Annotated in this window: 46 protein-coding genes, 1 tRNA gene and 1 pseudogene (2 of these 48 running past the window's edge); 21 read left to right on the forward strand and 27 right to left on the reverse strand. The window is 69.4% G+C overall.

What is annotated here, in order from left to right; genetic code table 11:
* Window positions 1-1,846, reverse strand: the 5' portion of a protein-coding gene (gene clpB, locus ACQP06_RS34030; protein ID WP_433669135.1) for an ATP-dependent chaperone ClpB. 710 nt of this gene lie to the left of the window's left edge; the window shows 1,846 of its 2,556 coding nt (coding positions 1-1,846); the start codon lies at window positions 1,844-1,846; the stop codon falls past the left edge of the window.
* A gap of 214 nt (window positions 1,847-2,060) precedes the next feature.
* On the opposite strand from clpB, the gene ACQP06_RS34035 reads away from it, so the two are divergent.
* From ACQP06_RS34035 to ACQP06_RS34045, 3 genes are all read left to right on the forward strand, one after another.
* Window positions 2,061-3,038 (forward strand): NADP-dependent oxidoreductase, encoded by a 978-nt coding sequence (locus ACQP06_RS34035; protein ID WP_433669137.1) that lies wholly within the window; start codon window positions 2,061-2,063, stop codon window positions 3,036-3,038.
* Between the two features lie 131 nt (window positions 3,039-3,169).
* Window positions 3,170-4,330 (forward strand): globin domain-containing protein, encoded by a 1,161-nt coding sequence (locus ACQP06_RS34040; protein ID WP_357094304.1) that lies wholly within the window; start codon window positions 3,170-3,172, stop codon window positions 4,328-4,330.
* 210 nt (window positions 4,331-4,540) lie between these two features.
* Entirely contained in the window at window positions 4,541-5,326 is a 786-nt protein-coding gene (locus ACQP06_RS34045) for an FAD-binding oxidoreductase (protein WP_433669139.1), read from the forward strand.
* A 21-nt stretch (window positions 5,327-5,347) separates the two neighbouring features.
* Here ACQP06_RS34045 and ACQP06_RS34050 read toward each other — a convergent pair whose 3' ends face one another.
* The 8 genes from ACQP06_RS34050 to ACQP06_RS34085 form a co-directional block, all read right to left on the reverse strand.
* Window positions 5,348-6,517 carry a globin domain-containing protein gene (locus tag ACQP06_RS34050; RefSeq protein ID WP_433669140.1) on the reverse strand — a complete coding sequence of 390 codons (1,170 nt, stop codon included), beginning with the start codon at window positions 6,515-6,517 and terminating at the stop codon, window positions 5,348-5,350.
* A gap of 538 nt (window positions 6,518-7,055) precedes the next feature.
* Window positions 7,056-7,451: a heat shock protein transcriptional repressor HspR gene (locus ACQP06_RS34055; protein ID WP_433669142.1), complete on the reverse strand. Its 396-nt coding sequence runs from the start codon at window positions 7,449-7,451 to the stop codon at window positions 7,056-7,058.
* Window positions 7,451-8,635, reverse strand: coding sequence for a molecular chaperone DnaJ (gene dnaJ, locus ACQP06_RS34060; protein WP_433669144.1), 1,185 nt, complete (start codon window positions 8,633-8,635; stop codon window positions 7,451-7,453). Before dnaJ ends, ACQP06_RS34055 begins: the two co-directional genes overlap by 1 nt.
* A 54-nt stretch (window positions 8,636-8,689) precedes the next feature.
* Window positions 8,690-9,274 carry a nucleotide exchange factor GrpE gene (grpE, locus tag ACQP06_RS34065; protein WP_433673511.1) on the reverse strand — a complete coding sequence of 195 codons (585 nt, stop codon included), beginning with the start codon at window positions 9,272-9,274 and terminating at the stop codon, window positions 8,690-8,692.
* A 20-nt stretch (window positions 9,275-9,294) separates the two neighbouring features.
* Window positions 9,295-11,133 carry a molecular chaperone DnaK gene (gene dnaK, locus ACQP06_RS34070; protein WP_433669146.1) on the reverse strand — a complete coding sequence of 613 codons (1,839 nt, stop codon included), beginning with the start codon at window positions 11,131-11,133 and terminating at the stop codon, window positions 9,295-9,297.
* 276 nt (window positions 11,134-11,409) lie between these two features.
* Window positions 11,410-12,183 (reverse strand): DUF1707 SHOCT-like domain-containing protein, encoded by a 774-nt coding sequence (locus ACQP06_RS34075; RefSeq protein ID WP_433669147.1) that lies wholly within the window; start codon window positions 12,181-12,183, stop codon window positions 11,410-11,412.
* Window positions 12,184-12,191: 8 nt separating this feature from the next.
* Window positions 12,192-13,262: a DUF1707 SHOCT-like domain-containing protein gene (locus ACQP06_RS34080; RefSeq protein ID WP_433669148.1), complete on the reverse strand. Its 1,071-nt coding sequence runs from the start codon at window positions 13,260-13,262 to the stop codon at window positions 12,192-12,194.
* Between the two features lie 62 nt (window positions 13,263-13,324).
* Window positions 13,325-13,963 (reverse strand): endonuclease, encoded by a 639-nt coding sequence (locus ACQP06_RS34085; RefSeq protein ID WP_433669150.1) that lies wholly within the window; start codon window positions 13,961-13,963, stop codon window positions 13,325-13,327.
* A gap of 134 nt (window positions 13,964-14,097) precedes the next feature.
* On the opposite strand from ACQP06_RS34085, the gene ACQP06_RS34090 reads away from it, so the two are divergent.
* Window positions 14,098-14,991: an LLM class flavin-dependent oxidoreductase gene (locus ACQP06_RS34090; RefSeq protein WP_433669151.1), complete on the forward strand. Its 894-nt coding sequence runs from the start codon at window positions 14,098-14,100 to the stop codon at window positions 14,989-14,991.
* 22 nt (window positions 14,992-15,013) lie between these two features.
* On the opposite strand, the gene ACQP06_RS34095 is transcribed toward ACQP06_RS34090, so the two are convergent.
* Window positions 15,014-15,508, reverse strand: coding sequence for an SRPBCC family protein (locus ACQP06_RS34095; protein WP_433669152.1), 495 nt, complete (start codon window positions 15,506-15,508; stop codon window positions 15,014-15,016).
* Between the two features lie 123 nt (window positions 15,509-15,631).
* Between ACQP06_RS34095 and ACQP06_RS34100 the strand changes: the two genes are divergently transcribed.
* A complete protein-coding gene (locus ACQP06_RS34100; RefSeq protein WP_433669154.1) occupies window positions 15,632-16,108 on the forward strand; it encodes a winged helix-turn-helix transcriptional regulator in 477 nt (158 codons plus the stop codon).
* Between the two features lie 24 nt (window positions 16,109-16,132).
* Here the strand turns inward: ACQP06_RS34100 and ACQP06_RS34105 are convergent, their stop codons facing one another.
* The 3 genes from ACQP06_RS34105 to ACQP06_RS34115 form a co-directional block, all read right to left on the reverse strand.
* A complete protein-coding gene (locus tag ACQP06_RS34105; protein WP_433669155.1) occupies window positions 16,133-16,978 on the reverse strand; it encodes an RNA polymerase sigma factor in 846 nt (281 codons plus the stop codon).
* 55 nt (window positions 16,979-17,033) lie between these two features.
* Window positions 17,034-17,936 (reverse strand): haloalkane dehalogenase, encoded by a 903-nt coding sequence (locus tag ACQP06_RS34110; RefSeq protein ID WP_433669157.1) that lies wholly within the window; start codon window positions 17,934-17,936, stop codon window positions 17,034-17,036.
* 68 nt (window positions 17,937-18,004) lie between these two features.
* Window positions 18,005-18,520 (reverse strand): MarR family winged helix-turn-helix transcriptional regulator, encoded by a 516-nt coding sequence (locus ACQP06_RS34115; RefSeq protein ID WP_433669159.1) that lies wholly within the window; start codon window positions 18,518-18,520, stop codon window positions 18,005-18,007.
* Between the two features lie 118 nt (window positions 18,521-18,638).
* Here ACQP06_RS34115 and ACQP06_RS34120 point away from each other — a divergent pair, with 118 nt between their 5' ends.
* The gene (locus ACQP06_RS34120) at window positions 18,639-20,321 is read left to right on the forward strand and encodes an MFS transporter (RefSeq protein ID WP_433669161.1); all 1,683 of its coding nucleotides are present in this window, start codon (window positions 18,639-18,641) and stop codon (window positions 20,319-20,321) included.
* 102 nt (window positions 20,322-20,423) lie between these two features.
* Window positions 20,424-21,584: a zinc-binding dehydrogenase gene (locus ACQP06_RS34125; RefSeq protein WP_433669163.1), complete on the forward strand. Its 1,161-nt coding sequence runs from the start codon at window positions 20,424-20,426 to the stop codon at window positions 21,582-21,584.
* Window positions 21,585-21,593: 9 nt separating this feature from the next.
* On the opposite strand, the gene ACQP06_RS34130 is transcribed toward ACQP06_RS34125, so the two are convergent.
* From ACQP06_RS34130 to ACQP06_RS34140, 3 genes are all read right to left on the reverse strand, one after another.
* Complete coding sequence (locus ACQP06_RS34130; protein ID WP_433669165.1) at window positions 21,594-23,192, reverse strand: dynamin family protein; 1,599 nt, start codon at window positions 23,190-23,192, stop codon at window positions 21,594-21,596.
* 263 nt (window positions 23,193-23,455) lie between these two features.
* Entirely contained in the window at window positions 23,456-25,303 is a 1,848-nt protein-coding gene (locus ACQP06_RS34135) for a dynamin family protein (protein ID WP_433673512.1), read from the reverse strand.
* Window positions 25,304-25,410: 107 nt separating this feature from the next.
* Window positions 25,411-27,207 carry an IniB N-terminal domain-containing protein gene (locus ACQP06_RS34140; protein ID WP_433669167.1) on the reverse strand — a complete coding sequence of 599 codons (1,797 nt, stop codon included), beginning with the start codon at window positions 27,205-27,207 and terminating at the stop codon, window positions 25,411-25,413.
* A gap of 314 nt (window positions 27,208-27,521) precedes the next feature.
* Between ACQP06_RS34140 and ACQP06_RS34145 the strand changes: the two genes are divergently transcribed.
* The 6 genes from ACQP06_RS34145 (at window position 27,522) to ACQP06_RS34170 (ending at window position 37,438) form a co-directional block, all read left to right on the forward strand.
* Window positions 27,522-29,339 (forward strand): Hsp70 family protein, encoded by a 1,818-nt coding sequence (locus ACQP06_RS34145; protein ID WP_433669169.1) that lies wholly within the window; start codon window positions 27,522-27,524, stop codon window positions 29,337-29,339.
* 76 nt (window positions 29,340-29,415) lie between these two features.
* A complete protein-coding gene (locus tag ACQP06_RS34150) occupies window positions 29,416-32,259 on the forward strand; it encodes a LuxR C-terminal-related transcriptional regulator (RefSeq protein ID WP_433669171.1) in 2,844 nt (947 codons plus the stop codon).
* Between the two features lie 43 nt (window positions 32,260-32,302).
* Window positions 32,303-33,448 carry a hypothetical protein gene (locus tag ACQP06_RS34155; protein ID WP_433669173.1) on the forward strand — a complete coding sequence of 382 codons (1,146 nt, stop codon included), beginning with the start codon at window positions 32,303-32,305 and terminating at the stop codon, window positions 33,446-33,448.
* A 119-nt stretch (window positions 33,449-33,567) separates the two neighbouring features.
* A complete protein-coding gene (locus tag ACQP06_RS34160) occupies window positions 33,568-34,917 on the forward strand; it encodes a S1 family peptidase (protein WP_433669175.1) in 1,350 nt (449 codons plus the stop codon).
* 186 nt (window positions 34,918-35,103) lie between these two features.
* Window positions 35,104-36,447: a S1 family peptidase gene (locus ACQP06_RS34165; protein WP_433669177.1), complete on the forward strand. Its 1,344-nt coding sequence runs from the start codon at window positions 35,104-35,106 to the stop codon at window positions 36,445-36,447.
* 163 nt (window positions 36,448-36,610) lie between these two features.
* On the forward strand, window positions 36,611-37,438 hold the full coding sequence (locus ACQP06_RS34170) for an NRDE family protein (protein ID WP_433669179.1): 828 nt from the start codon (window positions 36,611-36,613) through the stop codon (window positions 37,436-37,438).
* A 78-nt stretch (window positions 37,439-37,516) separates the two neighbouring features.
* Here ACQP06_RS34170 and ACQP06_RS34175 read toward each other — a convergent pair whose 3' ends face one another.
* A complete protein-coding gene (locus ACQP06_RS34175; protein ID WP_433669181.1) occupies window positions 37,517-38,242 on the reverse strand; it encodes a hypothetical protein in 726 nt (241 codons plus the stop codon).
* Between the two features lie 375 nt (window positions 38,243-38,617).
* Between ACQP06_RS34175 and ACQP06_RS34180 the strand changes: the two genes are divergently transcribed.
* From ACQP06_RS34180 to ACQP06_RS34190, 3 genes are all read left to right on the forward strand, one after another.
* Entirely contained in the window at window positions 38,618-41,794 is a 3,177-nt protein-coding gene (locus tag ACQP06_RS34180) for a heterodisulfide reductase-related iron-sulfur binding cluster (protein ID WP_433669183.1), read from the forward strand.
* Between the two features lie 174 nt (window positions 41,795-41,968).
* A complete protein-coding gene (locus ACQP06_RS34185) occupies window positions 41,969-42,730 on the forward strand; it encodes a copper homeostasis protein CutC (protein ID WP_433669184.1) in 762 nt (253 codons plus the stop codon).
* A 226-nt stretch (window positions 42,731-42,956) separates the two neighbouring features.
* Window positions 42,957-43,796 carry a lytic polysaccharide monooxygenase gene (locus tag ACQP06_RS34190; RefSeq protein ID WP_433669186.1) on the forward strand — a complete coding sequence of 280 codons (840 nt, stop codon included), beginning with the start codon at window positions 42,957-42,959 and terminating at the stop codon, window positions 43,794-43,796.
* 580 nt (window positions 43,797-44,376) lie between these two features.
* Here the strand turns inward: ACQP06_RS34190 and ACQP06_RS34195 are convergent.
* From ACQP06_RS34195 to ACQP06_RS34205, 3 genes and pseudogenes are all read right to left on the reverse strand, one after another.
* Window positions 44,377-45,666, reverse strand: a pseudogene (locus ACQP06_RS34195) (YibE/F family protein); the annotation flags it as partial.
* Between the two features lie 438 nt (window positions 45,667-46,104).
* Window positions 46,105-47,364, reverse strand: coding sequence for a pyridoxal phosphate-dependent aminotransferase (locus ACQP06_RS34200; protein ID WP_433673513.1), 1,260 nt, complete (start codon window positions 47,362-47,364; stop codon window positions 46,105-46,107).
* 28 nt (window positions 47,365-47,392) lie between these two features.
* Window positions 47,393-48,751: an XRE family transcriptional regulator gene (locus tag ACQP06_RS34205; protein ID WP_433669188.1), complete on the reverse strand. Its 1,359-nt coding sequence runs from the start codon at window positions 48,749-48,751 to the stop codon at window positions 47,393-47,395.
* A 256-nt stretch (window positions 48,752-49,007) separates the two neighbouring features.
* Here ACQP06_RS34205 and ACQP06_RS34210 point away from each other — a divergent pair, with 256 nt between their 5' ends.
* Complete coding sequence (locus ACQP06_RS34210) at window positions 49,008-49,457, forward strand: hypothetical protein (RefSeq protein WP_433669190.1); 450 nt, start codon at window positions 49,008-49,010, stop codon at window positions 49,455-49,457.
* A gap of 88 nt (window positions 49,458-49,545) precedes the next feature.
* On the opposite strand, the gene ACQP06_RS34215 is transcribed toward ACQP06_RS34210, so the two are convergent.
* The 3 genes from ACQP06_RS34215 to ctaD all read right to left on the reverse strand — a co-directional run bounded on the left by ACQP06_RS34215 (window position 49,546) and on the right by ctaD (window position 53,499).
* Window positions 49,546-50,955 carry an Hsp70 family protein gene (locus tag ACQP06_RS34215; RefSeq protein WP_433669192.1) on the reverse strand — a complete coding sequence of 470 codons (1,410 nt, stop codon included), beginning with the start codon at window positions 50,953-50,955 and terminating at the stop codon, window positions 49,546-49,548.
* 204 nt (window positions 50,956-51,159) lie between these two features.
* Window positions 51,160-51,732 carry a dCTP deaminase gene (dcd, locus tag ACQP06_RS34220; protein ID WP_404205173.1) on the reverse strand — a complete coding sequence of 191 codons (573 nt, stop codon included), beginning with the start codon at window positions 51,730-51,732 and terminating at the stop codon, window positions 51,160-51,162.
* Window positions 51,733-51,747: 15 nt separating this feature from the next.
* The gene (gene ctaD, locus ACQP06_RS34225; protein WP_433669194.1) at window positions 51,748-53,499 is read right to left on the reverse strand and encodes an aa3-type cytochrome oxidase subunit I; all 1,752 of its coding nucleotides are present in this window, start codon (window positions 53,497-53,499) and stop codon (window positions 51,748-51,750) included.
* Window positions 53,500-53,799: 300 nt separating this feature from the next.
* Here ctaD and ACQP06_RS34230 point away from each other — a divergent pair.
* Window positions 53,800-53,870: transfer RNA gene (locus ACQP06_RS34230), tRNA-Gly, on the forward strand.
* A gap of 51 nt (window positions 53,871-53,921) precedes the next feature.
* Here the strand turns inward: ACQP06_RS34230 and ACQP06_RS34235 are convergent.
* The 4 genes from ACQP06_RS34235 to ACQP06_RS34250 form a co-directional block, all read right to left on the reverse strand.
* Window positions 53,922-54,383 carry a hypothetical protein gene (locus ACQP06_RS34235; RefSeq protein ID WP_433669195.1) on the reverse strand — a complete coding sequence of 154 codons (462 nt, stop codon included), beginning with the start codon at window positions 54,381-54,383 and terminating at the stop codon, window positions 53,922-53,924.
* A gap of 139 nt (window positions 54,384-54,522) precedes the next feature.
* Window positions 54,523-54,885, reverse strand: a complete 363-nt coding sequence (locus ACQP06_RS34240) for a hypothetical protein (RefSeq protein ID WP_433669196.1) — start codon at window positions 54,883-54,885, stop codon at window positions 54,523-54,525.
* A 32-nt stretch (window positions 54,886-54,917) separates the two neighbouring features.
* Complete coding sequence (locus ACQP06_RS34245; RefSeq protein WP_357274464.1) at window positions 54,918-55,214, reverse strand: hypothetical protein; 297 nt, start codon at window positions 55,212-55,214, stop codon at window positions 54,918-54,920.
* The gene (locus ACQP06_RS34250) at window positions 55,201-55,425 is read right to left on the reverse strand and encodes a hypothetical protein (RefSeq protein ID WP_357274466.1); all 225 of its coding nucleotides are present in this window, start codon (window positions 55,423-55,425) and stop codon (window positions 55,201-55,203) included. The genes ACQP06_RS34245 and ACQP06_RS34250 overlap by 14 nt, the downstream gene beginning before the upstream one ends.
* Window positions 55,426-55,523: 98 nt before the next feature.
* Between ACQP06_RS34250 and ACQP06_RS34255 the strand changes: the two genes are divergently transcribed.
* The 3 genes from ACQP06_RS34255 to ACQP06_RS34265 all read left to right on the forward strand — a co-directional run.
* Window positions 55,524-56,303 carry an alpha/beta fold hydrolase gene (locus ACQP06_RS34255; RefSeq protein ID WP_433669198.1) on the forward strand — a complete coding sequence of 260 codons (780 nt, stop codon included), beginning with the start codon at window positions 55,524-55,526 and terminating at the stop codon, window positions 56,301-56,303.
* A gap of 9 nt (window positions 56,304-56,312) precedes the next feature.
* Window positions 56,313-57,071 (forward strand): crotonase/enoyl-CoA hydratase family protein, encoded by a 759-nt coding sequence (locus tag ACQP06_RS34260; RefSeq protein WP_433669200.1) that lies wholly within the window; start codon window positions 56,313-56,315, stop codon window positions 57,069-57,071.
* 156 nt (window positions 57,072-57,227) lie between these two features.
* Window positions 57,228-57,671: the beginning of a DUF4185 domain-containing protein gene (locus tag ACQP06_RS34265; RefSeq protein WP_433669202.1), read on the forward strand. 663 nt of this gene lie beyond the right edge of the window; 444 of the gene's 1,107 nt are visible here — the first part of the coding sequence; its start codon is at window positions 57,228-57,230; the stop codon falls past the right edge of the window.

The raw sequence follows: 57,671 nt of genomic DNA on the forward strand, positions 1-57,671 counted from the left end.
TCTTACCGGTGCCGGTCGGGCCGACGAACATGAAGGAACCGGTGGGCCGGTTGGGGTCGGCGACCCCGGCCCGCGCCCGGCGCACGGCATCCGACACCGCTTGCACGGCTTCCTTCTGCCCCACGACCCGGCGGCCCAGCTCGTCCTCCATGCGCAGCAGCTTCTGGGTCTCGCCCTCCATCATGCGGCCCACGGGGACACCGGTCCACGACGACACCACCTCGGCGATATCGTCCGGCCCGACCTCCTCCTTGAGCATGACGTCGCCGTCGGCGGCGGTCTTCGCCTTGGCCTCGGCCTCGGCGAGTTCCTTCTCCAGCTTGGGGATTCGCCCGTACCGGAGTTCGGCGGCCTTGTTGTAGTCGCCGTCGCGCTCGGCCCGCTCGGACTCGCCCTTGAGCGACTCCAGCTCCTCCTTCAGCACCGACACCGCGTCGATGGCCTGCTTCTCGTTCTGCCAGCGGGTCATCAACTGGTTGAGCTTCTCGCGGTCGTCGGCGAGTTCGGAGCGCAGCTTCTCCAGGCGCGCCTTGGACGCGTCGTCGGTCTCCTTGGCCAGGGCCACTTCCTCGATCTCGAGCCGTCGCACGACGCGCTCGATCTCGTCGATTTCCACGGGGCGGGAATCGATTTCCATGCGCAGCCGCGAGGCCGACTCGTCGACCAGGTCGATCGCCTTGTCCGGCAGGAACCGGGAGGTGATGTAGCGGTCGGACAGGGTCGCCGCCGCCACCAGCGCGGAGTCGGTGATCCGCACGTGGTGGTGGTTCTCGTAGCGCTCCTTGAGCCCGCGCAGGATGCCGACGGTGTCCTCCACCGACGGCTCGCCGACCAGCACCTGCTGGAACCGGCGCTCCAGGGCCGGATCCTTCTCGATGTGCTGGCGGTACTCGTCGAGGGTGGTGGCGCCGACCAGGCGCAGTTCACCGCGGGCCAGCATGGGCTTGATCATGTTGCCGGCGTCCATGGCGGATTCGCCGGTCGCGCCCGCGCCCACGATGGTGTGCAGCTCGTCGATGAACGTGATGATCTGCCCCGCCGAGGATTTGATCTCCTCGAGCACGGCCTTCAACCGCTCCTCGAACTCACCGCGGTACTTCGCGCCCGCGACCATCGCGCCCAGGTCCAGCGACACCAGCTTCTTGCCGCGCAGCGATTCGGGGACGTCGCCCGCGATGATGCGCTGGGCCAGGCCCTCGACGATGGCGGTCTTACCGACGCCGGGCTCGCCGATCAGCACCGGGTTGTTCTTGGTGCGGCGGCTCAGCACCTGCACGACGCGGCGAATCTCGGTGTCGCGCCCGATGACCGGGTCCAGCTTGCCCTCGCGGGCGGCGGCGGTCAGGTCGGTGGAGTACTTCTCCAGCGCCTGGTAGGAGCCCTCGGGATCCGGCGAGGTGACGCGGGCGTTGCCGCGCACGGCGGTGAACGCCTCACGCAGCGCGTCCGCGGTCGCGCCGTACTTCAGCAGCAGCTGCTGGACATCGGAATCGCCTGCGGCCAAGCCGTAGACGAGGTGCTCGGTGGAGACGTACTCGTCGCCGAGCTCGGTGGCCAGGTGCTGCGCCGAGGTGAGCGCGGCGATGGCCTCGCGGCCGAAATTGGGTGTGGTGGTGGCCCCCGTGGCGCGGGGCAGGCGATCCACGATCTCCTGGGCCTCACGCCGGACCGTGGCCGGATCGACGGCGACGGCCTTGAGCAAGGGGGCGGCGATGCCGTCGGTCTGATCCAGCAACGCCACCAGCAAGTGAGCCGGACGGATCTCCGGATTACCGGCGACCGAGGCCGCCTGTTGCGCGGCGGTCAGCGCCGCCTGGGTCTTGGTGGTGGGATTGAACGAGTCCACTGTCACCTTCCTACTAGTCGTTGCTGTCTACAACGCGGTAGAAGTTGAGTCTGTTCCGCTCAAGTCTGACTAATTTCCGGCGGTGACACCAGAGACCAAGGCCCTTTCTCTCACGGCCAGGAGCCCCTCCACACGCTACGCGTACGATGGCCCCATTCGTTGACGCATCACACCAGCTCATCCATCCCGGTTCGCCCGAACGAATGGAGCAGCAATGCGCGCGATCGTCGTCCGAGAATTCGGTGGCACCCCCGAACCCGCCGACATGCCGGTCCCGGAGCCCGGACCGGGACAGATCCAGATCCATCTGGAGGCGGCCGGGGTGAACCCCGTCGACCAGCGGATCATCGACGGCTTCCTGGACGGCCAACTCCCCCATGACTTTCCGATGATTCCCGGCGTCGACGGCGCGGGCACCGTCAGTGCGGTGGGCGCGGGCGTCGACGACTTCGACATCGGCGACCGGGTGGTCGGCAAGTTCCTGTCGCCGCCGCTCGGGCACGGCACCTTCGCCGAATACCTGGTGGCCGCCGACGGCGGCACCCTGGTCAAGCTCCCCGACGAGGTCACCGCGGTGCGCGCGGCCGCGCTGCCGACCGCGGGCATCACCGCCCTGGACCTGCTGCACGCGGCCGAGGTCCAGCGCGGGCAGCGGGTGCTGATCGTCGGCGCGTCCGGCGGCGTCGGCTCCTACCTGGTGCAACTGGCAGCCATGGCCGGGGCGCACGTCATCGCGACCGCCCGCCCCGACGACACCGACCGCATGGTCCGGCTCGGCGCGATGGAGGTGGTCAACTACGGCCGCATGACCGTCACCGACTCGCCCACCCACGCCGAGGCCGCCCGGCTGTCGGTCGCCGATTCGGTGCGGATCACCGATCCCGGCGGTATCGAGGCGGTCTTCGATCTGGTCAGTCCGCCGCCGGTGTTCGCCGACAACGCGAGCCTGGTGAAGCCGGGCGGCCACGCCTACTCGACCATCGGATCGGCCGACGAGGCGGATCTGAAGGCGCGTGGCATCATCGGCGGCAACCTCGAATCCCGCGGCGGCACGGCCGAATTGAGCGAACTGCTGCGCTTGGTCGCGACCGGCGATCTGATGGTGCCGATCCGCAATCTGCCGCCGCTGGCCGACGCGCCCGCCATGATCGGCGCGGCGGGTGCGCGCGGCAAGACGGTGCTGGTGATCTGAACCCCGGGTTACGGAAATCGATCCACCTCCGGCTATATCCGTGCGACCACCGGGTTTTAAGGGATACTTGACGCGGAGGGCCGCCTGGCAGGCGGTTCGGGGTAGTTGGACAGGAAGGAAAGCTCGACGTCGTGGATGCGCGTTCGGCAGCGCTGGTCCGCGCAAACTTTCGGACAGTCGTCGAGGCCCCCAACGGGCCGGAACGGCTGATCAGCGCGTTCTACGGTCATCTTTTCGCGGAGATCCCCGCTTTGCGGGAACTTTTCCCCTCCGCCATGGACATGCAGGCGAAACGGTTGGTCACGGCCATCTCGTTCGTCCTCGACAACCTGGAGGACTGGGATCGTGCCCAGCGCTTCCTGGAGCAACTCGCCCGCGACCACCGCAAGTACGGGGTGGAAGCGGCGCACTACGACATCGCCGGGCGCGCGCTGCTGCATGCCTTCCGGAGCTACAACGGGGTTGCGAACTGGTCGCGGCCGCTCGAGGCGGGCTGGCGTGACATCACCATCCTGATCTCGGCGTCCATGGCCATCGGAGCGAATTCCGATAAGTCGCAGCCCTATTGGGAGGCGACCGTGGTCGGGCACCGGCGGGTGGTGGACGATCTGGCCATCGTGCGCCTGCAGACCGACACCCCCATCCCCTACCAGGCCGGGCAGTACGTGCCGGTCGCCATCCCGCAGCGGCCCAAGATGTGGCGCTACCTGTCCCCCGCCATCCCCACCAACCCGTACGGCGAGATCGAATTCCACGTGCGCAAGGTCCGGACCGGCTGGGTCAGCCCCGGCATCGTGAACGAGACCCAGGTCGGCGACCGCTGGATGATCGCCGCCCCGCTCGGCGGCCTGCACGTCGACCTGAGCCGCCGCAAGGACGTGCTCATGATCGGCGCGGGCACCGGCATCGCCCCGCTGCGGGCCCAGCTCATCGAGATGGGACGGCGCGGCATCAACCCGCGCGTGCACCTGTTCATGGGCGGCCGCTACCCGTGTGACCTCTACGACGTGGAGAACATGTGGCAGCTCTCGCAGTCCAATCCGTGGCTCACGGTGATCCCGGTCTGCGAGAACGAGACCAACCCCTGGTGGCACCCCTACCCGCCCGCCGACCCGCCCTTCGGCATGCATCGGCGGCTGATCGGGAACCTGGGCGCGGTGGTGGCCAGCTTCGGCGCCTGGGCCGATCGGCAGATCCAGATCGCCGGTTCGGCCCGCATGATCGCCGACACCAAGCGAGCCCTGCTCGCCGTGGGAGCACCGGAGTCGGCGATAAGCTCAGATCCGGTGTAGGACAATCGAAATACCTTGCCGCCCTGGCCAGCTCGGCTTCCCACGCTCGCTGATCAGCTCAAAGGTTCGCGGCCGTCCCGATTCTGGACTGCGGCTTGATAGACCTCCACCTTGGAGCGGGGGAGCGAAGCGGAGGAGGGAAGAATCGGGACCAGGGGCCGCGAACCCGCCGGAGCGGAGCGGAGGCAAATTGATATTGAGGAGTTGTAAGTGACGATCGGCCCCGATGAGACCGGCGCGATTCCCCTGGACGCGCAGACCGAGTGGACCGCCACGGTGGTGGGGGCGCACCGGTTGCGCGAGGACACCACGGTGGTGCGGTTGATCGGCGAGTTCGTGCCGTTCGCGGCGGGACAGTCGGTGGAGGTGCGCACGCCGCAGCATCCGAACATGGTGCGCCGCATGTACTGCGCGCTGCCGCCGTCGCTGGACGGCAAGCTGGAATTCCATGTGCGGACCCTGCCGGGCGGATGGTGCAGCGGTTCCATCGTGGCCGACTCCCATCCCGGCGACGAATGGCGGATCAGCGCGCCCGGCGGCTGGCTGGCGGTGGAGCCGGACGCCACCGAGGTGGTCATGATCGCCGACGGGGTCGGGCTGGCGCCGATGCGCGCACTGCTGCTGGATCTCTCGCGCCGCGAACAGCCGCCGCGCACCCACCTCTTCGTCGGGGCGCGCTACCCGCGCGACCTGTACGCCTCCGACATGCTCTACCTGCTGACCGGCGAAATGCCCTGGCTCACCGTGGTTCCCGTGGTGCAGGACGAGTACGACCCGGATTTCGTCGACACCTGGTACGAGCAGTGCCGCGTCGACATCGGTTTCCGGCCGGAGGAGATGATGCCGGGCACCATCGCGGACATCCCGGAGCGGTTCGGTCCGCTGGACCACCACCAGATCCTGGTGTGCGGCGGCGCGGCCATGGTGCGTAACACCATCGACCAGCTCGTCGCCATCGGCGCTCCCGCGGAAGCCATTCGCTACGAAGGCTTCTGAGCCCTCGGGACGGCGGGTGTCTCAGAACAGCGGGTCGTGGCGGATGTTCTCGGTGGAGGTGCCGGCCGCCATGAGCCGGAACTTGGTGGTCTGCACCATGGACGGGGCTCCCACGATCTGTACGTCGCGGTCCTCCCAGGAGCCGTGGCCGGCCACGATCTTGCCGATCTGACCGACCACCCGCGGTTGCAGGCCGGGGTATTCGCGGGTCTCCTCGGAATTGTCGAAGTGCCACCACGGGTTCTCGGTGGACTCGGTGACCGGATGCACGGTGAGCCACTTGTTGGCGCAGGCCAATTGGCTGAGCACCTCGAGGTCGTAGAGGTCGCACGGGTAGTGGCCGCCGACGAACAGATCCACCTTGGGGTTGGATCGGCGCGAGGTCATGGCCATGAGCTGGGCGCGCAGCGGCGCGATGCCGGTGCCGCAGCCGATCATCAGCATCTTGCGGCGGGTGTTGCGGGGCACGCCGAGACCGCCCAGCGGCGATCCGATCAGCCATTGCTCGCCGACCCGGCTGTGCCCGACGATGGCCGGGCTGACCCAGCCGCCGGTGACGCCGCGGATGTGGAATTCCAGTTCGCCGTCGGCATTGGCCGGAATGGCCGGGGACAGGTAGCGCCACATGCGCGGGCGGGAGGGGATCTGCACGCTCATGTACTGACCGGCCGCGTACTGCATGGGCTGGTCCAGCTTCAAGCGCACGACCGCCAGGTTGCGCAGCACTTCGCGGTGCTCGATGACGGTGCCGGTCCACACCGGCGGGGTGCTCTCGCCATCGGCGGCCTTGATCATGGTGCCGGCGATGATGCCGATGCCCTCGTCCCAGGCGCGGCCGACCTCGTCGGTCCAGATCTCGGTGCCCGCGTAGGCCTCGAGCGCGCTCTTGAGCGATTTCCCCACGGCCGCATAGTGATCGGCCACTACGCCGTACTTGCGGTGGTCGCGGCCGAGCTGCGCCAGGAAGGGCAGCAGCCGGTCGGGTTCCTCCAGCCGGTCCACCACGTAGGCGATGGCCTTCACCAGCCGGTCGCGCTGGGCGTCCAGGGCGGCGGGGAAGAAGTCCCGCACGTGGGGGTACTCCGTGAAGAGGATGGCGTAGAACGACCGCGCGAGTTTCTCGGGGCCACCTTCTTCCGCAGCAACCGCCTTGAACGTTGTTCTTATCAATGCGACGGTCCGCGAATCCATTTGTGTCACAACCCCATTTCGCAATCGAACGCAGGCGTGACCGGCGAGTGAAGTGCTGCGGGACACTCGACAGCAGCCGTTGCCAAGCAAGTGTAAGCGAGGTTAGCCAGCAACGGAACGGGACGTTTCAATAACAGGCCCTATATTCCTCGGAAACGTGAACGTTGCGGGTCTTCTGAGTCGAAAACCGACTGATCAACTGGAAAACGCCGTGCGACACGGGTTTTCAGTCGTCGATTCTGGCTGATCCGTTTTGCAAGACTCAGGAAAACAGCGATCCCGCCGCAACTACGTCAGGCCATGAATTCCCCTGCAGCATACGGACAAAACTCACGATCGGCAGCAATCAATAACCTACCGGTCCGTTTGTTATAAACAGCCTCATCGGACTTCGCCAATCACACAGTCCGCTGTCGCAACTCAGCACATCGGCCGCAACAATCGCCACCGGGCGAACGTCAGCGGGCGGGATCCCGGTATCCGGACAGCAGAAAGGCGGTGCCCCACTGGGGGACACCGCCTTCCGGCTTGTCTTGCCCTACTGCGGCTTACGCCGGTTTCGGGGCTGCCACACCACGAGAGCGGTGCTGGGCTGAGGGGTCAGGTGTGCGGGCCGGTACCCGGCCCGCAGCCTTTCCGCCTCGGCGGACAGCTCGCTCACCCGCTGCTGCAGCTCGTCCACCTGGTTGGTGAGTTCGATGATCCGTTTGATGCCGGCCAGGTTCACGCCCTCGTCCTGGGACAGGCGCTGCACCTCGCGGAGCAGCTCCACATCCCGGTTCGAGTAGCGCCGGCCGCCGCCCGACGTGCGTTGCGGCGTAACCAGACCCAGCCGGTCATAGGTGCGCAGCGTCTGGGCGTGCATGCCCGCCAGCTGCGCGGCCACCGAGATCAGGAAGTACTGGGCCTCGGAGTGCTTCGGATCGGAACTCATTACGCACCTGCCCATCCCGCACGGGGATCGAACCCACTGGTCTTCTCCGCCTCCGCGTAGCGCCGCAGCGCCTCGGTGGCATCGTCGTCCAGTTTCTGGGGGACCGCGACCTTCACGGTGACCAGCAGGTCACCCGCGCCGCCGTCACGCTTGGGCACACCGCGCCCGCGCACCCGCAGGGTGCGGCCGTCGGCGGTGCCCGGCGGCACCTTGACGCCCACCCGACCGTCCAGGGTCGGCACCGACACCGTGGTGCCCAGCACCAGTTCGGCGTAGGAGACCGGCAGCACCAGGGTCAGGTCGTCGCCATTGCGGCCGAAGACCTTGTCCTGGCTGACGTGCACGGTGACGTACAGGTCACCCGGAGGCGCGCCGCGCAGGCCCGCCTCACCCTGACCGGCCAGCCGGATCCGCTGCCCGTCGCGCACGCCCGGGGGAATGCGCACGGTGATGGTGCGGGTCCGGTTCTGGATGCCCGAACCGCGGCAGTCGACGCACGGGTCGTCGATGATCGACCCGGTGCCCCGGCAGTCCTCGCACGGCTCGCTGAAGCCGAACGCGCCCTGGTTCCGGCTGACCACGCCGCTTCCGTTGCAGTGCGGGCAAACCCGCGGACTGGTGCCGGGCTTGGCGCCGCTGCCGTGGCAGGTGGTGCAGGCGGCCGGGCTGGTCATGCGCAGCGGAACGGTCACGCCCTGGGCGGCCTCGCGGAAGCCGAGGGTCGTCTCGGTCTCCACGTCCGAACCGCGCCGGGGACGCGAGGACGCCCGCGTGCCGCCGCGATTGAACAGTCCGCCCAGCAGGTCACCCAGGCCGCCATCCGCGGCGCCCGCGCCACCGGCGCCGGCCCCGAAGATGTCACCCAGGTTGAACTCGCCACCGGAGAACCCGCCGCCGGGCTGGCCGTAGCCGCCCCCGGGCGGGAATCCGCCGCGGCCGAAACCGCCGCCCGCGAACAGCTTGCGGGCCTCGTCGTACTCCTTGCGCTTCTCCGGATCCGACAGCACGGCGTTCGCCTCGCTGACGGCCTTGAACCGCTCCTCGGCCTTGTTGTCCCCGGGGTTCTTGTCCGGGTGCAGGTCTCGGGCCAGTTTGCGGTAGGCCTTCTTGATCTCGTCCTGGGTGGCGCCGGAGGAAACACCCAGATCCTTGTAGAAGTCCTTCTCGAGCCATTCTCGATTCACCGGGCATCTCCTCCTTTCTGTGTTGCCGCGGACGTGGGGTACGTCCGATCGCTGTTAATCAGTGCCAGCGGCATCGGTGCCAGCGTTCTGCGAATCCGGCTGCGCCGCAGACAGATCCGCCACACCGTCGGTGACGCCGACCAGCGCGTGCCGCAGCACGCGATCGCCGAAGCGGTAGCCCTTGCGCATCACCATGCCCAGCACCGGGTCCGCACCGCTGCCCTCGTGCTGCACGGCCTCGTGCAGGGTCGGGTCGAAAGGCTCACCCTCCGAACCGAATTCCTCGAGGCCCTGCTTCTGCAGGGCGGTGACCAGCTTGTCGGCGACCGACTTGAGCGGGCCGTTGTCCAGGTCACCGTGCGCGCGAGCGCGGTCCAGATCGTCGAGCACCGGCAGCAGTTCGCTGACCACCGCGGCCTTGGCGGTGTCGATGGTGACCTTGCGGTCCCGCTCGACCCGGCGGCGGTAGTTGGCGTATTCCGCGGTCAGGCGCTGCAGATCGGAGGTGCGCTCGGCCAGTTCGGCCGTGATCGCGTCGGCGAGGGCGTCCTCGCTGACCTCGGGAGTCCCCTCGGCCCCCGCGGCCGCGGCGGCGTCCGCCGCGGCCTCGAAGACCTCACCCGTGGCCGGATCGACCATGTTGTCCGGGTTCTGGTTCGTCACTTCTTCTCCGGCTCCTCGACCACCTCGGCGTCGACGACGGTGTCATCGGACTCGGGCGCGCCCGCGCCGTTGCCCTGCGCGGCCTGGTCGGCGGCCGAGGCCTCGTAGATGGCCTGGCCCAGCGCCTGCGACTCGGTGGCGAGCTTCTCCACCGCGGTCTTGATGACCCCGATGTCGGTGCCCTTCAGCGCGTCGTTGGCTTCGACGATGGCCGCCTCGACCTTGGTCTTGACGTCGGCCGGGACCTTGTCCTCGTTGTCCTTGATGAACTTCTCGGTCTGGTGCACCAGCGACTCGGCCTGGTTGCGGGTCTCCGCCTCCTCGCGACGCGCCTTGTCCTCGGCGGCGTGCGCCTCGGCGTCCTTCACCATCCGGTCGATCTCCTCCTTGGACAGGCCGGAGCCGTCCTGGATCTTGATCGTGTTCTCCTTGCCGGTGCCCTTGTCCTTGGCCGTCACGTGGACGATGCCGTTGGCGTCGATGTCGAAGGTGACCTCGATCTGCGGCACGCCGCGCGGGGCCGGCGGGATGCCGGTCAGCTCGAACGATCCGAGCAGCTTGTTGTGCGAGGCGATCTCACGCTCACCCTGGAAGACCTGGATCTGCACGGACGGCTGGTTGTCGTCGGCCGTGGTGAAGGTCTCCGAGCGCTTGGTCGGGATCGTGGTGTTGCGCTCGATGAGCTTGGTCATCACGCCGCCCTTGGTCTCGATGCCCAGCGACAGCGGGGTGACATCGAGCAGCAGGACGTCCTTGACCTCACCCTTGAGCACACCGGCCTGCAGGGCGGCGCCGACGGCGACGACCTCGTCCGGGTTCACTCCCTTGTTCGGCTCCTGGCCGCCGGTCAGTTCCTTGACCAGCTCGGAGACGGCGGGCATACGGGTCGAGCCACCGACGAGCACCACGTGGTCGATGTCGCCGACCGCGATGCCGGCGTCCTTGATGACCGACTGGAACGGCTTGCGGGTGCGGTCCAGCAGATCGGAGGTGATCTTCTGGAACTCCGAGCGGGTCAGCTGCTCGTCGAGGAACAGCGGGTTCTTGTCCGCGTCCACGGTGATGTAGGGCAGGTTGATCGAGGTCGACTGCGAGGACGACAGTTCGATCTTGGCCTTCTCGGCAGCCTCACGGAGACGCTGCATGGCCATCTTGTCCTTGGTCAGGTCGATGCCCGAGGTGCCCTTGAACTTGTCGACCAGCCAGCCGACGATGCGCTCGTCCCAGTCGTCGCCACCGAGGTGGTTGTCACCGGAGGTCGCGCGGACCTCGACGACGCCCTCGCCGATCTCCAGCAGCGAGACGTCGAAGGTACCGCCACCGAGGTCGAAGACCAGGATGGTCTGTTCCTTGTCGCCCTTGTCGAGGCCGTAGGCCAGCGCGGCCGCGGTCGGCTCGTTGACGATGCGCAGGACGTTCAGGCCCGCGATCTGGCCGGCCTCCTTGGTGGCCTGGCGCTGCGCGTCCTCGAAGTAGGCGGGGACGGTGATCACGGCGTCGGTGATCTCTTCACCCAGGTAGGCCTCGGCGTCGCGCTTCAGCTTCATCAGCGTGCGCGCGGAGATCTCCTGCGGGGTGTACTTCTTGCCGTCGATCTCGACCGACCAGTCCTCGCCCATGTGGCGCTTGACGGACTTGATGGTGCGGTCGACGTTGGTGACGGCCTGGTTCTTGGCGGGCTGCCCGACGAGCACCTCACCGTTCTTGGCGAACGCGACGACCGAGGGGGTGGTCCGCGATCCTTCCGAATTGGCCACGACGACCGGCTCGCCGCCTTCGAGAACGGCGATGACAGAGTTCGTGGTCCCGAGGTCGATACCGACCGCACGAGCCATGGTGATTCCTCCTAGTTGGCACTACATCTCAGTGACACTGAGCGTGGTCGGCTCAATCCTGCCTCCGCCGGCGGCGGTACGCAACTTGAACTTGAGTCGAACTCGCTCAACCTTGCTGACCTGTCCCAACGGGCGGCGCGCGTCATCTATTCCACGAGTCACAGAAAATTTCTTCGGGGGCGAGCGCGGCCCGACGCCCGCGATCGAGGCGCGGACTCTGCCATTGTGTCCGTACCGGCAGGTCTGGAACCACGGATGGATCCGGATCGTGACCGATCAGGAGGGCCAGTTGAGCATGATCGGCTCGCCGGTGGCGGTGACCTTGATGTAGCCGGACTTGGCGCCGTCCACGGCGTACACGGTCACCATCGGCCCGCCGTCCTTGCCGCGCCCGATGATGATGTGACTGATCCGGCCGTTCGGCACGCCCGCCGACTTCGGGGCGCCCGCGAGCAGGCCCGCGATCTTCTTCAGGTCCAGGACCGACAGGTCGATGATGTCGGTGCCCGGCGACCGCGGAATGTCACCGGTGCTGCGGAAACTGCCGTCGTAGCGGTAGTAGTCGTCCCGCGGCGCGTTCGGATCCGCCGGACGCCGCTCGATGACCGCGTAGGTGGGGAACAGGGTGACCTCGTCGGCCTTGGTGTCGCCGAAGTGGTCCTTGTAGGCCTCGACGAAACTGGCCAGGCCCTGACCCGTGGTCGGATCCGGCAGGTCCGGCTTCGGCGCGGCGACCCGGGACACGCAGCCCGCGAACGCGCCGAGCAGGGCGGCCGCCACCATGATCGCGGCCGCCACCTTCCAGCGGGTGGACGGGCCGCGCCGATTCGCCCGCACCACCGGCGAATTCACCAGATTGGCCGGTATCTGCAGATCGTCGAGCACCAGGTCAAGATCGCCGAAGGTCTTGGCCGCCATGGCCTTCGCGGTCCGGTGCGCGTGTTCGGCCTCGGTGAGTTCACCCGCGTCACGCGCCGAATCGAGCAGGGTGCAGGCGTCCACGCGATCGGTGTCGCGGGCCCGGACTCCCCGGGAGCGTGCGTCAGCCATGGTCTCGCCTATCCCCCGAACGCCACGGTGCGCGTGACCCGGCCGTCGAGGGCGGCCTCGACGTAGCCGGTCTCCTTGGCCTGGTTGCCGACATAGAGCCGGATCACCGGGCCGGTGCCGCTGCCCTGGATGTCGATGTAGTTGACCACGCCCTGATCGACCTTGGTGAGGGCGGGAGCCTGAGCCGCCAGCGCCGCGACGGCCTGCACGTTCAAGGCCGCCAGGTCCACGGTCGGGGTCTTCGGGTCCCGGGTCTGGGGTTGGTCGGTCTGGTCGAAACCGCCGAAGTAGTTGTAGTGCACCTTCCGATTGGCCTGCGTCGCGCGCGTGAACACCGCGTAGCCGGGGTAGAAGTCCACCTCGTCGAGCAGGGTGTCGCCGAACTTCGCCTTGTAGGCGTCCCGGAAGTACGAAATGCCCTCGGCCTCGGTGAGTTTCGGCCGGGGCAGCACCAGCGGCTGGATGATGCCCAGGTCCACGGCGGGCGGCGCGGCGGGCGGGGTGGCCGGGCGGGCCACGGCCAGGAAGGTGCCCACCGCCACCGCGATGCTCATCGCGGCGACGCCGGCGGCGAACCAGTTCTCGCGCCGCGCCTTCGGCGGGACCGGGTCGGGGGCGGCGTCGGCGTGCCGCTGCAGATCGTCGGTGAGCTGGGACAGGTCGCCGAGGGTCCGGGCCTCGCCGGCCAGTTCGGTGAGGGTGCGGTGGTCGGCGGCGGTCAGCTGCCCGTCCGCGAGCGCGGCGTCGAGCAGGACGCAGGTGGCCTGCCGATCGGCGTCGCGGGCCCGCGTCCGCGGCGGGTACCCGCCCGAGGCGGGCCGCCGCGACCATTTGCGCGCCGGGGTGAGGTCGGCGGTCTTGGTGCTCGGCTGCAGATCGGCGATGAGCCGCTGCAATTCGCCGAGGGTCTGCGCGGACTGCGCCTGATCGGACCGCTGGTGATACTCGTCGGCCCCGAGCTCGCCCTCCGCGTAGGCGGCGTCGAGCAGTGTTCGCGCGTTGACCCGGTCGATGTCCCGCGCCCGCATACGCCCGGCCGCGGGCGAATCCCCGGCCGATCCGGACGTTTTCGAGCTCACGCGGGGATCGTAGACGGATTCCGGTCCGGTCGCGCGCCTTATCTACGCCTGAATCGCGTGGCTCATCCGATGCGGAGCTCGTCTTTCAGCCCGTGGTCCAGTGTCACGCGCACCAGGGCCGCGGCCAGTTCGGCGTCGTGGCCGGCCGGAGCCAGGGCGGCGAGAGCGGCCGGATCGGTGGGCAGGCCCAGGTCACGCGCGCCGCGGCGGGCCCGCTCGTCGAAGTAGGGGCGGAGCCAGGTCCAGGTGTCCTGCACCTCGCGCAGGTAGATGTCCGCGCCGACGGGTCCGATGCCCCGGAAACCCTGGAGCAGCTCGGCCAGGGCGGCTGGGTCGTGCCCGGATTCGATTGCGAGCCCGCGCATATCGCCGTGCCACCGCTCGATCAGCTCGGCGGCATTGGCGATCAGGCGGGTGGCATTCGATTCGTCGTAGCGGACGTAATGGGCCCGGCCCAGCGCGGCGACCAGATCCGACCACTCGGCCTCAGCTACGTGGTGCGGGGTGGTGTAGCCGGACTCGCGGAGTTCCCGGGCGGCGGCCACCGCGATGCGGGCCGAGATCCGGGTACTGAGCAGCTGGGCGAGCATCAGGAGTTGGTAGAGCGGCGCGGGCTTGTCGGCCAGCCGGATTCCGGCCTCGGCGGCATAACCGGTCCCGGCCCGGGCCAGCAGGGTGCGCACGGTGTCCTGCGCGGTCATCGGCATCGCCTCCTCTCTTCCCCGGCATACCCGCGGACACGCCCAGGATGCGTGTCGAGGTCCGAAATGCCGGGGTTGTGCTCAGTGGCCCACGAAGATCAGAAGTATGGATTTCCCCTGGTAGAGGAGGTTCGATGCAGGCCCGGTTCGGTATTTCGATCCCGCCCGTCGCGTCCGCGCTGCCGGACGTCATCGACATGGCCCTCGCCGCCGACGCCGAGGGACTCGATCTGGTCGGCATCCAGGACCACCCCTACAACGCGCAGTTCGGCGACGCCTTCGCCGTCATCGGGGCCTGCCTCGCCGCGACCGGGCGGGTCAGCCTCTATCCCGGGGTCGCCAACCTGCCGCTGCGGACACCCGCCATGCTCGCCAAACAGGCCGCCACCTTCGACATCCTCAGCGGCGGACGCTTCGAATTGGGTTTGGGGGCGGGCGCTTTCGAGAGCGGCGTGGTGGCCATGGGCGGCCCCGCCCGCAAGGGCCGGGCCGCGCTCATGGCCATCGCCGAGGGCATCGCCATCATCCGGGCCGAATGGCGGCCCGGACAGCCGGTGTCGGTGGTCGGCACCGAATACACGGTGCAGGGCATCGAGGGCGGGCCCGCGCCCAGACACCCGATCGGGATCTGGCTGGGAGCCATGGGCCCGCACGCCCTCGATCTGATCGGCGCGACCGCCGACGGATGGGTTGCGCCACTGCCCAATTGGATGCCGTGGGAGCAGTGGTCCGCGGCCAATGCCCGCATCGACGCGGCCGCCCGCGCGCACGACCGCGACCCCCGCGCCATCGCCCGGCTGGCCGCGCTGCCCGGAGTGGTCAGCGACCGCGCGCTGCACCCGAATCCGCAGGGCACCGACCCGATCCACGGATCGCCCGAGGAATGGGCGGCCATCATCGCGAACCTCGCCCACACGGGCGGATTCGACACCTTCATCTACTGGCCGCCCGGATTCGACGTCGACCAGGTGCAGCGTTTCGCGCGGCAGGTGGTGCCCATCGCGCGAAAGCTGTTGGCGGAGTTCTGATTCGACCCCGCTCGGGTCCGATTCAGCGCTGCGCGGCCGCTGCCGCGGCGGCGGCCTCGGCCTCGACCTGGCCCGGGAACTCGCTGGGCTGGCCGACGCCGGTGGTGACCAGGTCCCGCAGGCTCTCGGTGATGTAGAAGGTCCAAGCCGGGGAGCACGCGTCGTAGCACTCGTAGTCCGGCACCAGGCCGACGTGGGTGAAGGTGAGCCGGGTGCCGCCGTCGGTCGCGGCGATATCGAAGCGCATCTCGGTGTTCACCCACTCGGTCTGGTCCTCGATGAAGGACATGAAGTTGTCCTTCACCAGCCAGACCACGCGCTCGTCCGGCACCACCTCGGTCAATTCGATCTCGCTGCGGTGCACGCCGGGGGCCTCGAAGACGAAACGGTCACCCGCCCGCTCGGTGCCGCCCTTGATACCGGGCGACCACCAGCCGCGGGCGTTCAGGATGGCCGCGAAGACCTCGGCGGGGGCGCGGTCGACGGTGATGGAGGTGGTGAAGTTCTGATCAGTCATGGCAGGTCCCGACTCTTCTCTCAGGGGTTCAGCGGGTTGATGGGGACTGTCTCGCGAGAACTTACTTGCATCACGATAGCGGCGTTGCTTGCATCACACAAGCGGATGAGTCACCCTGGAGTCATGTTGGGACGCATGTACGAAGGGGAGGTCTGCTCGGCGGCACGCACGCTGGAGCTGGTCGGCGAGCGCTGGAGCCTGCTGATCGTGCGCAATGCCATGTTCGCGGGCATGACCCGGTTCACCGAGTTCCAGCGCGCGCTCGGCATCGCGCCGAACATCCTGACCAAACGGCTCGCCGAATTCGTCGAGGCCGGGATCTTCGAGCAGCGCAGCACCGGCGGCCATCCCGAATACCTGCTCACCGCCAAGGGACTCGACCTGAAACCGGTCATCCTCGCGCTCACCGAATGGGGCGACCGCTGGGCCGCGCCGGACGGCCCGCCGGTCACCTACCGGCACACCGGCTGCGGCGGGAAAGTCGCCGTGCGCCTGGAATGTTCGGACTGCGACGCCACGCCCGAGCTGTCGGACGTGACCGCGGAACTCGCGCCGTGGGCGTACGAATTGAAGTACGGGACCCCGGCGTCGCTCTCCTAGCGGAGCCTCATCCCGGAGCGAACCTCACTCCAGGAGCGGGAACCGGCCCGAGGCCAACAGCCCCGCGATGGCCTCCATCTTCGCCTGCGGCGCAGCGTAATCCGGGTGCGCGCCCAGCACGGCCGCGGCGTCGTGCAGCCGGATCATCTGCCGCTCCGCCTCTGCCACGCTCCGCCCGCCCGGCGTCACCGGGTGCGCGGCGAAGGCCGGGCGCCGCACATCCACCCGACCCAGTTCGACGGCCTTCTCCACCCGCCGCGAGCACCGGCAGAACGCCTGCGGATTCGCCAGGCCACACGTCGACCGCAGGAAGTTGCCGAGCCGTTTCTTGGCCCGCTCCACCCGTTTCCGATACGCGGCCGGTGTCGCGCCGACGATCCAGGCGGCCTCCTCCGAGTTCACCTCGAACACATCGGAGAGCACATACGCGACTCGTTCGTCGCGACCCAGGCATTGCAGCATCGCCTGACTGCAGTTGAGGCGGACCTCGTGGGTGAGCAGCGTGGCCTCCGGACCGCGATAGTCCTCCTCCGCCAAGCCGTCCCGCAGTCCCTCGCCGAACTCGTCCAGGCTGAGCTGCCGCTGCTCCTGTGGCGTCTGCCGCTTCAGATTCAGCAGATAGTTGACGCCGATGCGGTACGCCCAGGTGGTGAGCTTGGCCTCGCCGCGCCAGCTCGCCAGATTGCCGACCGCGCGCAACAGGATCTCCTGGGTGGCGTCCTCGGCGTCGGCGGGCCGCCACACCATGCGCAGCGCCAGCCGGTAGATCGGATCCTGCAGCAGCCGAACCACATCCGCGACAGCGGCGCGGTCACCGCCGACGGCCCGCGCGACGAGATCGCGCTCGTCGATCTCCGATCCGGTCTCCATACCGCCAGCATAGGGACCGGGTCCGACATCGCGGGGCCGTCAGGCCGGCCGCCACTCAGGCGACGGCGGGCGCGGTGAGCAGAGCGTGCTTGCGCAGCCAGTCGGCAACCGCCAGGCCGATCGCGTCGGGCTGATCCTCCGGGCAATGGTGCCCGGCCGGGCCGATGTTCGCGAGCTCTGCGGACGCGAAGGTGCGCACCGCCCACTCCATCGCCTCCGGCGAACCCAGGCCGACCCCGTCCTCGACGTGCATGAGCAGCTTGGGCACCTCCGGGCTGGCCGCCATCCAGGCGTCGTAGTTCTCGATGATGGCGACCACGTCGGCGGGCTCGCCGTCGAGCGGGAACTCCCTGGGCCACACCAGCATCGGCTTGCGCGACTCCGGCGTCGGGTACGGCGCGCGGTAGGCGTCGAGCGCCTCCGGGGTGAGGGTGCGGGTGGAGGCGGGCAGGTTGAACTCGATGAACATATTGCGTTCCAGCACCATCTCCTCGCCCTCGGGGGAACGGAAGCGGCGGAACAGTTCCGCGCCCTGCGGCGGCATGTCCGACCAGTTCATGGGGCGCAGGAAGGTCTCCACCACGGCGATGCCGCGCACCCGTTCGGGATGGCGTGCGGCCCAGTCCATTCCGAGCGCGCCGCCCCAGTCGTGGCCGACGATGACGACCTGGTCCAGGCCCAGGGCCTCGAACCAGGCGTCCAGGTAGCGGGCGTGATCGACGAAGCGGTAGTCGCTGTCCGGCTTGCCGGAGGCGCCCATGCCGATGAGATCCGGTGCGAAGACCCGGGTTCTCGCATCGGACACCGCACCGCTCACGTGGGGGATCACGTCGCGCCAGATGTAGGACGAGGTGGGGTTGCCGTGCAGGAAGACGACCGGGACGGTGCCGGCCGCGACGGGACCGCTTCCGGTGTCGGTGTAGTTGATGAACGAGTCCAGAATGTCGATGGTGGCCATCGGGGTGTCCTTCCGGGTGAGTTGCCTACACCTGGTTGGACACGCACCGGGACGGCTTGTGACCGGGTCTAGATGTGACCTGCGTCATACATCGGCACGGTGCCCGGCTCGACCGTCAGGGCCGGGTGGACGCCGGGAGTGAGGCCGTTGCCGACCGCGGCCCGCTGCAGCATGGCGAGCAGTTTCGGCCGGTCCCCCGGTTCGAGGGGCTCGAGCAGTTCGGCATTGAGCTGTTCGGCCAATCCCGCCGCGCGGCCGATCATCTCGCGTCCGGCGGGCAGCAGGTGCACGGCGTGCGCGCGCCGGTCGGCGGGGTGTTTGCGGCGTTCGACCAGGCCGCGCTTCTCCAGGTCGTCGATCAGGCTGACCATCACGTTGCGGTGGATCCCGAGCGCGTCGCAGAGTTGTTGCTGGGTGCGGCCGTCATTGGCCTCGAGCATGCGCAACGTTCCGTACTGCGGCGGCTTGATGCCCAGGGGGCCGAGCAGCTGGTCGAAGCGGTACGCGGAGTGGGAACCCAGCTGCGCGAACAGGAACGCGGCGCTGTCGACGAGGGGCGCACGCTGGGGATCGACGTCGTTCACCCGCATAGCGTAGCCCGACCCATGCGCACAATCAGTGATTGCCCCCTTGTTTGATAATCACTTCAGGTGCATAGTTTGAAGCGGACCTCCACCCACACCGAATCGAAGAGAGTTCGCAGTGGATACCGACAACACCCCCACCCTCGATCCACGCCGCTGGATCGCCTTCGCCGTCGTGCTGGCCGCGGGATTCATGGACCTGCTCGACGTCACCATCGTCAATGTCGCCGTCCCCAGCATCCAGAAGGACCTGGGCGCGGCCTACTCGCAGATCGAATGGATCATCGCCGCGTACGTGCTGTCCTTCGCGGCCGTGCTCATCACCGGCGGCCGGCTCGGCGACATCTACGGCCGCAAACGCCTGTTCCTGATCGGCGTCGCCGGATTCACCGCGGCCTCGCTGGCCTGCGGCCTGGCGACCTCGCCCGGCATGCTCATCGGCTCCCGGTTCGTGCAGGGCGCGATGGCCGGGCTCATGGTGCCGCAGATCCTGGCCATCATCCGCGTCACCTTCCCGAAGAACGAGCGCGCCAAGGCGATCGCCGTGTACAGCGGCGTCGGCGGATCCGCGTCGGCGGTCGGGCTGTCCCTGGGCGGGCTGCTCGTCGAGTGGAATCTGTTCGACCTGGACTGGCGGCCGATCTTCCTGGTGAACGTGCCGGTCGGGCTGCTCGCGCTGGGCGCGGCCGCCGTGGTCATGCGGGATTCGCGGTCCACACACGCGCCGCGGCTGGACATCGTCGGCATGGTGCTGGCCATCTCCGCGGTGCTGCTTTTGGTGTACCCGCTCACCGAGGGCCGTCGATTGGATTGGCCCGCCTGGACTTTCGTCATGATCGGGGCGGCGGCGGTGACCTTCGCGGCCTTCCTGGTCTACGAGCGGTGGCGAGCCCGCACCGTCGGGTCGCCGCTGGTCGACCTGGAGCTGTTCCGGTCGCGGCCGTTCACGGTCGGGCTGGCCAGCTGGCTGCTGTTCTGGATCGGATTCGGCGGGTTCTTCCTGATCTGGACGCTGTTCATGCAGGCCGGGCTCGGCTGGTCGCCCATGCGGGCCGGCCTCACCTCGGCGTTCTTCGCGGTCGGCGCGGGCATCGGGGCGGGCGTCTCGGTGAGCGCCCTCGCGCCACGGTTCGGCAAGTGGGTGCTGCTGGTCGGCGGGCTGATCACCGCGGGCGGATTCGCCTTCTACGGTGCGCTGGCCACCCACTACGAATCCGATTTCGCCTCCTGGCAGATGGTGTTCCCGCTGGTGGTGACCGGTATCGGATTCGGCATCGTGGTCGCGCCGACCATCGACATGCTGCTCGGGCAGATTCCCGACCGTGAGGCCGGAGCCGCGTCCGGGCTGCTGAACACCGGACAGCAGCTGGGTCTGGCGCTGGGTGTGGCGCTGGTCGGGATCCTGTTCTTCGGGCAGCTGGATCACGATTCGGCGCGCGGCGTGGATTCCGTCGCGGCGCAGACCCGCACGGAGCTGGCCACCGCCGGGGTGCCGGACGGCGCGCGGGAGCAGATTCTCGCGAGCTTCTCCGCCTGCGTGCGGGACCGCTCCGGCGAGGTGGATCCGTCGGTCGTTCCGGCCAGCTGCCAGTCCGCTCCCGCGGACCCCGCGATCGGCGGGATCCTCACGCGGGCCGGCGAAGACGCCAATGCGGTGAACTTCGCGCACACCTTCCAGTACACGCTGTGGTGGGGCATCGGGCTGATGGCCCTGGTCTGCGTCGGATTCCTGGTGCTGCCGGGCGACACCCGGCTCGAACAACACGAGATGGCGGCCGAGGAAGACCTGGTCGGGGTCTGACCGCCACGCGCGACGGCCGCCGGTTCGGGGAATTCCTCGGACCGGCGGCCGCTTCCGAGGAAGAATTCCAGACGAATCACCGACTTCCGACAGGAGCCAGTCATGCGCGCGGCCGTGGTCAGTAAGGGCGAATTCCAGGTCGAGGACCTCCCGACTCCCGTGCCGGGGCCGGGCCAAGTGCTCATCTCCGTCACCCGCTGCGGCATCTGCGGCTCCGACCTGCACGCCCGCCTGCACTGCGACGAACTCGCCGACCTGGCCGCCGCCACCGGATACGACCGGTTCATGCGCTCGGAACAGCGCATCGTCATGGGCCACGAATTCACCGGGGAGATCGAGGAATACGGACCCGGCACCCGGCGGCGCTGGAAGCCCGGCACCCCCGTGGTCGCCCTGCCGATCCTGCGCACCGGCCGCCAGCCGGAACTGACGGGACTGTCCGCGCACGCGCCGGGCGGCTACGCCGAACAGGTCCTGATCCAGGAACCCATGACCTTCCCGGTCCCCAACGGCCTCGCCCCCGACCACGCGGCCCTCACCGAACCCATGGCCGTGGCCTGGCACGCGGTCCGCAAAAGCCGGATCACCAAGGGCCAGACCGCTTTCGTCATCGGCTGCGGGCCGATCGGCCTGGCCGTCATCTCCATGCTGAAGGCCGCCGGCGTCCACACCGTCGTCGCCAGCGACTTCTCCCCCCGCCGCCGGGAACTGGCCGCGGCCTGCGGAGCCGACGTGGTGGTCGACCCGACCACCGAATCCCCGTGGGAGTCGACGCCGAAGAAGTCCCGCATCACCGGCGCCGCCGACATCCTCAACCTCGGCTTCGACGCCATGGAACGCCTGCGGCGCCTCCCCAATATTCCGTGGTGGTACCTGTTCCGCGCGGCCCACACGCTCCAGCGCGGACCCTCCGGTCCGGTCGTCTTCGAATGTGTCGGCGTGCCGGGCATCATCGACCAGATCCTCACCGCCGCACCGCCGTTGACCCGGGTCGTGGTCGTCGGCGTGTGCATGCAGCAGGACGCCTTCCATCCCGCCACCGCCATCAACAAGGAGATCGAGCTGCGCTTCGTGCTCGGCTACGACCCCGGCGAATTCCGCGACACCCTGCACATGATCGCCGACGGCAAGGTCGACCCGTCACCGCTGATCACGGGCACCGTGGGCCTCGACGGTATCGACACCGCCTTCGCCGCCCTCGCCTCGCCCGAGCACCACGCCAAGATCCTCATCGACCCGCGCAGCGACCGCACCGCACCCTGACCGGGGACGCTATCGGCCGGGGCGCAGGACCGGGAACGGCGTCGTCGGGGGCTCGTGGAGGATTTCCAGCAGTCCCTCGGCGCTGCGCGCGGCGGTGAGGCAGGCGTTGGCGGTGAACTGATCGGCCAAGGGGTGGCGGGCTCGGTTCCGCCACTTCCGCACCGCGGCCAAGGCCGCTTCGCGCTGGGTGGGGACATCGGTGTGGGCGGGCAGGCCCAGGCGGAGGGTCGGGGCCACACCGGTGCCGCCGATCAGGCGGCTGAGTTCCGCGAGATCCTCCTGGGGCAAGGGGAGTTCGTCGGAGCGGAGATGCGACAGCAGACGTAGTTCGGCGAAGCCGTGGACGTCGGCGAGCAGGGTGCGGACGCGCGGGAGGAGGGCGTCGGCGGGCGAACCCTGATTGGCCGCGAGAATGCGGGCCAGGGCGGTCAGCGCCGAGTGGGCCTTCAATTCGTCTGCACGCTGGGCGAATTGGACATCCAGGACGGTACGGAGTTCGTCGAGTCCACTGCGACTGGAGAGTTCGGCGGCCAGCGCCTGCGAGCCGCGGACGCCCAGGCGGATCAGGGTGACGGCCAAGCGGATACCGAACAGGCCGAACCGCGCGGCCAGGTGGGCGCGGAGGTCCGCCGGAACCGGGAGGGGCAGATCGGGGTGGGCGAAGCGATCGGCCGAGAGGAGGGCGGTGGTCAGGTCATCGACCGGGATGGCGGCCAGCGCCTCGAAGGCGTCGTACTCCCGCTGCCGGAGGGTGGCGGCCGCGAAGGCCAGCAGGCCCGCCACCGGAATCACCGACTGGCACAGCCCCGTTCGTTCCAGTTCCGTCGCGAAACGGGAGGCCACGTCGCGCGCCGAATGCAGGGCGTCGATGCGGCCCGCACCGATCTCATCGGCCCGCGACACCACACCGACCACGCCCAGCGGCCCCGAGAAACCCTGCGGCGCACCACTGTTACCGCTGTGCCCGCCGCCGATCCGCTCCAGGAAATCGACATCGGCGGCGTCCAGGCGGCGCAGGAGATACAGGACGGCGTCGGCGGGCGGCAGCGCCGGACCCGGGCCGCCGGGGGTCAGCAGCCGCGACGTGCGGGCCGACACCTCCCGCGACAGCGACGAGATGCCGGGGGTGTCGATGATGGTGGTCTGCGCCAGCTCCGCCGACGGCCACTCCACCGCCAGCTGATCCACCTCGCGCGGAGCCGGCGAATTCCAGCGCAGCGCCGACAGATCGAAGGTGAGACCGTGCGCACCGGGCAGCCCCTCGGCCCCGCGGCCGCGGCGCACCACCACGTCGGCGCGGGCGCCGTCCACGCTGTATGCGGTGACCCGGGGCGCGGTCCCATTGCGGTACCAGGTGACCAGACGGGTGCACTCGGTGGCGTCGGTGGGCGCGATGTCCTGCCCGACCAATGCGTTCAACAGGGTCGACTTGCCCGCCTTGAGCTGACCCGCCAGGGCCACCCGCAGCGGCTCGTCCAACCGCCGCGCGCACTCGTCCAGCTGAGCCCGCACCCGCGGCTGCTCGCCGAGCGCCCGCCTGGCCGCGGCCAGCAGCCCGCGCGTCTCCGGTACCAGCCCGTATCCGACACCGCTCGCGTCGTCCCTCATAGGCTCCCGATTCCGAAGCACACCGCACCTCCACGCATCCGCAAGGCATTCGCCGGGACACGCGGAATCGTTATCAGACCCCGCCGGGTCTCACAGCCGATTCCCAGCCCCGGGCATCGGCCCGCGCCGCCCGGGGACACGACTCCGTCCGCCACACCCTGATCTTGCCCGGCCCGGAGTGAATCCCCCCGACCCGGCCTCGGTGTGCCGCACCGGCCTCCCCACACGCACCAAGCCCCCCTGCGGCTCGGTGCGCGCGGCGTTCAGCGCGCGGCGGGCGGGAGCTGGGGGTGATTGCCCGGCCGCAGTGCGCCGGGAGACTCCGGGCCGAGGAGCGCGCCCGCGTGGCGGCGGAGTTCCCCCACGACGTGCAGGCGGCGTTCCAGCTCGGCGGCCCGTTCGGTGCGCCGCGCGGCCTCCACATTGGCGGCCTCCTGGGCGGCGCGCAGCGACTCGTCGATCGAGCGCAGGGTGCGGTCGGCGATGGCGGTGAAATGATCGCGCAGCAACCGGTGGATGCGGTGCAGGCGGTCCTTGGTCTCCTTGCCGCTGTGGAAGGCGATGTCGTCGAGATAGCGGCGCACCGCCATCTTGGCGTCGGCGCGCCGCTTGGCCAGGCGGGCCTTCTTGTCGTCGCTGAACGCCTTGCCGCCCAGCAGGACTCCCGCGCCCAGCGAGAGCGGATTGATCAGCGCCATCCCCGCGATGGTGCCGACCATGCCCGCCATGATCACCCCGCCGTACGAGCCGCGCACACCCACCAGCAGCTTGTGACTCAAACCCAGATCGGGTTCCAGATCGGCGAGGGTGCAGGACCCGGTGCGGGAGTCGTCGTCGAGGGTGTCGCGGACCTCGGGCAGATCCACCGCGCCCAGATCGGTGAAATGGGTGGCGACTTGCTCGGCCAGTTTCACCGCCCGGGTGCCGGTCCACACCAGGTTGTCGCCGACCGCGGAACCGACGGTGGCCGTGAGCCATTCGTCCATGCTGTCCCAGTGCTTACCGGGATCGTGGTCGTCGATCCAGTCCTCGGCGGTGCGGGAGATGTCCCGCAGCCGGTTGCGCAGATCGTGGTCGATATCGCCCGCCAGATCGGTGATGCCGTCGCCGAGCGTCTGCTGCCAGGCCGCGGTGTGGCGGTGCAGCTTCTCCGCCTCGGCCTTGGCGGCGTGCAGTTCCCGGATGGCGGCCGCACCACGCGCCGGGTCCCGCAACGCGACCAGCTCGCTGCCCAGCGCCAGCGCGAGATGCTCGGCGGCGGAGGAGATGTCGAGGGCGACCGCGCGTTGCATGGCCGCCTGATCCCGCGCCACCACCTGCTCCCGCAGGAACTGGAAGACCAGGCCGAAGCCGGACTCGCGGCCGAGCCCCTCGTCCTGCAGGCGCATGGCGTGGGAGCGCAGCACCGCCGAGACCGGCAGCATCGGCATCTCGATCTCATTGGCACGCAGGTGCCTCCGGTTCGCCTCGAACACCTGCCGCCAGTGCGGGTACAGGTCGATCTTGGTGACCAGCACCGCGACGGCCGGGCACAACTCCCGCACCTGCCGCAGGAAATCCACCTCGGGATCGGTCAGCTCGGTGGAGGCGTCGGTGAGCACCAGCACCGCGTCCGCGGCCGGAGCCTGCGCGAGAACGCCCGCCGCGCCGGTGGTTCCGTGCGCGCCCAGTCCAGGCGTGTCGACCACCACGATGCCGTCGGCGAGCAGTTGGCTCGGGGCCTCGAGTTCGAGGCGGAGCACGGCACGACCTCGAGGGCTGCGGGCGGTGAGTGCGGGGACGGCCTCGAACGGCACCGCCTCCCGGGTGTTCTCGCCGCCGTCCGCGCCCGCCGCGACCACCGTCGCGCGCGGTTGCGGACCGTAGGACAGGACGGTGGTGACCGCGGTGGCGATATCGTCGGCGACCGGGCACACATCCAGATTGACCAGCGCGTTGACGAACCGGCTCTTGCCCTGATTCCCCAAGCCCGCCACCAGGATCCGGCGGCGCGGATCGCGCACCTTGCCCGCGACCGTCTCCAGCCGGGCGACCAGGTCGCCGCGTTCCGCGGCCCGCGCCACCGCGATGGTCTCCGAGACCATCGTCAGCAGCGGATTCGCCGCCACCATGCCTGTCACAGCTTGCTCACCGACCCGCTCCAGCCGTCCGTGTTCCGAATGCACTGTCGAGAGACTGTCGCTCACCGCGGCTGACCCGCGGTGAGCGACCTCTCGCGTCACGAGTGCAGGATGTCGCCGACGATATCGCCGCCCGCGTGCGCCCCGAGATCCACCCCGGTGTGCGCCCCGCTGTCACCGAACAGCGACGCGTCCGGACCGGTGGTGTGCACCCCGCCGCCGAAGGCCTGCGAAACATCCACTCCGGCCCAGGGATTCGCGCCCGCGCCGTGCAGCCCGGCGTCCACCGCGCTGCCGCCGTGCACCCCGGCATCCAGACCGGTCCCGACCTGGGCCGCGCCGCCGACCTGCGTCGCCCCGGTGACCCCGGTGTCGAGCCCGGCCACCGCGTTCCCGACCCCGGTCAGCCCGGTGCCGACCTGCGTACCCGCACCGATCGACGAGTGCACCCCGGCATCCAGACCCGTCCCGACCTGCGTCCCGGCCCCGGCAGCGCCGTGGAGGCCGGTGTCGAGCCCGCCCTGCACGCCCGCGCCGATTCCGGTCGCCGCACCGCCCACGCCGGAAATGCCCGTCTCCAAACCACTTCCGACCTGCGCACCGAGCCCGGTACCCACATTCGCCGCACCATTGAGCCCGGTCTCGAGCCCCGCACCGACCTGCGTACCCGCACCGACCGCGGTGTTCAGTCCGGCATCGAGACCCGTGCCCAGCTGCGCACCCGTGTGCAACCCGGTGTCCAGGCCCGCGCCCAGCTGCGTCCCGAGGTCCGCACCGGTGTGCAATCCGGTGTTCAGGCCCGCGCCCAGCTGCGTGCCGAGGTCCGCACCCGTGTGCAACCCGGCGTCGAGACCCGTGCCCAGCTGCGCTCCCGTGTTCAGGCCGGTCTCGAGACCCGCGCCCAGCTGCGTGCCCGCGCCGACCGCGGTGTTCAGACCCGCGCCGATCTGGGTGCCCGCGCCGAGGAGGGCGTCGGCGGTGCCGGAGAGGCCGGTCTCCAGACCGGCGCCGACCTGTGTGCCGAGGGCGGCGCCGGTGGTCACCGCGCCGTTGAGGCCGGTCTGCAGGCCGACACCGGTGCCGAGGGCGCCGTTCAGACCGGTCTGCAGGCCCGCGCCCGCGGTGGTGGCGGCGTTGATGGCGGTGGAGAGTCCCGCGCCGAGGCCGGTCTGGAGGTCGGTGGCGGTGGTGATCGCGCCGGTCAGGCCGGTGGTGAGGTCCGCGCCACCGTGGGCGACCGCGTCCAGCGCGCCCTGCAGGCCGGTTTCCAGGCCCGCGCCCGCGGTCAGGCCGCCGGTGAGGGCGGAGGTCAGGTCGGCGGCGGCCTGGGCGCCGAGGACGCCGCCCAGATTGGCTTCGACACCGGTGGCGACGTCGGCGGCCACGCCGAGCGCACCACCGAGTCCGGCGGTCAGGCCCGCGCCGAGTCCGGCGGCCGCGTCCACGGCCGCGCCGACGCTGTTGGCGAGGCCCAGCTCCAGGCCGGTGCCGACCTCGGTGCCGAGGTTGACCTGGGTGGCGGCGAGGGTGGCGGCCCCGAGGTTCAGGGCCGCGTTGTCGACGAGACCGGCGCCGACGTTCGCGCCGACTCCGGTGGCCGCGCCCACGCCGGCGTTCGCACCGAGGCCCGCGTCCGCGCCGAGTCCGGCGTCCAGACCGGTGCCGGCGCCGAGGCCGGCGGCCCCGCCCGCGGCGATGATGCTCGACAGCTGCGAACCTCCGGCAACCAGCGCGGATTCCGCCACCATCGGCGCCACGGCCGCGATGTCCTCCGGGGTCACGGTGTCCAGGCCGGCGGCGGCGAGCGCCGCGCCCGGATTGGTGCAGTAGCTGACGGCGGCCTCGTGGTCGCGCAGCAGGTTGAGGATGAACTCGAGAATTGCGTTGGGGCTCATGATGAATCGTCTCCCTGGTGGGGCGGGCCCCGTTGACCCGCACTGCTCGAATTGACTTTCACGTTAGGAAGACGAGTTGTTACGCGTAAGGGGTGAAGTCCCCCGGTTTCCCCATCGATCACCTTGGGGGTCCGGCGAACATTAGGGGAATTTCCCCAAACCTGCCGGGGAATCGGTAACGAGAGCCCCCCAGCAACCGACAGGCTCGGTGGGCCGCCCGGCCTAACAGAGGGTTTTCAGACATATCGGGCCAAGAGCTTTCGAGCGGCACGCGCAACACCCACCGCGTGTCCGGTAATGACAGGGGAACTCGAATGAGTCAGGGGCTGGCGCTCGGCATCACGGTCGGGTCGTCGAACACGGTTGCCGTGACAACTTCGGGGGGACAACACAAGCTCCATACCCGGCCCAGCACACTGGGCGCGGAGACGGAGGTTCCGGAGAGTTTCCTGTCCCGGGTCGGGGATCCCGTGGACATCCGCACCCGCGACGGCTCCGTCGTCCGGGCCGCGGACCTGGTGGCGACCGCCATCGGCCGCGTGCTGACGGACATGGGCCCGGCGGGCGCCTCGGTCGCCTGCTACCCGGCCTGGTGGTCGCAGCACACCGTGGAAACGCAGCGGACCGCGCTGGACGAGGCCGGACTGGGCGAGGTCGCCCTGGTCCCGGAACCGACCGCGGCCATGCGCTGGCTGCAGGACGTGCACGGCTCCAACCGTGACGGCGCGATGGTGGTGTACGACCTCGGAGCCACCGGACTGACGGTCTCGGTGGCCCGCACGGGCGCCATGTCGGGCCTGCTCGGCGAACCGGTCCGCAGCACCGCGGTGGCGGGTTCGGAATTCGATCTGCTGACGATGAGATATGTCCTCGCGTATGCGGTCGGCGAAAAAGATTTCGATCCTTTCGACCCTGTAGTGGAACAAGAATTGGCGGCGCTCCGGGAACGCTGCAAAATTGCGAAAGAAACTCTCTCCACAAATACCGCCACCATGGTGCCGGTGCGTTTGCCCATGCTCGGCGTCGCCGATGTGCGACTGGTTCGCGACGATATCGAGGAGCTGCTGCGGGGTCCGCTCCTCGGTTCGACCGACCTGGTCCGCGAGGCGCTGCGGCGCGCGGGACTGAGCGCCGCCGATCTGGACGGCTTCCTGCTCACCGGCGGCGGCGCGAGCATCCCGCTGGTAACCGAGGTGCTGTCCACCGAGTTCGGCGTCCCGGTCGCGGCCGCCGCCGATCCGGCCCACCTGAGCGCGCACGGCGCGGCCCTGCTGGCCGCCGACCTGCTCGCCGACATCACCGAGACCGAGGCCCACCCGGCCATCGCGATCGGCGGCCCGACCTACGCCGAGGCCGACGCCAGCACCACGCTGGTTCCGCCCCGGACCACCGCGGGCGTGCCCCGCCGCATCGGCGGCGGCTCCGCACCCGAACCCACCGACGCCGCCCGGCCGGCGACCGCCGGACCCGAGGAGACGACGGCACCCGCCGCGTCTCCGCGTATTCCGCTGCTGCCCGAACTGCCCGTCGAGGAGCCCCCGACCGGGTTCCGGCACTGGAAGCGGCTGGCCGTATTCGGCGCGGCCGCCATCGCGGTGGCCGCGGTGGCGACCGGCACGCTGGCCATGGGCACCGGCGATCGGTCCACCCCCGCGAATCCCGCGGGGACGCCGACCCCCTCGACCTCCGCGGTGGCCCTGGACAAGGCCGCGCCGAACGGCGGGGTCACCCCCTCCGGCACGCCCGCCGCGGCCGTGCCGGGCAGTCCGATCGCCGCGGTGAACTCGCCGCAGCAGCCCGGCGCCACCCAGCCGGGCGGCACGCAGCCCGGCACACCGGCCGCCGGCGCCCCCGTGGGCGCTCCGGCCCCGGGCGGCCAGTCGGACGCCCCTGCCCAGCAACAGAATCCGGCGCCGGAGCAGTCGCCGCAGACCCAGCAGGCGCAGCCGCAACCCGCGCCGCAGACCCAGCCGCAGCCCGCCCCGGCGCAGCAGCAGCCGCCGGTGCAGACCATGCAGCTGCCGCAGCCTCCCGTGCCCGCCCCCGTGCAGGTGCCGGCGCCCCAGCTCCCGACGGGAGCCTTGAACAACGCCGTCGACGGACTCGGGAATATTCCCGGTACCCACGGCTGAGAGTTGGTTCCTCGTGACAGGCGTTACCCCAGTCGCGCTCGATTCACTTCCGGGCGCGCGAGAGATATTCCGGGACTTGGATTCCGGCGATTCCGGTGCGGTGCTGTACCTCATCCGCGGCCGTTCCGGCACCGGTAAGTCCACCCTGCTGGGCGCGATCCGGGCGCGGCTGCGCGCCCGCGGCGTCACGCTCACCGACTATCCGGCGCAGGCCCCGCGTCCCGGCGGCGCGGAGACCGGCCGTCCCCGGACCGCCCTGATCGTCGACGACGCGCACACCCTCGGCGCGGCCGAGTTCGATCTGCTCTGCGCCGCAGCCGAATCCGGGGAGTTCCCGGTCGTCATCGCGCTGCGCTCGCGGCCGCACGACGCCCGGCTGCGCGGGCTCACCGATCTGGTGGCCCGCCGCGGCCGCGTGATCGATCTGCGCGCCCTGGGCGCGACCGAGATCGCCCCGTTCGCACGGGAATTGGGCATGATGGTGCCGCGCGGCCTGGCCCAGCACATCCATCGCCAGACCGGCGGCATCCACGGCGGCGTGGTGGCCGCCCTGACCGCGGCCTGCGCGACCCGCCTGGACGCGGGCGTGACGGCCGTCGATCAAGCGGTGACCGCGTGGGCCCGGACCCGGCTCGACGACTCCGATCCGGACCTGCTCGACGCCCTGGTGGTGGCCGCCATCGGCGCGGGCCTGGACACCGGCGAACTGACCGAGGTCCTCGACCTCTCCCCCGCCGACGCCCAGAGTCTGGTGGACCGGGCCCGGGGCAGCGCCCTGGTCACCGATGCCGACCTGCTGCTGACCCCCGCGGTCGCGCCGCTGCGCACCCTGGTCGGCGACCGCCGCTTCCTGACCGTCGCCCGCCGCCTGCTGCACGCCCGCCTGGACGCCGGACTGCTGCGCGACCACACCGCGCTGCTGCTCGCCGAATCGGGCGTCCGGGACGAGCGGCTGGCCGGATTCCTGTGCGCCGCGGCCGAACGCGCGGGCGACGAGGCGGTGCGCTACTACGCGTCCGCGGCCGCCGCCGGCGCGGATCCGGAAGGGCTGGCGGTGCGCTGGGCCGACGCGGCCGCGCGCAGCGGGGACGGCGACACCGCCCTGCGCCTGGCCGAACCCAGCCTGGCGAATCCGTCGATTCCGCTCGCCGACCTCGCCGTCGCGGTCCGCATCTGCGCGGGCGTCTGGACCCGGCGCGGTCTGGCCGACCGGGCGGCGCAGCTCTACACCTGGCTCGGTCCCGCCCGGGTGGGCGCGGACTGGGCGGTCGCGGCGACCGTGCTGTGCCTGTCCGGCGATGTTCGTGGCGCGCAGGCGCTCTCGGTCAATGCCGGGCAGTGGCCGCCCACCGAGGCCACCTCGCGGGCGGCGTCGATCGCGCACGCCCTGTCCGATTCGATCGGAGCCACCGGAACGCCCGCGGCACAGCGCCCGGGTGCGACGCACAACGGCGCCTCCGGAACCTTCGGCGGTCGCAATGGCAACGAACAGAACACTCCCGCACGGACTTACGGCAACGGACAGTCGGGTGCCGAACGCCCAGCGGCATCCGGCGCCTTCGACACCCCGACCGCCCGTGTCGCCGCACCCGGCGGCGTGGTCCGGCCCGCCACCGGCGACCGGACTCCGCCCGCGAACCCCGGCGTGCCGGTGAGATCCGCTGCGGGCCAGCCGAACAGCTTCGGCACCGTCACGGCCCCGACCGGTTTCACCGCGGAGATGCGAGCCGTTCCCCCGGCGACCCTCGCCGGGCAGCGTTTCGCCAATCCGGCGCAGGCTCGCCGCGGCGCGGCCGTCTCGGCGGCGTCGGCGCTGATCCACGCGGCGCACTCCGGTCCGGCCCCGGCCGACGACGGCGGCGATCGGTTCCTGCCGTGCTCGGCGGTGTCGATCGCGGTGCTGCTGTGCCTGAGTATGGGCGACCCCCGACGCGCCGCCGATGCCCTGCGCGGCGCGGCCCCCACGCCGCAGAGCCTGGTGCTCGGGGCCTGGGTGGCCATGCTGGGCGGCGACGAGCAGTCGGCCGCCGCCCTGATGTCGGAAGTGCCGGTGGCGGAACTGGATCCGCGTGATCGTCTGCTCGCGCACGGCGTGATCGTCGGTCTGGCGCGCCGCAGCGGCGACCATGCCGCACTGGCCCTGGCCTGGCAGCAGGCCTACCCGCTGTTCGACGAGGTCGGGGCGGACCTGCTGGCGCTGCTGCCCATCGGCGAACTGTGGCTGGCCGGAATCCGTTTGCGCGACGAGGCCCGGATGACGGCCCTGGTGACCGGCGCCGACGAACTGCTGCGCCGCCTCGGCGAACCGCCGGTCTGGTCGAATGCCTTCCACTGGTACGCGATTCAGGCCGCCATCGCCCAGGAGAGCCCGGAAGCCCTGCTGCCGCACGCCCATCGGCTGAAGACGGCCGCCTCGGCGGGCGATCCGCAGGCCGCCGTGCTGGCCGACGCGGGCCGCACCTGGGTGCTGGTGCTGCGCGGACAGGTGGTGCGGGATCGGGTCGAGGGCGCGGTGGCGCGACTGGCCGGGCTCGGCCTGCGCTGGGACGCGGCCCGGCTGGCCAGTGAGGCCGCGCTGGCGGCGAGCGACGCCGCCACCGCGACCGCCCTGCTGAAGCTGGCCCGCACGGTGCGCGCGCAGTCCCGGCCGCCGGAATCCCCGGTCCGGGTGCCCGAGGCCGCGGCCCCGCAGGCACGCCCGGAACCGGTCACCGATACCGTGCTGAGCGAACGCGAACGCGAGGTGGCCGAACTGGTGCTCCTGGGTTTGACGTACCGGGAGATCGGGGCCCGGCTCTACATCTCGGCCAAAACCGTGGAACATCACGTGGCCCGGATGAGACGTCGAATCGGTGCGGGGTCGCGTTCGGAGTTATTGTCAATGCTCCGCGCCATGGGTCACGGTTCACTCCTGGTCTGATCCGGGCGCGGAGAGACCGGACGCACCGAGTGAGGTAACGAGGATGGCCACTGGCGTGGGCCTGCGGATCGCGGACGACGAATCCGTCGTAGCCGTGGTGACCGGCGACGACGCCACGCTCCCGGTGCATTACACCGTGCGTGAATCGGTGCTGCACATGTCCGACGACGGGGACGCCGTGCTGGGCGGGGACGCGCCGGAGGGCTATTCGCACTCCATTCGCGGCTTCGTCGGCGCGGTCGGCGATCCGGCCGGGCTGGCGGTGGACGACGGTGAGGCGTACCGGGCCGAGGACTTGATGGCCACCGCTGTGTTCTGCCTGATCAGTCAGGCCGCCGAACACCTCAACGGGCCCGCCGAGTTCTATCTCGCGCACCCGACCGGATGGACCGACCCGCACGTGCGCTCGCTGCGCGAGGCCCTGGACTACCTGGGCCTGAAGTCGGTGGTGCTGGTCAGCGAGCGCGACCTACCGCAGGCGGACGCGGAGACCGGCAAGACCCTCGCCTACAACGCGGCCCGTGCGGCCCTGGCGGCGGTGCTGTCCACTCCGGCCGGGCTGACCCCGCCCGATGCCACCGCGTCCGCCGTGAACGCCGCCGACGTCACCGATGTGCTGCCCGCGCTGAAGTCGTCCGAGCCGCTGGCGCAGGCCTATTCGGCCGCGGTCGCGGCGGTTCCGGCCGCCACCGCCGCCGAGCCGGTGGTCACCCGATCGATTCCGGCGGCCGCGGTCACGCACGCGCCGCGCGCCTCCCGGGGCCCGTACATCATCGCCGGGGCGGCCGCGCTGATCGGTTTGCTGCTCGGTGGCGTCGGAGTGGCGGCGGTGTTGCGCCAGGACGACTCCACCCCGGGCCCGCCGCGCGGCGAGGTCCGCAACGAACCGGACGCCACCGCGGGGGTGGCCCCGCCGCTGTTACCGCCCACCGGTTCGCTGCATCCGACCGCGGCCGCGCCGGTCGATCCGGCCGACGCCCCGGTCACCACCGAGGCGCCGACCACGACGCCGCCGCCGACCACCACACCGGAGCCGACGACCACCCTGCCGCCGGTTCCGGCGACCACGGTGCCGACCACCACCACCACCCGCCCGTATCCGCCGATTTATCAGAACCCGCCGGTACCGACATTCGGTCTGCCGCCGGCTCCGGTGCTGCAGGACCCGTGGGGACAGAGTCAGCGTTGATTTCGTAGCGACCATCCGAGGTTTGTGCCCTAAAGTGGTGCGCTGACCGACCTTCCGGAAGGTAACCCGGAACCTTTCCCCGCCGAAGCCGGTCTGCTGGTGCACTACGAAGGGACTCCATGCGCAAGTTCATGGCGCGCCGCGCCACGGTCCGAGCAGCCACCGTCGCCGTTGCCTCGACCGTTCTTCTCGGGCCCCTTCTGAGCAGCGCCACGGCCGACCCGGTCTCCCCGGATCAGCTTGCCGCCGAGAGCCTTCCGGCCGAACTGGTGACCGCTATCCAGCGCGATCTGAAAATGACTCCGGCCGAATACCTGGACCGCGCGGCCAAGGCCCAGCAGTTGCGGGACTACGCCAGCGAATTCCGCACTCAGCGCCCCGACGATTTCGCGGGCGCCTGGATCGGGACCGACGGCAAGCCGGTGCTGGCCGTCACTTCCCTCGACGCCGCCAAGGTCGCCGCGGCCGCCGGGTACCAGACCCGGCTGGCCCCGATCAGCGCGGACGGCCTGGAGAATTCGGTCGATCAGCTGAACCAGTGGATCACCACGCTGCCGCGGGAGATCTCGGGCGCGATCAATTCGGTGGCCATCGACTTCCTCAACAGCCAGTTGGTGCTCAGCGTCGCCAACACCCCCGGCGGCCATTTGCTGAACCTGCCCACGCTGATCGCCAATATCAAGGTGATCCTGTCGCCGAACTCCGGCGGCCCGGTGGAGCGGCGGCCGATGGGCGGCGACACCTACATCACCGCGCCGACTCCGCTCGACACCTCGCTGCACGGGGTGGATGTGTGCTCGTTCGGATTCAACAGCGTCGATTCCGCGGGCAATGCGCTGAACATCAGCGCGGGGCATTGCAATCCGAATGTGGACAAGGGCACCGGCGCCGAGGTGTACCTGCCGAATGTCAAAAACCTGTTGTCCAGTCCGAAGGTCGGGACTTTCGTCACCTCGAACCTGGGCGGCAGCAGCGCACTGGACTATTCGGTCATCAAGCTCAATGACGATGCGGTGAAGGCGGGCATGGATCAGCCGTCGGTGCGCGGCGCCAACGGCACCACCCTCACCATTACCGGTGTGGCCGACCCGATCACGGGCGCGCCGGTCTGCAAGTCGGGCCAGTCGTCCACGTTCACCTGTGGTTTCGTGGTGGCGGACCGGGTCGAGACCCAGCTCTACACCACCGAGGGCAATTCGAAGACGATCCGCGGCTTCGCCTCCAGCGCCTGCACCCTGGGCGGTGACAGCGGCGGCGCCATCGTCACCGGCACCCTGGCGCTGGGCATCACCAGCGGTTCCAACGCGGCGGACGCGCCGAACTGCAACGAGGCCAACACGCAGCTCGCGCAGTACGGCGGCACCGCGTCGCTGGGCATCCCGCTGCGCCCGATTCTGAACGAAATCGACGCCAATTCGGGCGGCGGCATCGGCAGTGGAATTCAGGTGCGGACTCGCTCGCACACGTGAGTGATTCACTTCGTGCGTGATTCCCGCCGAGTGACGGATTCGCGGCCCGGTGCGACGGGCCGCGAAAATCGGACATCCCTCGCATTGGAGGGTCAATCTCCCATGCCTGCCGTTTGCTCGGCGAATACCGAAACGTCATCTGGCAATAAGTAGGCATAACGGGCCGGACACCATATAGTCGGGGCCATGCTCCTGCCACGTATGCGCGCCTCCATGCCTGCCGCGGGCCGACGCCCGCGGTCCCTTGTCCGAACTGCGGCGATCGCGGCCACCGCGATTCTCGTCGCCGGACCCTTGGCGGCGAGCGCGCACGCGGAGCCCGAGACCCCCGCGACCCCGAATCTGCCGGCCGAGCTGATCAACGCGATCACCCGCGACCTGAAGATCTCCCCGCAGGACTACCTGAACCGCGCCGACGTCGCGCAGAAGGTGGCCACCTTCGCCACCACCGCGCAGCGCCAGTTCCCGGATGTCTTCGGTGGCGCCTGGCTGGACGAGACCGGCAAGGCGATCGTGGCGCTCGCCCCCGGCGACGCGCACGAGCAGGCCCGCAAGGCCGTGCAGGACGCCGGTTTCATCGCCAAGGACGTCTCCAAGAGCGAGACCACCCTGCGCGGCGAGAAGAACGCCTTCCAGCAGTGGCTCAAGGACCAGCCGGAGTCGGTGTCCAAGTCGATCCGTGGCGTGGCCGTCGACACCCTGAACAACAGCATCGCGGTCCGCGTGGACAAGGCCGGCCTCCCGCTGCCCGGTTTCGTGGACCCGGCGCGCGTCATCGTCATGGCCGCCCCGCCGGTCGGCGGCGAGGGCCAGGACGTCCCGAAGGCCGCGGAGATCGCCGGAGCCGGCCCGCGCGCCATGGCCGCCGGTGACGCCTTCGCCTCGGTGGCCGGCCGCATGTCGCTGCGCTGCTCGCTGGGCTTCAACGGCGTGGACGGCAACGGCAATGTCGTGAACATCACCGCGGGCCACTGCAACCCGAACATCCCCGCCACCGGCGGCGCCAACTCCCCCGGCGTGTACCAGCTGGTCGGCGAGAGCCTCGGCCCGCAGATGGGCTCGTTCCAGAAGTCGGTGCTGGGCAACCAGGACTACTCGATCGTCGGCATCAACGACCAGTTCCGGGACAGCTTCTCCAACCCGCTGGTGAGCGTCCCGAACGCGGCTCCGATCACCGTCACCGGTGTGGCCGTCCCGGTGGTGGGCGCCCCGGTCTGCAAGTCGGGCGCGCGTGCCGGCTTCAGCTGCGGCGTGGTGAACGCCGTCGACCAGAGCGTCCAGGTCGGCGACCGCCTGCTGACCCAGTCGTTCTCGTCGAATATCTGCGCCCTGCCCGGTGATTCGGGCGGCCCGCTGGTGACCGGCACCCTGGCCCTGGGCATCTCCAGCGCCTCCTCGGTCGCCGACTACCCGATCTGCGAGATCCCGAACCTGATCGGTCTGATCACCGGCAACACCCCGCAGCTGTTCGCGCAGCCGATCAGCACGGTGCTCTCCGACAACCCGGGTCTGCGGGTGCGCACCAGCTAGGCACAGCATCCTCGGAAAGGCCGGTAGCTCAACCGCTACCGGCCTTTTCGCTTTCCTGGGTACTCGGGGCCCGCCGAGGGGCAGCGGTGGGGCGGTGGGCAAGCAGTGGGACGGGAGTGATCGGGCGTGGTCGCGGCCCGGCCGGTTCGGGCATCCTGGAGTCATGTGTTTGGCGTTGCTCGGCTGGCGGGCCCATCCGGACTACCGGTTGATCCTGGCCGCCAATCGGGACGAATTCTTCACCCGCCCAACGGAATCGCTGCGCCGCTGGGACGAGGTGCCGGGCCTGCTCGCGGGCCGGGATCAGGGTGCGACCGGCCCGGTGCCCGGCACCTGGCTGGGCGTGCTGCCCGACCGGCACCGCTTCGCCACGATCACCAATGTGCGGCTACCCGGCGAATTCCGCACCGACGTCCGGTCCCGCGGCGCACTGCTGATGGATTTCCTGCGCGGTGACGCGGTTCCGGAGAAGTTCGCGCGCGGCATCGCCGCCGCCCCCGACGACTACAACGGTTTCAATCTGCTGGTCTCGGATCTGGAAACGCTGTGGTGGCACAGCAATCGGAGCGAGGGCGTCCCCCGGGAACTGCCGCCCGGTTTCCACGGCGTCTCCAACAACGCACTGGTCGGTTCGCTGACACCGGACGGCACGGTCGTCACCGACACCGACGCCCCCGTGTGGCCGAAGGTCCGCAATGGCGTGCGCGCGCTGGCCGCGGTGCCGCCGGGCGATGTCGCGGGCTATCTCGGGGTGCTGGCCGACCGCACCGCGGCCCCCGCCGCCGAACTGCCCCGCACGGGCCTCGACCGGCTGACGGAACGCTCGGCCTCCGCGCGTTTCGTCAACCATCCGGTGCACGGAACCCGATGCAGCACAGTCCTTCTGGTGCGCGAGGACGGCCGCTACGTGATGACCGAGCGCACCTTCGCCCGGTTCGGCCGCCGCCGCGACACCGTGGTGTTCGAGGGCCGGATGGACCTCCCCGCCTGAAAAAACACCAGGCCCGCCTCCGACGAGCGAGGCGGGCCTGGTGTTCGAACCTGCCGGGGCGATGCCCCGGCGACGTCACTAGTTCGGGGTGACCTGCTGCTGCTGAGCGGCGGGAGCCCACTTGGTGGTGCCGTCCGGCGCCTGCATGGTGTTCAGCAGGTCGATACCGGCCGCGACCAGGGTCGGGCCACCCGCGGCGATGGTGCCGAGGATGCCGCCGATGCCGGCGCCCGCGACCAGACCCGGCACGCAGCCGGCGACGATGGTCACAACGCAGCCGATGATCGCTCCGAGGGCGGTGCCCACGAAGCTGCCGATGCCCAGCGCGAGGCTGAACTGGGTGGAGAAGTAGCTCATCGCCTTCTGGTTCTCGTCAGAGGAGGCGATCGGCTTGGCGGAGGCGACCGGCGCGGCGGCCAGCACCTGGGTGCCAGGGTTGAAGTCGGCCGGCTTCTCCGGAACGACCTCGAGCACCTTGCCGTCTTCCTTGATCTCGGACTTGACCGGGATCTGGGTGCCCGCCGCGGTGTAGGACAGCGGGAACGAGATCACGACCGCGCCCTGCTGGTCCTTGACGTTGACCACGGTCTGCTTCGGATCCTCGGGCGTCGCGCCGTCCTGCTGCGCGAGTTCGAAGGTGCCGTTCTTCAGGGTGGAGACGATCGTCTTGCCGTCGACCAGCTTGGTGGAGTAGTTGATTCCAGCAGGCTGTGCGGGAGCGTTGTCGGCGTGGGCGGTCGTCATCCCGATGGTCATTGCGCCGATGACCAGGGCAGCAGCCGCAGTGGTACTGCGAAGCTTCATTGGGTTGGTTTCCATTCCGTCATCAGGTATCCGCTGTGCGCTCTTCGCCACGCGAGGCCCGGCTTCCCTCGGGCCATGCCTCTACGCGCTAGGACGAGTCCTCCCCGAGCATGTGAAGACGCGCACAGCTGTTGGACAGCGTGAGCCTAGTCGATCACATTACGATTTGCGAGATCGGTTTCTTTCTGCACGCCACCATGTTTGGAAGTAAGCCTGCCCTTGGTTAAGGGCGCGATTTGCCGGGATTTACGGTGTGGGAAACCCTGGACAACTAAGTTACCGGCGGGTAACTTACCGTCCATTAGGATACGAGCAACTCGAGGCGTACCAGGCTGCCTCGCGAAACGCTCGTAGAACCGTAAGAGAGGTCGCGACATGAATGCCCTGACAGTGACACTGGGCACGATTGGGGCGGTGTTCACAGTCTTCTGTTGGGCATCGTTCATCGGAGGCACACGAAAAATCGTGCGCACCGTGATGGTCGGGCAGTCCGCACCTGATCGGTGGCGGCCGTTCATCCCCCGCTTCAAGACCATGCTCGTGGAGTTCCTCGCGCATACGCGCATGAACAAATTCCGCACGGTCGGCTGGGCGCACTGGCTCGTCATGATCGGCTTCCTCGCCGGCATGATCCTGTGGTTCGAGGCCTACGGCCAGACCTTCGACGGCGAGTTCCACTGGCCGATCATCGGCGGCTGGGGCATCTACCACCTGGTCGATGAAATCCTCGGCCTCGGAACGGTTATCGGCATCGTGGTGCTGATCGTCATCCGTCAGCTGAACCACCCGCGCGTGCCCGCGCGACTGTCCCGCTTCAGTGGTTCCAAGTTCGCGCCCGCGTATGTGATCGAATCCATCGTCCTCGTCGAGGGCCTCGGCATGGTCTTCGTGAAGGCCGGCAAGATCGCGACCTACGGCGAATCTCACACCTGGAGCGACTTCTTCACCGAGCAGGTCGCCCGACTGCTGCCCGCCAGCCCGACCATGGTGTCGATCTTCGCGTTCATCAAGCTCTCCTCCGGCGCGCTGTTCCTGCTGCTGGTCGGCCGCAGCGTCACCTGGGGTGTCGCCTGGCACCGCTTCGCCGCGTTCCCGAACATCTACTTCAAGCGTGAGGCCGACGGCGACGTCGCCCTGGGCGCGGCCAAGCCGATGATGTCCAACGGCAAGGCGATCGAGATGGAGACCGCCGATCCGGACAACGACACCTTCGGAGTCGGCAAGTTCGAGGACTTCTCCTGGAAGGACATCCTCGACGTCACCACCTGTACCGAGTGTGGCCGCTGCCAGTCGCAGTGCCCGGCCTGGAACACGGGCAAGCCGCTCTCGCCGAAGCTCCTGATCATGTCGCTGCGCGACCACGGTTACGCCAAGGCCCCGTACCTGCTGGCCGGTGGCCGCAAGGACATGGGCGGCGACGAGATCGGTCTGGTCGACGCCGAGGGCAAGCCGAACGAGCGCGCGCTGGCGCAGATCTCGGAGGCGGCCCGCGCCGAGGCGGAGCGTCCGCTGGTCGGCGGCGAGGACGTCAACGGCATCATCGATCCCGAGGTGCTGTGGTCCTGCACCACCTGTGGCGCCTGCGTCGAGCAGTGCCCGGTGGACATCGAGCACGTCGACCACATCATCGACATGCGCCGCTACCAGGTGCTGATCGAGTCGGAGTTCCCCTCCGAGCTGGCCGGTCTGTTCAAGAACCTGGAGAACAAGGGCAACCCCTGGGGTCAGAACTCCAAGGACCGCCTGAACTGGATCTCCGAGGTCGACTTCGAGGTTCCGGTCTTCGGTAAGGACGCCGACAGCTTCGACGGCTACGAGTACCTGTTCTGGGTCGGTTGCGCCGGCGCCTACGAGGACCGCGCCAAGAAGACCACCAAGGCCGTCGCCGAGCTGCTGGCCACCGCGGGCACCAAGTTCATGGTGCTCGGCCAGGAGGAGACCTGCACCGGTGACTCGGCTCGCCGCGCGGGCAACGAGTTCCTGTTCCAGCAGCTGGCCATGCAGAACATCGAACTGCTGAACTCGGTGTTCGAGGGTGTCGAGCAGGCCAAGAAGAAGATCGTCGTCACCTGTGCGCACTGCTTCAACGCGCTCAACAACGAGTACCCGCAGGTGGGCGGCACCTATGAGGTCGTGCACCACACCCAGCTGCTGAACCGCCTCGTCCGCGGCAAGCAGCTGGTGCCGGTGTCGCCGGTCGCGCAGAACGTGACCTACCACGACCCCTGCTACCTGGGCCGGCACAACAAGATCTACAACGCGCCGCGTGAGCTGATGGAGGCCTCGGGCTCGACCCTGGTCGAAATGCCGCGTCACGCCGAACGTTCCATGTGCTGTGGCGCCGGTGGCGCGCGCATGTGGATGGAAGAGCAGCTCGGCAAGCGCATCAATATCGACCGGGTCGACGAGGCGCTGGACACCCTGAAGGGCGGCAACGAGCCGTCCATGATCGCCACCGGCTGCCCGTTCTGCCGCGTCATGCTGACCGACGGCGTCACCGCCCGCAAGGACGGCGGCGAGGTCGGTCAGGGTGTCGAGGTCGTCGATGTCGCGCAGCTCATGCTGCAGTCCATCAACCGCGTGGACGCCGCGACCCTGACCGAGAACCTGAAGGTCGTCCAGCAGCCCAAGGCCGAGCCCGAGCCGGAGCCCGCTCCGGAGCCGGTCAAGGCCGAGGCCGCGGTCGCCGCAGCCCCCGCCGAGGCCGCCCCGAAGGCCGCTCCGGCCGGTGGCGGACTGGGTATGAAGGGTGGCCTGAAGCCGCCGGGCGGCGGTAAGGGCCTGGCCATGAAGGGCGGGCTCAAGGCTCCGGGCGCGAAGACCGAGGCTCCGGCCGCTGAGGCCGCTCCGGCGGCCGAGGAGACCGCCGCCCCCGCTCCGGCCAAGGGTCTCGCTATGAAGGGCGGCCTGAAGGCCCCCGGTGGCAAGGGTCTGGCCATGAAGGGCGCCGCCAAGGCGCCCGGCGCGAAGGCCGAAACCGCTTCCGCCGCTGCGGCTCCCGCCGAGGCCGCTCCGGCCGAGGCCGCCGCCGCTCCGGAGGCTCCGGCCGCGAAGCCGGGCGGGCTCGCCATGAAGGGTGGCCTGAAGGCTCCCGGCGGCAAGGGTCTGCAGATGAAGGGCGCCGCCAAGGCTCCGGGCGCCAAGCCCGCCGCCGAGGCCGCTCCGGCTCCGGCCGCCGAGGCGCCCGCGACCGAGGCCGCTGCCCCGGCCGCGGAGGCCAAGCCGTCCATCGCGCCCAAGGGTCTGGCCATGAAGTCGGGTCTGAAGCGCCCCGGCCCGAAGGCTCCGGGCGCCGCCGCTCCGGCCGCCGCCCCGGCGCCGGAAGCACCTGCGGCTCCGGCCGATTCGGCTCCGGCGGCCGCTCCGGCCCCTGCGGCCGAGCCCGCCGCCCCGGCCGAACCGGCCGTGTCGGAGAGCAATGGCGTCGCGGAGGCCAACGGCGCTTCGGAAGCCAACGGCACTTCGGATGGCAATGGCGCGACCCCGCCCGCCGCGAAGCCGGGTGGTCTCGGCTTCAAGTCGGGCATGAAGGCTCCGGGCCGGAAGAACTAGGCTCCGGCCCGAAACACCGGGCTGCCGAACCTGATTGACCAGGGCGGCGCTACCGAATCGGTAGCGCCGCCCTCGTCGTTTCCGGTCACGGTGTGGCCCGGTTCACGAGGCGTTCACCGCCCAGCGGCTAATCTCGGGCAACAAACTCGGCGGGAGTTCGCCATACTGCAAGGTATGACGGATGCGCGGGCGGTGCGGGTCGAGATCGGGGTGGAGTCTCTGGGCGGGGTCCGGATCGCCGAACAGGCGGGGGCGGCGCGCGTGGAGTTGTGTTCGGGCCTGACGGTCGGCGGGCTCACGCCGGGTCCCGCGCTCATCGAGGCGGCCGTGGCCGCGGCCGGGCACACCCAGGTGCACGTGCTGATCCGGCCGCGCCCCGGGGATTTCCGCTACACCCCCGACGAGGTGGCGCTCATGCGCGCCGATGTCGAGCGGGTCCGCGCGGCGGGCGCGCACGGCGTGGTGGTCGGCGTGCTCGACGAGGACGGCCACGTCGATCCGGCCGCCAATACCGAACTGCTGGCCGCCGCCGACGAGCTGGAGGTCACCTTCCACCGGGCGTTCGACGTGTGCGCCGATCCCTACGCGGGTTTCGACCAGCTGCTGGAACTGGGTTTCACCCGGCTGCTCACCTCCGGCCGCCAGGAGTCCGTGCTGGACGGCGCGTCCCTGATCGCGCGCATGGTGAGCCTGTCCGACGGCCGCATCGACGTGATGGCCTGCGGCGGCCTGCGCGCCGACAATGCCCGGCGGGTGATCGAGCTGACCGGCACGCGGGATCTGCATGCGGCCGTGCGCATTCCGGTGCCCGGCCGCCCGCAGTCCGACACCGAGGTCACTTTCGCCGAGTTCGGGGTGCCGAGCGGTTTCGACCATTTCGCCACGGACGCCGACGGTGTCGCGGCGTTGTGCGAAGCGGCGAGGACGGCCGTCTAGCCGGACGCGAACTCCCCTGCGATCCAACAAGTTTGCTGTGACACCCCTGAAGTTTGCTGTGCAAAAGGATAATTCGGTCATCTGAGATAGGACGCTTGACCAAAGCGTTGCCGGGTCATATCTTTTTGGGCACGCTCTTGCTACAAAGTGGTCTGGATCACATTACAGATCCGTCACGGGACAGCACGCCGGCCTCCGCTGCCCCACTCTCTCTAGGGGTTTCACGTTGATAGCTAGAAGAAGTCTGTCCCTGCTCGGGGCCGCCGGCATCGCACCGCTGCTCGTCGCCGTCCTGCCCGCCGCCCCGGCCGGCGCCCACGGCTACGTGGCGTCACCGCTCAGCCGCCAGGCCCAGTGCGCGAAAGGTCTATTGCCCTGCGGCGACATCCAATACGAGCCGCAGAGCGTGGAAGCGCCCAAGGGCTCGGACAAGTGCAGCGGCGGCAACTCCCGCTTCCCGGAACTGGATGACGACAGCAAGCCGTGGAAGGTGCAATCCGTCGGCAGCACAGTGACTTTCACCTGGACGTTCACCGCCCTGCACCGCACCCTGAACTGGGAGTACTTCATCGGCGGCGCCCGGGTCGCGGTCTTCGACGGCGGCAACAATCCCCCGCCCCAGGACGGCGTCAGCCACACCGTGGACCTGAGCAAGTACAGCGGCCGCCAGAAACTGCTGGCGGTCTGGAACATCGGCGACACCGCCAACGCCTTCTACTCCTGCGTCGACCTCCAGATCGGGAGCGGCGGCGGAACACCCACCACCACAAAGCCTCCCGTCACCACGACCACGAAGCCGCCGACCACGACGCCTCCGGCCACCACCTCGACGGCGCCGACCACGACGCACAGTCACCAGCCGCCGCCCAGCACCACCCACAGCCACCAGCCCCCGGCCACCACCACGGCGCAGCCGAGCGCGGGCGCGTGGACGGTCGGCGAGCACTACGCGGTGGGCGATGTCGTCACCTACAGCGGCAAGCGCTACCGCTGCCTGCAGGCGCACACCGTGTACGACCCGGGCTGGACGCCGATGGCCGCGCCCGCCCTCTGGCAGGCGCTCTAGAACCCCCGCGCCGCGAGTGAGGGGTTCGGTGACCGCCGAATCCGAACCCGGAGAGGACTCGCGGAATGGGAGAGGGGCGTGTTTCCTCGGAAACACGCCCCTCGCACTATCTTTCGTCGAGAAGTCCGGTCGATCAGGAGTCGGGCCGCGAATGCCGTCCGCCGCGCGGCGGTTCGGGCGGCGGCCCCGGGTTCCGCGCACCCGGCTCCGACCACGGCTCGTCGGGATGGAACCAGGACGACGTGGTGTATCGCGGCTCCTGCGGCGGCGCCCCACCGTCGAACCACGACTGCTGCGGCGGCGGCGCGGACTCGACCGGAGTCGGACCCGGTTGCACCACACTGGTTCTCGGCACCGTCGGCTCCCCGTCCCCGGATTCGGCGGGCGCCTGGCGCGGCGGCGCCGGCTGTGGCCCGGTGCGCGGGTTGTCGGTATCCGGTCCGAGCCGCACCACGAACTGCGAACCCGAGCGCGGTGCGTTCGAATCGCCGCCGCGCCGCGCCGTGGGCTGTCCGCCGGTGCGCGGTCCGCCCGCCGGTCCACCGGGTCGCCGGGGCGTATTCCGTTGCGGCCCACCACTCCGCGGCCGATTGCCGCCCGCGGCCGCGACCGCGCGCACCGTGCCCGGCGGCCGCGCCAGCAGCACCGCGATGGCGGTGGTCAGCGGCACCGACAGCGCCAGCGCGATACCGCCGACCGCGGAGCGCGCGATCTCGATGCCCACCGCGTCGCCGGTCAGCACGTCGCGCATGGACCGCCCCGCCACGCTGAACAGCATCAGCAGCGGCAGCGCGCCACCGGCGTAGGCGAGCACCAGGGTGTAGACGGTACTGGCGATATGGTCGCGCCCGACCCGCATGGCGGCCGCGAAAATTCCGCGCCGCGTGGACTTCTCGTCCAGCGCCGCCAATTCGAAGGCCGCGGACGCCTGGGTGATGGTGACGTCGTTGAGCACACCCAGCGAGCCGATGATGAACCCGGCGAGCAGCAGCCCGGTGATGCTCACATGCTGCAGATAGGTGGCGACATTGGTGTTCTGCTCTTCGGAGAACCCGGTCAGATGGGTGATCTTCAGTGCCGCCCAGGACAATACGGCCGCCAGCACCATCGCCGACAGCGTGCCCAGCAGCGCCGAACTGGTGCGCAAGTTCACCCCGTGCGCGAGATACAGCACCGCGTACAGGATCACCGCGCCCGCGACGAGTGCCGTGGGGATGGCGGGCTTTCCGTCCAGCAGCGCGGGCAGCAGGAACACCACCAGGACGCCGAAGGCGACCACCAGTCCGAGCAGCGCGCGCAGTCCGCGCCACCGCGCGACCGCGATGATGACGACGGCGAACACGATGCCGATGATGGTCAGCGGCAGTCCGCGCGCGTAGTCGTCGAAGGAGTAGGTGGTGACCAGGCTGGGGTCGGCCTTGGGATCCGCCTTCGGATCCACTTGGCGCACGATGCGGATCTTGTCGCCGGCGCGCAGATCGGGTTGCCCGGGCCCGGGCGCGATCTCGAAGAGCGTCTTCTCACCCTGGCTGGGCCCGGAGTCGATGGTGACGATGCTGCGCTGGCAGGAGTAGCCGTTGGCGCGCGGGGCCTGCGGTTCGTCGCTGAAGACCCGGCCGTTGGAGGGGCTGCCGCAGGGGCCGATGTCCTGCTTGATCACCGTGCCGGCCTCGGTCTGCACCGCACCGCCGCCGCCGTTCTGCATGGGCAGGGGGATGTCGATGTGCTGAGCGCTGGGCCAGAGCCAGATCAGCCCGGCCACGACCGCCACGCCGATCAACGCGAGCAGTCCGATCACGACCTTGGCCGCATTGGCTCCGATCGCGATGGGTCCCGAGTGGTCGTGATGGTGGTGATGGTGATCGCTCACGCGGAGAGCCTAAACGAAAACGATTTTTGACATGCTGAGAGGTCTCGGCATTTCGCCAGGTGAGCCAGGTGAGGCGGTCGCGATCGCGAGAATTTTTTAGGGGGCGGCGGAGAGCAGGGGGATGTCTCCGCCGCCCGGGGTCAGCGGCCCAGGGGGGTAGGCCGACTAACCAGGGCCGGACGGCCCAGGGGGGGTAGGCGGTCCGGCCGGGCACTCGAAGTGCCGAGGCCCACTGTACACAAAAGACGGTTCTTTGCGCTAGCTAAGTCTCTAAAAACCCAACTTTTTCGTACCAGCGGTTTGTTTTAGCCAGAGTCCCACCTGTGCCACACCGCGCGAGGGAGGGTGTCCGCTCCCGGACAAAACCGTATAGACGCAGGTCGAGAGGGCTCACGCGATACCCCATGAACCCTACCGGTAGCTATTTCCGCCCGGAAGTTATTGGCGGTAGCTGGACAGGAAGTTGCCGAAGCGTTCGATGGCGACCGACAGATCCCGCGCCCACGGGAGCGTCACGATGCGCAGGTGGTCGTGGTGCGGCCAGTTGAAGCCGGTGCCCTGCACCATCAGGATCTTCTCCTGCAGCAGCAGATCCAGCACCAGCTTCGAATCGTCGTGGATCTCATGGACTTCCGGATCCAGCCGCGGGAACGCGTACAGCGCGCCCTCCGGCTTCACGCACGACACGCCCGGAATCGTGTTCAGCTTCTGCCAGGCCACATCCCGCTGCTCCAGCAGCCGCCCGCCCGGCAGCACCAGATCGTCGATGCTCTGATGTCCGCCCAGCGCCACCTGAATGGCATGCTGCGCGGGCACATTCGGGCACAGGCGGGTGGAGGCCAGCAGGTCGATGCCCTCCAGGAAGCCGCCCGCGTGATCCTTCGGACCGGTGATGACCAGCCAGCCCGAGCGGTAACCCGCCACCCGGTAGGCCTTGGACAGGCCATTGAAGGTGAGGCACAGCAGGTCGGGGGCCAGCGTCGCCAGCGACACGTGCTTGGCGTCGTCGTAGAGGATCTTGTCGTAGATCTCGTCGGCCAGCAGCAGCAGCTGATGCTTGCGGGCCAGGTCCACCACCTGCTGCAGCACCTCGGCGGAGTACACCGCGCCGGTGGGGTTGTTCGGGTTGATCACGACAATCGCCTTGGTCTTGTCGGTGATCTTGGATTCCATGTCGGCGATGTCGGGCTGCCAGCCGTTGGACTCGTCGCACAGATAGTGCACCGGGGTGCCGCCCGCCAGCGAGGTCATCGCCGTCCACAGCGGATAGTCCGGCGCGGGGATGAGCACCTCGTCGCCATTGTCGAGCAGCGCCTGCATGACGATGGTGATCAGCTCGGAGACGCCATTGCCCAGGTAGACGTCGTCCACATCGAATTCCGGGAAGCCCGGCACCACCTCGTAGCGGGTGAAGATGGCCCGGCGAGCGGACAGGATGCCCTTCGACTCGCTGTAGCCCTGCGCGTACGGCAGCGCCGCGATCATGTCGCGCATGATCACGTCAGGCGCGTCGAACCCGAACGGGGCGGGATTGCCGATGTTCAGCTTGAGGATGCGATGACCCTCGGCCTCCAACCGCGCCGCATGCGCGTGTACCGGCCCCCGGATCTCATAGAGAACGTTCTGGAGCTTGGTGGACTGCTCCAGCCTGCGCGGGGACCGATGCGGTAGGTGACTCTGAGGGCTCACCCCGTCAATGGTGCCATTAGCCCGCAACCAGCTTTTTTCACCGCGAGGTATCGGGCGGCAACACGCTGCGGGCGGCGGTGGAGCCGCAGAAGTCCTCGATCCTTTCGTCCAGGTCGCGCGACTCTCCGGCGTCGCGGAACTCGGGGCTGGCGAGGCGCTGACGGAGGACGGACAGGCGCTCCTCCAATTGGGCGATGCGTTTGTCCTCGTCCAACTCGAGCACCGGTTCGAGGGCCGCGGCGGCGCCGTCGAGGCTGCCGTTGATCAGGTGGGCGGCCGCGTTGTCGACCCGGGCCAGCGACTCCGCGCCGTAGGAGCGCTTGTCGGTGGGGCCGTTCACATACAGGTCGATGGCGCGGCGGGTGGCCTCCAGCGCGGGTTCGGCCTGGCCGAGATGGATGTAGGTGGCGCCCGCGTAGTAATGGCTCTTGGGCTGGTCGAAGCCGAAGACGCCGCCGACGTCGTCGTGCAGGGTGTCGCTGGATTCACCGTCGCGGGCCTCGTCGGCGGCGCGGATGCAGCGTTCGGTGTCGGCGGCGCTGCCCAGCCGCGACCAGATGCGGGCCTCGATGTTCAGCAGCCGCACCTTCGAGGTCGCGGATTCGGTGTAGCGCTGGCCGCTCTGGGCCAGCAACACCGCGCGGCGCGGGCGTTCGGAGCGGTACTCGATGAGCGCCTGCATGCCGCGAGTCCAGGCGCGCAGCGGATTGTGCTCGCACAGCTCGGCGTAAGCCCATGCGGCCCTGGCCTGTTCACCGGCCGCGTCGAAATAGCCCAGATCCGTACTGGCATTCGCCAGCAGGCCGGACAAAGTGCCCGCCAACAGATACAGATGCGCCGTATCCGACGGCCGCTGATGGCCTTCCAGCAACCGGTACACACGCCGCCGGACCCGCAACATCTCCACCATCATCGGCACCGGAGGCATGTGCACGTAGTCGTTGGCGATGCGCGTGACATCGGCATCGAGCTGTTCCAGCAGGGTGGCACCCACATTGGTGCCCTCGGCCCGGCCGGCGTGCTCGCTGGCTTCATGGGCAGCCGCCATGATCAAGTCCCTCTCCGAAATCGCCGCTAACGCATCGCCCCTCATCGCACCCGTGTCGACGAGTGCCAGCAGTTCCGCGTCGCTGGAATAACTGGCCTGCGCCGGCATGCCGCTCCACAGCTCGGAACCGCCTTGGCGCACATCGAAACCGGGAACGGCGGGGCCACTCGAGGGCTGGTCGATCAAGGCCGCGAACCGTGCCCGCACCACATCGTCGGACCTGGCAAGGGATGTATCGAGGGCGGCCTGATTGATGGGGCGGGGATGCACCCGATCGCCCCCCGCCTCCCATTTCGAGACCAGTCGTTCGTGGACGCCCAGGTGGGCGGCGAACTCCCTGATGCTCATGCGTTTGGCATCACGGAGGGCACGGGCCTCTTTGCCTGACCAGTGCCGTACCACGGTGCCATCCCTTCCGAACGAACTCCGAACTCCAGGGTACGAGCGGAAAGTGGCCGCGGCCACAGCCGAAACCTAGCTGGTACCAGGCTTTATACGTAGCCGCGACAGTGGCGGCGGAAAGGCAGTGGAAGGCGGGTGTGCGGGCGTTTTCCCATCCGCCTCCGGCGCGCGACCCTGGTGACCAGGGGAAGGAGGCGGGGAAGTGAACGCGGACAAGCTCAGAACAGTCGACGACTGGGTTTCCTACTACCGGCACGAGTTCGGGCTGCCGGTCACCGAGCGCGGCGGATTCGTCATGCTCCCCGTCACCGCGCAGGTCGCGGTCGTGCACCTACCGGTCGCCCGAGCCGAAAGGGTCCGCAGCGCACTGCAACAGCGCCGGACCGATGGCCCCATGCTGGCACGCCAGATTCGCTGGAGCTTTCTGGCCGAACCGGATTCACGCCCCGGCGCCCAGATCATGGAGGTCCTGGACCGCCTCGACATCGGCATTCCGACGGTCGGCAGCGCGGTCATGCTCCCCACCGGCCTCGGCCGCTGGACCCGCGAGGGCTGCCACTGGGTGCGCCCGCCCGCCCGAGACGCCAAACTCCCACCCCTGTCGGCGATCATCACGACAGCTCTGGCGGTGGGACCGGGAAGCGAGGATTGAACGCAGCCTTTCCTCGCACCGGCGCGATCCGCGCCGGAACCACCGGGTCCGCCCCTTCTCTGGCAGTCGACGGGGCGGGCTCGGCGTGTCAGCGCGCTTGTTGCCCCTGGGCCGGGGCGGGCGGGAAGAGCGGGGGCAGGGTGGGAACGATCACCGGCGGGAGGCCGGGGATGAGGGTGATGGTGTTGGGGCCGACCGTGGTGGTGGGGGCCTCGGTGGTGGTGGTCGTGTTCTGCGGCTGCGGCGGACCGGCCAGCGCCTCGTTGGTGGCGTCGGTGGTGCTCGGGGCGACGGTGGCCGGTTCGCTCGGGCGGGTGGTGCTGGTCGGGACCGAGCTGGTGACCGCGTCCGGGCGCTGCGAATCGTGGCTCAGCACTTGGGTTCCCCAGCCCAGGGTGATGCCGATGGCGGCCACCACGACCAGCGCGCCCACGGCGACACCGGCGAAGCTGAGCTCGCGGCGGCGGCCCGGACCGTCGGTCGTGCCGGGGACCAGGAGCTGGGCCGGGGCGGGCTCGGCGGGCCGCGGCGCGATCTCCTCGCGCGGCGCGGCCGGGAACGGGGCGGGGGCCGGGCGCGGCATGACCGGGCGGGCCAGCATGGCGGCGCCGCGGGTCACCACCGTCTCGGGCGCGGCGGGCACGATCACCGGGACGCCCAGCCAGCGCCGCAGAACCCTTGCCACCAGCGGAATCTGGGCGCAGCCGCCGAGCAGGGCGACGGCCTGCACGGGCTGCTCGGAGCGCAGGATGACATCGCGGGTCATGCGCGCGGAGGATTCGACGGCCAGCATGATGAGGGCCTCGAAGTTCTCCTGCGACAGCAGGACCAGCCCCTCGGTGGAGGGCAGAGCCACCGCGCTGCTGCCGGAGAGCTGTTCCTTGGCCTCGCGGCACAGCTTGTCCAGGGCGGTGAGGCCGGTGTGATCCGGCGGATGGGCGATGCGCCCGGAGGCGATCTGCTGTTCGCGGATGAGCGCGTCCAGATAGTCGCCGCTGATGTCGCTGGTGCGCTCGGTGAAGCAGACCTGGCGGGTGCCGATGTCGACCACCGTCACGGACAGACCGGACGCACCTAGGTCGTAGAGCGCGACGGTGCCGAAACCCTGCAGCTCACCGGAGTATTCGAGGAACTCCAGCGCCGCCACCACATCCGGCACCAGCTCGTAGTTGGTGAACTGCCGGCGGGCCAGCTCGGCGCGGATGGCGCGCGCGTGGTTCTCGTCGCGATAGGCGATGGCGGTGGCGCTGATCCGCGAGTCGGCGGCCAGCACCGCTCCGACCGCGTCGGCGACCAGCTCGTCGACCCGGCGTTCGCCGACCGGCACGGCCTGCACGTCGAACGCGTCGGGGGGACCGTCGAATCCGCTACGGGCCCGGCCGTATCCGGGCGCGGGCGGCACGGCGAAATTCCTGGTGGGCTCGGTGGAATCACCGGTGTACGGACGTGCGACGCGAACCGCGCCCGCCCCCACCGACACTCCCAGCACCGAACTCATCGCCAGCCCATCTCGTTCACACCTACCTGTCGTCGCCACCTTACGACGTGCCGGGCCATCCGTACACCCGGCGAACCCGCCCACCGGACGGCGTAATAGCGCCATTCCATGACGGTCAACTGTCCAGGCAGCGGCCGATTTCCGCCGGACGCCCGGCCGAACCGGCTACCCCGTAACGCAACTCACGCGCGCCGGGGTCGTGGCTCACTGCCGGGAGGCGAAGTTCAGGTAGGCCTTCGACGGCGTCGGCCCCCGCTGCCCCTGGTACTTGGAGCCCACGGTGGCGCTGCCGTACGGGTGCTCGGCCGGACTGGTCAGCCGGAACAGGCACAGCTGGCCGATCTTCATCCCCGGCCACAGCGTGATCGGCAGGTTCGCGACGTTCGACAGTTCCAGGGTGATGTGCCCGCTGAACCCCGGATCGATGAACCCGGCGGTCGAGTGGGTCAGCAGCCCGAGCCGGCCCAGGCTGGACTTGCCCTCCAGCCGCCCGGCCAGATCGTCGGGCAGCGAGCACACCTCGAGCGTGGAGCCGAGCACGAACTCACCCGGGTGCAGCACGAACGGCTCGCCCTCGGCGGGCTCGACCAGCGAGGTCAGCTCGTCCTGCCGCTGCGCCGGGTCGATATGGGTGTAGCGGGTGTTGTTGAACACCCGGAACAAGCTGTCCAGCCGCACATCGATGCTCGACGGCTGCACCAGCTTCTCGTCGAACGGGTCGAGCCCGAGACGTCCATTGGCGATTTCCTTGCGGATGTCGCGATCTGAAAGCAGCACGCGCAAGAGCGTATGTCAATGATCGGTCGGCGAGTCGACTGGCCCGGCCTCGATGACCTGCTTCGGCTTGCGCAGACCCCAGGTGGCGTGGGCCTCCGCGCGCATCCGAGGCACCATGTGCGGGTAGTGCAGCTCGAAGGCGGGGCGTTCGGAGCGGATGCGGGGCAGCTCGTAGAAGTTGTGCCGGGGCGGCGGGCAGGTGGTGGCCCACTCCAGGGAGTTGCCGTAACCCCACGGGTCGTCCACGGTGGCCAGTTCGCCGTAGCGGTAGGACTTGAAGACGTTCCAGACGAACGTGATCATCGAAAACCCGAGGATGAACGAGCCGACGGTGGAAATGGTGTTGAGCGTGGTGAATCCGTCGCTGGGCAGGTAGTCCGCGTAGCGCCGCGGCATGCCCTCGTTCCCCAGCCAGTGCTGCACCAGGAAGGTGGTGTGGAAGCCGAGGAACGTGGTCCAGAAGTGCAGCTTGCCGAGCCGTTCGTCGAGCATCCGCCCGGTCATCTTGGGGAACCAGAAGTAGATGCCCGCGAAGGTGGCGAACACGATGGTCCCGAACAGCACGTAATGGAAGTGCGCCACAACGAAATACGAGTCCGACACGTGGAAGTCCAGCGGCGGCGAGGCCAGGATGACGCCCGACAGCCCGCCGAACAGGAACGTGACCAGGAAGCCGACCGAGAACAGCATGGGTGTCTCGAAGGTGAGCTGGCCGCGCCACATGGTGCCGATCCAGTTGAAGAACTTCACCCCCGTCGGCACCGCGATCAGGAACGTCATGAACGAGAAGAACGGCAGCAGCACCGATCCCGTCGCGTACATGTGATGCGCCCACACCGCGATCGACAGCGCGCCGATGGCCAGCGTCGCGTACACCAGGGTGGTGTAGCCGAACAGCGGCTTGCGGCTGAACACCGGGAAGATCTCGGTCACGATCCCGAAGAACGGCAGCGCGACGATATAGACCTCGGGATGCCCGAAGAACCAGAACAGATGCTGGTAGAGGATGGCCCCGCCATTGGCCGAGTCGAAGACGTGCCCGCCCAGGTGCCGATCGAACTCCAGCCCCATCAGCGCGGCGGTCAGAATCGGAAACGCCAGCAGCACAAGCACACTGGTGACCAGGATGTTCCAGGTGAAGATGGGCATCCGCCACATGGTCATGCCCGGGCAGCGCAGGCACACGATCGTGGTGACCATATTGACGCCGCCCAGGATGGTGCCGACACCGGACACCGCCACACCCATGATCCACAGGTCCGCGCCCATGCCCGGCGCGTGTTCGGCCAGGCTGAGCGGGGTGTAGGCGGTCCAGCCGAAGTCGGCCGCACCGCCGGGGGTGATGAATCCGGCGGTCGCCATGAGCGCCCCGAACAGGTACAGCCAGTAGCTGAGCGCGTTCAACCGCGGGAACGCCACGTCCGGCGCGCCGATCTGCAGCGGCAGCACCGCGTTGGCGAAGCCGAACACGATCGGGGTCGCGTAGAACAGCAGCATGATGGTGCCGTGCATGGTGAACAGCTGATTGAACTGTTCCGGGGTCAGGAACTGCATGCCCGGCCGGGCCAGCTCCGCCCGCATCAGCAGCGCCATCAGGCCGCCGATCAGGAAGAACGCCATGGCCGTGAACAGATACATGTTCCCGAGCATCTTGGGATCGGTGGTGGTGATGGCCTTCCACAGGTATGAGCCCTGCGGGTTCATCCGACGTGGAAACGGCCGCACGGGTTCGAGCTCGGGAACCTCACGAGCGGGCACCGCGGTCATACGTCCTCCTCGACCGCCGAGCAGGAGCACCGAACCAGCGCCAGCTAACGTTCAGCGCATCCAAACTTCCAGTGGTGGACGGGTTTTCGACCCTGCGGGCCAGTGTAGGACCGGCCGCGCGCGGAACTCGGTGCTTCGGCGAAAGAGCTACGCGATCTTCGGCGCGTCGCGCCGACACGGGCGATAGATCGGGTCTCGGGCCCCGCACCCCCACCGCCTCGAAACCCCGGCGGCCCGGGCCCGCGAATTTGCACCGGCGGAGAAGTGGTCTGATAGAGTCGCGTGCGCAAGCAGGACCGTGCCGGTGTGGTGTAGTGGCAACACGCTACCTTCCCAAGGTCGAATTGCGGGTTCGATTCCCGTCACCGGCTCTCACGAGAAGCCCCGCCCGATTCGGGCGGGGCTTCTCGCATGTCAGGGCCCTACTTGGTGCATTCGGTGGCGATCCGCTTGCCGGCCTTGCCCGCCTTGAGCAGATCCTCGGTGCCGAGGCTCACCTTGGTGGGGTTGGTGCCGTTGGCACTCTCGATGATCTTCTGGATGCCGCTGTCCGACAGGCCTTCCTGGATGTAGATCCCGGCCACACAGTCGGCGGTCTGCTGGCTGAGTTTGCCCTTGTCCTGCAAGGCTTTCGAGACCTCGGCGGCGGTCAGCGCGCCGACCGCGCCCGGCGTCGCCGCGATCGAGGACGGGAGGGTCACCCCGGAGGGGAGCGTGGGCAGACCGGACGGGAGGGTGGTGGGCAGGCCGGACCCGCTGGTCGGCGCCACGGAGGTCGGCACACCCGCGGGCGTGGGAGTGGGCGTGGCCGCCTGCTGGCTGTTGGCGCAGGCGGACAGTAGGGGCAGCGCGAGCAGCGCCACCACGACGACGGATTTCCGCATGGTGTGATCCCTCCCGGATGCCGGGTCGATCCCGGTCGATTCAGAAATTGCACACCGGCACCGGAGAGTTAACAAGGGCGGCGCGGAAACCTCAGGCCGCCAAGGCCCCTGGCGGCCGGAGCCGCCGGGGAGCCACCCGCTACTGCTGCTTGAGGCAGTCGGTCACGATCTTGTTGGTGGCCGTGCGCGCCTTCTCCGCGTCCTCCTTGCTCATACCGAGCGACTCCGGATCGGTTGCGGCCGCGGACTTGGCGTCATTCTTGATCATGATGCGCAGGCCGTCCTGCGAAATACCCTGATCCACATAGACTTTGGCGGCGCAGTCGGCGAGCTTCGCGTCCTTGAGGCCGCCGTCCTGCAACGCCTTGGAGACGTCCGCCTGGCTGACGTCGGCGGGCTTGTCGCCGCCGCCGCAGCCGGCCAGCAGGGGAAGGGCGACGAGCGCGGCAGCCATCAGGCCTGTGCCGCTCAGAGAAAGACGCACCGGTGCCTCGACTCTCATGATTCGATGGGAGAAATACGCCTGGCACCTTCTCACAGATCCATCGCGGCGCGCAGCGCTGTATCGATTCGCTCGGCCGTCTCGGCGTCCACCTCGGCGACCCGCTCGGCCAGCCAGCCGCGATAGATGCGGCCCAGATTGCCGGCGTGCACCCAGCCGTGGCCCGGAATCGGGACCGCGAGGATGTCCTGCGGATCGGCGGCCTCGACCTCGGCCGCGATCAGCCAGGGCCGCGGCGACTCGTTGATGCCGTCGCTGGAGATGAGAACGATGGTGCGGGTACGGGTGGTGCCGTGCGGGTGGTAGACCCAGAGTTCACCCCTGCGCACGCAGCTCCTTCTCGGCGGCCAGCATTTCCGCCTCGTCGGCGGCGGCGAGGTCGACCGGATCCGATGCCGGGCCGCACCCCAGCCGCACGGCTTCGCGACGCGCGGCGCGGGAGATCCACGCCGACGGCGACATGCCCGCGCGGGCGGCGGCGTCCTGGGCATAGGACCAGGCGGCCTCGTCCAGCGACAGGGTCACTTTCCGGGTTGCCATACCTTTTATCGTACCGCCGGGGGCCCGTTTTCCAGCCTGTTGGCGACACGTCAACAACTGTAGGGTGGCATCAGCGATCGCGGCCTGGGGAGTGACAGATGACCACGTTGAACCATTACCGGACCGGCAGCGGCGAACCGCTCGTGCTGGTGCACGGCGTCGGCAGCCGCTGGGAGGTATGGGAGCCGATCATCGGCACGCTGGCCGAATCCTTCGACGTGATCGCCGTGGACCTGCCCGGCTTCGGCGGCAGCGAGCCGCTGGCCGACACCACCGTCACCACCCTGGCCGACGCGCTGGCCGCATTCCTCGCCGCCGAGGGGCTCGAACAGCCGCATCTGGCGGGCAATTCCATGGGCGGCGGCATCGTCCTGGACCTGGCCGCGCGCGGCCTGGCCCGCTCGGCCACCGCCTTCTCCCCCATCGGCTACTGGGACACGTCCGGCCGGATCTGGTGCCAGCAGGCGCTCGGGCGGGCGAAACAACTGCTCACCGCGGCGCGCCCGGCCGTGCCCACCGTGCTCGGCAACACCGTGGGCCGGTCCGCGACCCTCGGCCTGGTGTTCGGCAAGCCCTGGCAGCTCGACACCCGGATGTCGATGGAGACCGTCGAGGGCCTGCTCGGCGCGGCGGGCTTCGATCCCGCGCTGGCCTCCTTCACGAACTTCCGGCTCCCCGAACCGGGCGCGCTGGCCGATGTCCCGGTCACCATCGCCTGGGGCAATCGTGACATTCTGCTCACGTACGCCACCCAGGCCCGCCGCGCCCGCGCGCTGCTGCCCGGTGCGCGGCACGTCACCCTGCACGGCAGCGGCCACACGCCGTTCTCCGACGATCCGGCCGGCTGTGCGCGACTGCTCCTGGACCAGCTCGGATAAGGAATGACCGTGAGCCACAACGTTTCCCTGACCATCGCCGGCGACCGGGCGTACGTGGCCCTGGATCGGCCGGACAAGCACAACGGCCTGACCATCGACATGCTCAACGAGCTGGTCCGAGTGGCGGGCGTGATCGGCAAGCGCCCGGACGTGCGCGCGGTCATCCTGACCGGCAACGGGCCCAGCTTCAGCTCCGGGCTGGACGTCGCCAAGGCGATGGGCAACCCTCTCGACGTGGTCCGCAACTTCGTCCCACTGCCGTGGCGCGGCACCAACACCTTCCAGGAGGCGTGCTGGGCGTGGCGGCGGCTGCCGCAGCCGGTGATCGCGGTGGTGCACGGTCGTTGCTATGGCGGCGGACTGCAGCTCGCGCTGGCGGCCGATTTCCGGTTCGTCACACCGGATTCGGAATTCTCGGTGATGGAGGCCAAGCACGGCCTGATCCCCGACATGACCGGCGCGGCCACGCTGTCGCGGCTCATCGGCATCGATCAGGCGCTGCTGCTGACCATGACCGCCGACCCGGTCGACGCCGCCTACGCCGAGCGCATCGGTCTGGTCACCGAGGTGTCGGCGGACCCGCGCGCGGCCGCCGAGAAGCTGGCCGATCGGATCGCGGCGCGCTCCCCGCACGCGGTGGCGGCCGCGAAGAGAATGTTCGACCGCACCTGGCAAACTTCGGTGCGCCGGACTCTGTCCATCGAACGCGCCACCCAGCTGCCTCTTATCGTCCGACAGGCCCTCGGACGTGATAGGAATGGAAAGTAAGCCAATTCACGGCAAACACACTGGCGTGCAGTCACGATCGACTCGCGATCACTGTTAGCATTTTCACACTTTGCCAACGAGTCGAACGCATTGTGCGGTCCGCCACATACCGTTTGGTCCGCGCATTATTCGGCGAGACCCGGAGGACGCACGCAATTGACCAAGACCGCTCCGCTGCTGCTGTCCGCTGTGGCCGGTGCCACGGCCTTGCTCCTGGCGATGACATCACCGGCCGCAGCGAACCCCAACGCCATCAATCCGATTCCCGTGCTCAACGGAACCAACGGTTTGCCACAGCTACCGGGCCGGACCAAGGCCGTCTTCCAGGTCACCGGCATGGCGAGCCCGAACAACACCCAGGCCTACAACGTGCTCGGCACCGACCTGGGCATCATGTGGGACAACGGCAACGGCGAAATGCTGACCGCCTTCGGTGACACCGCCGGTCTGGGCCTGCCGAACCTGCTGGTCGGCAGCACCTGGGCCTGGCGCTCCAACATCCTGGTCCGCTCGCACACCCAGGACCCGTCCAACGGCGTCTACTTCGACTCCGTGGTGCGGGACATCTTCGGCCAGGCCCGCGACCTGATCCCCAGCCCC

Origin of the sequence: Nocardia sp. CA-136227 (genome assembly GCF_050955695.1) — a bacterium.
Lineage (GTDB): Bacteria > Actinomycetota > Actinomycetes > Mycobacteriales > Mycobacteriaceae > Nocardia.

Bases quoted from the DNA above. Each gene is read 5' to 3' on its own strand.
- ACQP06_RS34035 (WP_433669137.1), top strand. From the start codon at position 2,061: ATGCGCGCGATCGTCGTCCGAGAATTCGGTGGCACCCCCGAACCCGCC.
- ACQP06_RS34050 (WP_433669140.1), bottom strand. From the start codon at position 6,517: ATGGATTCGCGGACCGTCGCATTGATAAGAACAACGTTCAAGGCGGTT.
- ACQP06_RS34055 (WP_433669142.1), bottom strand. From the start codon at position 7,451: ATGAGTTCCGATCCGAAGCACTCCGAGGCCCAGTACTTCCTGATCTCG.
- grpE (WP_433673511.1), bottom strand. From the start codon at position 9,274: ATGGTCGATCCGGCCACGGGTGAGGTCTTCGAGGCCGCGGCGGACGCC.
- dnaK (WP_433669146.1), bottom strand. From the start codon at position 11,133: ATGGCTCGTGCGGTCGGTATCGACCTCGGGACCACGAACTCTGTCATC.
- ACQP06_RS34075 (WP_433669147.1), bottom strand. From the start codon at position 12,183: ATGGCTGACGCACGCTCCCGGGGAGTCCGGGCCCGCGACACCGATCGC.
- ACQP06_RS34085 (WP_433669150.1), bottom strand. From the start codon at position 13,963: ATGACCGCGCAGGACACCGTGCGCACCCTGCTGGCCCGGGCCGGGACC.
- ACQP06_RS34090 (WP_433669151.1), top strand. From the start codon at position 14,098: ATGCAGGCCCGGTTCGGTATTTCGATCCCGCCCGTCGCGTCCGCGCTG.
- ACQP06_RS34095 (WP_433669152.1), bottom strand. From the start codon at position 15,508: ATGACTGATCAGAACTTCACCACCTCCATCACCGTCGACCGCGCCCCC.
- ACQP06_RS34100 (WP_433669154.1), top strand. From the start codon at position 15,632: ATGTTGGGACGCATGTACGAAGGGGAGGTCTGCTCGGCGGCACGCACG.
- ACQP06_RS34105 (WP_433669155.1), bottom strand. From the start codon at position 16,978: ATGGAGACCGGATCGGAGATCGACGAGCGCGATCTCGTCGCGCGGGCC.
- ACQP06_RS34110 (WP_433669157.1), bottom strand. From the start codon at position 17,936: ATGGCCACCATCGACATTCTGGACTCGTTCATCAACTACACCGACACC.
- ACQP06_RS34125 (WP_433669163.1), top strand. From the start codon at position 20,424: ATGCGCGCGGCCGTGGTCAGTAAGGGCGAATTCCAGGTCGAGGACCTC.
- ACQP06_RS34130 (WP_433669165.1), bottom strand. From the start codon at position 23,192: ATGAGGGACGACGCGAGCGGTGTCGGATACGGGCTGGTACCGGAGACG.
- ACQP06_RS34135 (WP_433673512.1), bottom strand. From the start codon at position 25,303: ATGGTGGCGGCGAATCCGCTGCTGACGATGGTCTCGGAGACCATCGCG.
- ACQP06_RS34140 (WP_433669167.1), bottom strand. From the start codon at position 27,207: ATGAGCCCCAACGCAATTCTCGAGTTCATCCTCAACCTGCTGCGCGAC.
- ACQP06_RS34145 (WP_433669169.1), top strand. From the start codon at position 27,522: ATGAGTCAGGGGCTGGCGCTCGGCATCACGGTCGGGTCGTCGAACACG.
- ACQP06_RS34155 (WP_433669173.1), top strand. From the start codon at position 32,303: ATGGCCACTGGCGTGGGCCTGCGGATCGCGGACGACGAATCCGTCGTA.
- ACQP06_RS34160 (WP_433669175.1), top strand. From the start codon at position 33,568: ATGCGCAAGTTCATGGCGCGCCGCGCCACGGTCCGAGCAGCCACCGTC.
- ACQP06_RS34165 (WP_433669177.1), top strand. From the start codon at position 35,104: ATGCTCCTGCCACGTATGCGCGCCTCCATGCCTGCCGCGGGCCGACGC.
- ACQP06_RS34170 (WP_433669179.1), top strand. From the start codon at position 36,611: ATGTGTTTGGCGTTGCTCGGCTGGCGGGCCCATCCGGACTACCGGTTG.
- ACQP06_RS34175 (WP_433669181.1), bottom strand. From the start codon at position 38,242: ATGAAGCTTCGCAGTACCACTGCGGCTGCTGCCCTGGTCATCGGCGCA.
- ACQP06_RS34180 (WP_433669183.1), top strand. From the start codon at position 38,618: ATGAATGCCCTGACAGTGACACTGGGCACGATTGGGGCGGTGTTCACA.
- ACQP06_RS34185 (WP_433669184.1), top strand. From the start codon at position 41,969: ATGACGGATGCGCGGGCGGTGCGGGTCGAGATCGGGGTGGAGTCTCTG.
- ACQP06_RS34205 (WP_433669188.1), bottom strand. From the start codon at position 48,751: ATGAGCATCAGGGAGTTCGCCGCCCACCTGGGCGTCCACGAACGACTG.
- ACQP06_RS34215 (WP_433669192.1), bottom strand. From the start codon at position 50,955: ATGAGTTCGGTGCTGGGAGTGTCGGTGGGGGCGGGCGCGGTTCGCGTC.
- ctaD (WP_433669194.1), bottom strand. From the start codon at position 53,499: ATGACCGCGGTGCCCGCTCGTGAGGTTCCCGAGCTCGAACCCGTGCGG.
- ACQP06_RS34235 (WP_433669195.1), bottom strand. From the start codon at position 54,383: ATGCGGAAATCCGTCGTCGTGGTGGCGCTGCTCGCGCTGCCCCTACTG.
- ACQP06_RS34240 (WP_433669196.1), bottom strand. From the start codon at position 54,885: ATGAGAGTCGAGGCACCGGTGCGTCTTTCTCTGAGCGGCACAGGCCTG.
- ACQP06_RS34250 (WP_357274466.1), bottom strand. From the start codon at position 55,425: ATGGCAACCCGGAAAGTGACCCTGTCGCTGGACGAGGCCGCCTGGTCC.
- ACQP06_RS34255 (WP_433669198.1), top strand. From the start codon at position 55,524: ATGACCACGTTGAACCATTACCGGACCGGCAGCGGCGAACCGCTCGTG.